General features: G+C 62.3%; 51 protein-coding genes and 5 tRNA genes. 21 read left to right on the top strand and 35 right to left on the bottom strand.

Going from position 1 to position 57671, the window contains the following annotated elements:
• Window positions 1-93: 93 nt before the first annotated feature.
• From ABE493_RS05140 to ABE493_RS05130, 3 genes are all read right to left on the bottom strand, one after another.
• Window positions 94-169: transfer RNA gene (locus tag ABE493_RS05140), tRNA-Ala, on the bottom strand.
• A gap of 199 nt (window positions 170-368) precedes the next feature.
• Window positions 369-1481, bottom strand: a complete 1113-nt coding sequence (locus ABE493_RS05135) for a serine hydrolase domain-containing protein (RefSeq protein ID WP_346497892.1) — start codon at window positions 1479-1481, stop codon at window positions 369-371.
• A 541-nt stretch (window positions 1482-2022) separates the two neighbouring features.
• On the bottom strand, window positions 2023-3837 hold the full coding sequence (locus ABE493_RS05130; RefSeq protein WP_346497891.1) for a glycoside hydrolase family 9 protein: 1815 nt from the start codon (window positions 3835-3837) through the stop codon (window positions 2023-2025).
• Between the two features lie 192 nt (window positions 3838-4029).
• Between ABE493_RS05130 and ABE493_RS05125 the strand changes: the two genes are divergently transcribed.
• The 4 genes from ABE493_RS05125 (at window position 4030) to ABE493_RS05110 (ending at window position 10259) form a co-directional block, all read left to right on the top strand.
• Window positions 4030-5280, top strand: a complete 1251-nt coding sequence (locus ABE493_RS05125) for an ROK family transcriptional regulator (protein WP_346497890.1) — start codon at window positions 4030-4032, stop codon at window positions 5278-5280.
• A gap of 60 nt (window positions 5281-5340) precedes the next feature.
• Window positions 5341-6288 (top strand): carbohydrate kinase family protein, encoded by a 948-nt coding sequence (locus tag ABE493_RS05120; RefSeq protein WP_346497889.1) that lies wholly within the window; start codon window positions 5341-5343, stop codon window positions 6286-6288.
• Between the two features lie 16 nt (window positions 6289-6304).
• Window positions 6305-7522, top strand: a complete 1218-nt coding sequence (locus ABE493_RS05115; protein ID WP_346497888.1) for an MFS transporter — start codon at window positions 6305-6307, stop codon at window positions 7520-7522.
• 67 nt (window positions 7523-7589) lie between these two features.
• Window positions 7590-10259 carry a TonB-dependent receptor gene (locus ABE493_RS05110; protein ID WP_346497887.1) on the top strand — a complete coding sequence of 890 codons (2670 nt, stop codon included), beginning with the start codon at window positions 7590-7592 and terminating at the stop codon, window positions 10257-10259.
• Window positions 10260-10496: 237 nt separating this feature from the next.
• Here the strand turns inward: ABE493_RS05110 and ABE493_RS05105 are convergent, their stop codons facing one another.
• The gene (locus tag ABE493_RS05105) at window positions 10497-11900 is read right to left on the bottom strand and encodes a beta-N-acetylhexosaminidase (RefSeq protein WP_346497886.1); all 1404 of its coding nucleotides are present in this window, start codon (window positions 11898-11900) and stop codon (window positions 10497-10499) included.
• Window positions 11901-12704: 804 nt separating this feature from the next.
• Here ABE493_RS05105 and ABE493_RS05100 point away from each other — a divergent pair.
• The 4 genes from ABE493_RS05100 (at window position 12705) to dxs (ending at window position 18142) form a co-directional block, all read left to right on the top strand.
• The gene (locus ABE493_RS05100; protein WP_346497885.1) at window positions 12705-13181 is read left to right on the top strand and encodes an LEA type 2 family protein; all 477 of its coding nucleotides are present in this window, start codon (window positions 12705-12707) and stop codon (window positions 13179-13181) included.
• A 37-nt stretch (window positions 13182-13218) separates the two neighbouring features.
• A complete protein-coding gene (locus ABE493_RS05095) occupies window positions 13219-15009 on the top strand; it encodes an acyl-CoA dehydrogenase C-terminal domain-containing protein (protein ID WP_346497884.1) in 1791 nt (596 codons plus the stop codon).
• A 390-nt stretch (window positions 15010-15399) separates the two neighbouring features.
• The gene (locus tag ABE493_RS05090; RefSeq protein WP_346497883.1) at window positions 15400-16065 is read left to right on the top strand and encodes an HNH endonuclease; all 666 of its coding nucleotides are present in this window, start codon (window positions 15400-15402) and stop codon (window positions 16063-16065) included.
• A 166-nt stretch (window positions 16066-16231) separates the two neighbouring features.
• The gene (gene dxs / locus ABE493_RS05085) at window positions 16232-18142 is read left to right on the top strand and encodes a 1-deoxy-D-xylulose-5-phosphate synthase (RefSeq protein ID WP_346497882.1); all 1911 of its coding nucleotides are present in this window, start codon (window positions 16232-16234) and stop codon (window positions 18140-18142) included.
• Window positions 18143-18336: 194 nt separating this feature from the next.
• Here dxs and ABE493_RS05080 read toward each other — a convergent pair whose 3' ends face one another.
• Complete coding sequence (locus ABE493_RS05080) at window positions 18337-19359, bottom strand: TraB/GumN family protein (RefSeq protein WP_346497881.1); 1023 nt, start codon at window positions 19357-19359, stop codon at window positions 18337-18339.
• A gap of 242 nt (window positions 19360-19601) precedes the next feature.
• On the bottom strand, window positions 19602-19940 hold the full coding sequence (locus ABE493_RS05075; protein ID WP_346497880.1) for a low molecular weight protein tyrosine phosphatase family protein: 339 nt from the start codon (window positions 19938-19940) through the stop codon (window positions 19602-19604).
• A gap of 192 nt (window positions 19941-20132) precedes the next feature.
• Here ABE493_RS05075 and ABE493_RS05070 point away from each other — a divergent pair, with 192 nt between their 5' ends.
• Together ABE493_RS05070 and ABE493_RS05065 are read left to right on the top strand one after the other, a co-directional pair.
• Entirely contained in the window at window positions 20133-20429 is a 297-nt protein-coding gene (locus tag ABE493_RS05070) for a hypothetical protein (protein ID WP_346497879.1), read from the top strand.
• On the top strand, window positions 20419-20949 hold the full coding sequence (locus tag ABE493_RS05065; RefSeq protein WP_346497878.1) for a lipocalin family protein: 531 nt from the start codon (window positions 20419-20421) through the stop codon (window positions 20947-20949). The genes ABE493_RS05070 and ABE493_RS05065 overlap by 11 nt, the downstream gene beginning before the upstream one ends.
• Before the next feature lie 214 nt (window positions 20950-21163).
• Here ABE493_RS05065 and ABE493_RS05060 read toward each other — a convergent pair whose 3' ends face one another.
• Complete coding sequence (locus ABE493_RS05060; RefSeq protein ID WP_346497877.1) at window positions 21164-21433, bottom strand: putative hemolysin; 270 nt, start codon at window positions 21431-21433, stop codon at window positions 21164-21166.
• A 308-nt stretch (window positions 21434-21741) separates the two neighbouring features.
• Between ABE493_RS05060 and ABE493_RS05055 the strand changes: the two genes are divergently transcribed.
• Window positions 21742-22050 (top strand): hypothetical protein, encoded by a 309-nt coding sequence (locus tag ABE493_RS05055; protein ID WP_346497876.1) that lies wholly within the window; start codon window positions 21742-21744, stop codon window positions 22048-22050.
• A gap of 656 nt (window positions 22051-22706) precedes the next feature.
• Window positions 22707-22928, top strand: a complete 222-nt coding sequence (locus ABE493_RS05050; RefSeq protein ID WP_346497875.1) for a hypothetical protein — start codon at window positions 22707-22709, stop codon at window positions 22926-22928.
• Window positions 22929-23116: 188 nt separating this feature from the next.
• Here ABE493_RS05050 and ABE493_RS05045 read toward each other — a convergent pair.
• The 9 genes from ABE493_RS05045 to thrS all read right to left on the bottom strand — a co-directional run bounded on the left by ABE493_RS05045 (window position 23117) and on the right by thrS (window position 30963).
• A tRNA-Pro gene (locus ABE493_RS05045) sits at window positions 23117-23193 on the bottom strand.
• Window positions 23194-23254: 61 nt separating this feature from the next.
• Window positions 23255-23611 carry a MerR family transcriptional regulator gene (locus ABE493_RS05040; protein WP_057629341.1) on the bottom strand — a complete coding sequence of 119 codons (357 nt, stop codon included), beginning with the start codon at window positions 23609-23611 and terminating at the stop codon, window positions 23255-23257.
• Window positions 23592-23891: an integration host factor subunit alpha gene (locus tag ABE493_RS05035; RefSeq protein WP_054657702.1), complete on the bottom strand. Its 300-nt coding sequence runs from the start codon at window positions 23889-23891 to the stop codon at window positions 23592-23594. The genes ABE493_RS05040 and ABE493_RS05035 overlap by 20 nt, the downstream gene beginning before the upstream one ends.
• Window positions 23892-23912: 21 nt before the next feature.
• On the bottom strand, window positions 23913-26294 hold the full coding sequence (pheT, locus tag ABE493_RS05030) for a phenylalanine--tRNA ligase subunit beta (RefSeq protein ID WP_346497874.1): 2382 nt from the start codon (window positions 26292-26294) through the stop codon (window positions 23913-23915).
• Window positions 26295-26415: 121 nt separating this feature from the next.
• Entirely contained in the window at window positions 26416-27411 is a 996-nt protein-coding gene (gene pheS / locus ABE493_RS05025) for a phenylalanine--tRNA ligase subunit alpha (protein ID WP_346497873.1), read from the bottom strand.
• A gap of 200 nt (window positions 27412-27611) precedes the next feature.
• Window positions 27612-27971: a 50S ribosomal protein L20 gene (gene rplT / locus ABE493_RS05020; RefSeq protein ID WP_054657697.1), complete on the bottom strand. Its 360-nt coding sequence runs from the start codon at window positions 27969-27971 to the stop codon at window positions 27612-27614.
• A 10-nt stretch (window positions 27972-27981) separates the two neighbouring features.
• Complete coding sequence (rpmI, locus tag ABE493_RS05015; RefSeq protein WP_002811096.1) at window positions 27982-28179, bottom strand: 50S ribosomal protein L35; 198 nt, start codon at window positions 28177-28179, stop codon at window positions 27982-27984.
• A 286-nt stretch (window positions 28180-28465) separates the two neighbouring features.
• Window positions 28466-28990 carry a translation initiation factor IF-3 gene (gene infC, locus ABE493_RS05010; protein ID WP_057629344.1) on the bottom strand — a complete coding sequence of 175 codons (525 nt, stop codon included), beginning with the start codon at window positions 28988-28990 and terminating at the stop codon, window positions 28466-28468.
• 68 nt (window positions 28991-29058) lie between these two features.
• Complete coding sequence (gene thrS / locus ABE493_RS05005) at window positions 29059-30963, bottom strand: threonine--tRNA ligase (protein WP_346497872.1); 1905 nt, start codon at window positions 30961-30963, stop codon at window positions 29059-29061.
• A gap of 701 nt (window positions 30964-31664) precedes the next feature.
• On the opposite strand from thrS, the gene ABE493_RS05000 reads away from it, so the two are divergent.
• On the top strand, window positions 31665-32507 hold the full coding sequence (locus ABE493_RS05000; RefSeq protein ID WP_346497871.1) for a hypothetical protein: 843 nt from the start codon (window positions 31665-31667) through the stop codon (window positions 32505-32507).
• Between the two features lie 197 nt (window positions 32508-32704).
• Here ABE493_RS05000 and ABE493_RS04995 read toward each other — a convergent pair.
• The 3 genes from ABE493_RS04995 to uvrB form a co-directional block, all read right to left on the bottom strand.
• A tRNA-Val gene (locus tag ABE493_RS04995) sits at window positions 32705-32779 on the bottom strand.
• 116 nt (window positions 32780-32895) lie between these two features.
• Window positions 32896-32970, bottom strand: a tRNA-Val gene (locus ABE493_RS04990).
• Between the two features lie 96 nt (window positions 32971-33066).
• Entirely contained in the window at window positions 33067-35082 is a 2016-nt protein-coding gene (gene uvrB, locus ABE493_RS04985; protein WP_346497909.1) for an excinuclease ABC subunit UvrB, read from the bottom strand.
• A 118-nt stretch (window positions 35083-35200) separates the two neighbouring features.
• On the opposite strand from uvrB, the gene ABE493_RS04980 reads away from it, so the two are divergent.
• Together ABE493_RS04980 and ABE493_RS04975 are read left to right on the top strand one after the other, a co-directional pair.
• Window positions 35201-35782: a GspH/FimT family pseudopilin gene (locus ABE493_RS04980; protein WP_346497870.1), complete on the top strand. Its 582-nt coding sequence runs from the start codon at window positions 35201-35203 to the stop codon at window positions 35780-35782.
• A 61-nt stretch (window positions 35783-35843) separates the two neighbouring features.
• Window positions 35844-35920 (top strand) — tRNA-Asn (locus tag ABE493_RS04975).
• Between the two features lie 81 nt (window positions 35921-36001).
• Here the strand turns inward: ABE493_RS04975 and ABE493_RS04970 are convergent.
• From ABE493_RS04970 to ABE493_RS04945, 6 genes are read right to left on the bottom strand one after another with little or no spacing between them, the layout of a single operon-like run.
• Window positions 36002-36418, bottom strand: a complete 417-nt coding sequence (locus ABE493_RS04970) for a type IV pilin protein (RefSeq protein WP_346497869.1) — start codon at window positions 36416-36418, stop codon at window positions 36002-36004.
• Between the two features lie 11 nt (window positions 36419-36429).
• Window positions 36430-39822: a pilus assembly protein gene (locus tag ABE493_RS04965; RefSeq protein WP_346497868.1), complete on the bottom strand. Its 3393-nt coding sequence runs from the start codon at window positions 39820-39822 to the stop codon at window positions 36430-36432.
• Between the two features lie 8 nt (window positions 39823-39830).
• Window positions 39831-40364, bottom strand: a complete 534-nt coding sequence (locus tag ABE493_RS04960) for a pilus assembly PilX family protein (RefSeq protein ID WP_346497867.1) — start codon at window positions 40362-40364, stop codon at window positions 39831-39833.
• Complete coding sequence (locus ABE493_RS04955) at window positions 40361-41296, bottom strand: PilW family protein (protein WP_346497865.1); 936 nt, start codon at window positions 41294-41296, stop codon at window positions 40361-40363. Before ABE493_RS04955 ends, ABE493_RS04960 begins: the two co-directional genes overlap by 4 nt.
• A 59-nt stretch (window positions 41297-41355) precedes the next feature.
• A complete protein-coding gene (pilV, locus tag ABE493_RS04950; protein ID WP_346497863.1) occupies window positions 41356-41859 on the bottom strand; it encodes a type IV pilus modification protein PilV in 504 nt (167 codons plus the stop codon).
• A complete protein-coding gene (locus ABE493_RS04945) occupies window positions 41856-42404 on the bottom strand; it encodes a GspH/FimT family pseudopilin (protein WP_346497861.1) in 549 nt (182 codons plus the stop codon). The genes pilV and ABE493_RS04945 overlap by 4 nt, the downstream gene beginning before the upstream one ends.
• Before the next feature lie 72 nt (window positions 42405-42476).
• On the opposite strand from ABE493_RS04945, the gene ABE493_RS04940 reads away from it, so the two are divergent.
• Window positions 42477-43544, top strand: coding sequence for a sensor histidine kinase (locus tag ABE493_RS04940; RefSeq protein ID WP_346497859.1), 1068 nt, complete (start codon window positions 42477-42479; stop codon window positions 43542-43544).
• On the opposite strand, the gene ppnN is transcribed toward ABE493_RS04940, so the two are convergent.
• The 5 genes from ppnN to grxD form a co-directional block, all read right to left on the bottom strand.
• Entirely contained in the window at window positions 43545-44933 is a 1389-nt protein-coding gene (gene ppnN, locus ABE493_RS04935; RefSeq protein WP_346497857.1) for a nucleotide 5'-monophosphate nucleosidase PpnN, read from the bottom strand.
• 112 nt (window positions 44934-45045) lie between these two features.
• On the bottom strand, window positions 45046-48351 hold the full coding sequence (locus ABE493_RS04930; protein ID WP_346497855.1) for a TonB-dependent receptor: 3306 nt from the start codon (window positions 48349-48351) through the stop codon (window positions 45046-45048).
• Between the two features lie 219 nt (window positions 48352-48570).
• On the bottom strand, window positions 48571-49164 hold the full coding sequence (locus ABE493_RS04925) for a YhgN family NAAT transporter (protein WP_346497853.1): 594 nt from the start codon (window positions 49162-49164) through the stop codon (window positions 48571-48573).
• Window positions 49161-49904, bottom strand: coding sequence for an SDR family NAD(P)-dependent oxidoreductase (locus ABE493_RS04920; protein WP_346497851.1), 744 nt, complete (start codon window positions 49902-49904; stop codon window positions 49161-49163). The genes ABE493_RS04925 and ABE493_RS04920 overlap by 4 nt, the downstream gene beginning before the upstream one ends.
• On the bottom strand, window positions 49901-50221 hold the full coding sequence (gene grxD / locus ABE493_RS04915) for a Grx4 family monothiol glutaredoxin (protein ID WP_062166369.1): 321 nt from the start codon (window positions 50219-50221) through the stop codon (window positions 49901-49903). The genes ABE493_RS04920 and grxD overlap by 4 nt, the downstream gene beginning before the upstream one ends.
• Before the next feature lie 117 nt (window positions 50222-50338).
• Between grxD and ABE493_RS04910 the strand changes: the two genes are divergently transcribed.
• Window positions 50339-50917, top strand: a complete 579-nt coding sequence (locus ABE493_RS04910) for a superoxide dismutase (RefSeq protein WP_346497849.1) — start codon at window positions 50339-50341, stop codon at window positions 50915-50917.
• Between the two features lie 183 nt (window positions 50918-51100).
• On the opposite strand, the gene ABE493_RS04905 is transcribed toward ABE493_RS04910, so the two are convergent.
• From ABE493_RS04905 to purE, 3 genes are read right to left on the bottom strand one after another with little or no spacing between them, the layout of a single operon-like run.
• Entirely contained in the window at window positions 51101-51436 is a 336-nt protein-coding gene (locus ABE493_RS04905) for a carboxymuconolactone decarboxylase family protein (RefSeq protein WP_346497847.1), read from the bottom strand.
• A 45-nt stretch (window positions 51437-51481) separates the two neighbouring features.
• On the bottom strand, window positions 51482-52639 hold the full coding sequence (locus tag ABE493_RS04900; RefSeq protein ID WP_346497845.1) for a 5-(carboxyamino)imidazole ribonucleotide synthase: 1158 nt from the start codon (window positions 52637-52639) through the stop codon (window positions 51482-51484).
• Entirely contained in the window at window positions 52636-53139 is a 504-nt protein-coding gene (purE, locus tag ABE493_RS04895; protein ID WP_057629361.1) for a 5-(carboxyamino)imidazole ribonucleotide mutase, read from the bottom strand. Before purE ends, ABE493_RS04900 begins: the two co-directional genes overlap by 4 nt.
• A 59-nt stretch (window positions 53140-53198) precedes the next feature.
• On the opposite strand from purE, the gene ABE493_RS04890 reads away from it, so the two are divergent.
• From ABE493_RS04890 to ABE493_RS04875, 4 genes are all read left to right on the top strand, one after another.
• Entirely contained in the window at window positions 53199-53468 is a 270-nt protein-coding gene (locus ABE493_RS04890; protein ID WP_346497843.1) for a Trm112 family protein, read from the top strand.
• A complete protein-coding gene (nadC, locus tag ABE493_RS04885) occupies window positions 53468-54325 on the top strand; it encodes a carboxylating nicotinate-nucleotide diphosphorylase (protein ID WP_346497841.1) in 858 nt (285 codons plus the stop codon). Before ABE493_RS04890 ends, nadC begins: the two co-directional genes overlap by 1 nt.
• Window positions 54326-54413: 88 nt before the next feature.
• Window positions 54414-55361, top strand: a complete 948-nt coding sequence (locus ABE493_RS04880) for a DUF2272 domain-containing protein (RefSeq protein ID WP_346497908.1) — start codon at window positions 54414-54416, stop codon at window positions 55359-55361.
• Between the two features lie 213 nt (window positions 55362-55574).
• On the top strand, window positions 55575-55925 hold the full coding sequence (locus ABE493_RS04875; RefSeq protein WP_062166374.1) for a DUF3301 domain-containing protein: 351 nt from the start codon (window positions 55575-55577) through the stop codon (window positions 55923-55925).
• 457 nt (window positions 55926-56382) lie between these two features.
• Here ABE493_RS04875 and ABE493_RS04870 read toward each other — a convergent pair whose 3' ends face one another.
• Both ABE493_RS04870 and ABE493_RS04865 read right to left on the bottom strand, forming a co-directional pair.
• A complete protein-coding gene (locus ABE493_RS04870) occupies window positions 56383-56817 on the bottom strand; it encodes a ClpXP protease specificity-enhancing factor (RefSeq protein ID WP_346497839.1) in 435 nt (144 codons plus the stop codon).
• A gap of 81 nt (window positions 56818-56898) precedes the next feature.
• On the bottom strand, window positions 56899-57534 hold the full coding sequence (locus tag ABE493_RS04865; protein ID WP_057629367.1) for a glutathione S-transferase N-terminal domain-containing protein: 636 nt from the start codon (window positions 57532-57534) through the stop codon (window positions 56899-56901).
• Window positions 57535-57671: the final 137 nt, after the last annotated feature.

Raw genomic sequence — 57671 nt, 5'->3', positions numbered from 1 at the left:
GCAACACCTGGCGAAAATTTGATCAAACCACCCGCAACCAGCGCACAAACGCAAAGAGCCGCATCATCCGACGCGGCTCTTTGTTTGAAGACTTGGTGGAGCGGAGGAGGATCGAACTCCCGACCTTCGCATTGCGAACGCGACGCTCTCCCAGCTGAGCTACCGCCCCACGGTGAACCGAGCATAGCGCGACATCAGCACCTTCGCCACTGGATCGCCAGCGCCCTTTCCGGCTGGCTTCCGTTATCCAGCCGAGACGGCGTCGGTCGCGAATTGCCACGCGCCGTCGCACCTTCATCAACAGCACCGCATATGCCACTGGGCTGCGCGCGAGCTACTCGGACCACACGCCCCCAGGTACAAGCGACCTACTTTGCTGGTGTCGCGGCCGCAGCGGCTGGCGCCAACTCCGGGAACACCGCACCCATCGCGCCCATCGTTGCCTTGTCCGCACCCATGTCTTCGGCTGCATTGGCTATAGCGATCAGGCCGTTGCCGGTTTCCGGGAACAAGGCCACCCAGGCAAGCCAATTGCCATCAGAGCCGCCATGGGTCAGCGCCGGCCCTTTACGCCCGGCGATCGATGGCTGCACACCCCAGTCCATCGCCGAGGGACTTCCACTCTGCGGGGTCTGCATCAAGCGATAGGACGCCTCACTCAACAGCTTACCTTTGCCGCGACTGCCCTCCATCTGGTCGATGACGAACTTGGCCATATCCTGCAAGCGCATATGCATGTTGCCGGCCGGCGTATACATGGCCGGCACGCCATCGTCCGACTTACGCGGCGCCGTGGTGACCGGCTTGCCGGCGCGATGTCCTTGCGGCTGACCGGAGGGCGTAGGGCCGAAACCTGCACCGTCCATCCCCAAGGGTTCGAATACCTCGCGCTGCATCAGATTTTCAAACGAGATACCGGTAGCGCGCTCGGCAATAACCGCTGCGATCAGGAAGCCGCTGTTGCTGTAAGCAAACTCAGTGCCCGGAACATTGACTGGCGCTTCCTGCAACGCAGCGCGGATGTAGGCTTCACGCTGTACCGGCAGCGCCCGGGTATCGGTGAAGTACGCATCCAGGGCGGCAACATCAGCCAGGTTCTCCGGCAGCCCAGCGCGATGCGACAACAACTGCACCAAGGTCACGTTGCGATAAGCGGGGTCGATTTTCAACAGGTCAGGAAGCACGCGCGACAGCGGCGCGTTCCAGTCCAGCACGCCCTGCTCCACCAAGCGCGCAATCAGCGCACTGGTCATGGGTTTACCCGTGGAGCCCATCAGCCATACGTCGTCCAACTGCACCGCGACGGCGCCGTCGTTGCGCCGCACACCGCGCGCAGATTGCTGCTTTATCTGGCCGTCACGGATGACCAGCATTGCCATTGCGGGCGTCTGCGTCCCTTCCATCGCCGCAGCGAGGATGGGATCCAACTTACTTTCAGCCAGCGCACTGGCGCTCAGCGGAAGCCCAAGCGCAAACAGCATTGCAAACACGAAGCGCCGCGGATGAGTCGAACGCCGAGGGGAGCCAATCGCGCTGCGTCGCATGAAGGAAGTCATAGCTGATCCTGGACATGAGGAGGTGATCAAAACGAGGTCCTCGTCCAGCCATTCGCAACGCGGAAGATCGCGAGGAAAATGCTTCAGGACAACGGACGCCTCATAGTGAACAGGCCACCATTTCAGCTGACAGTGCCATTCGGCACAGCGCCTCCTGGGGCGACTGGCAACACGCTCCAGATGATGCAATCGCGCTTTTCTGCTCATGACAATTCATCGGTAAACCTGCCTTGCCATTACCGAATCGCAACGCTCGCATACTCAATGACTGCTGACATTGAGATCCGTAGGAGGACAGCCACTGGCGAGCGGCTGCCGCGTCACGCAATCACCCTGCCCAGCCAAAAAAAAGCGACGACCCGATGGAGGAATCGGGCCGCCGCCCTCGCGATCATGCATCAGCTGCACCGTTTCACCTAGCGCGGCAATGCCGTTGAAAGACATCCCCGCACTGACAGCAACACCCTCAACCCTCACTCATCGTCATAGCCGCAAACAACATCCAGGTGGTGTGCGGAATCCACTGCTCTACCCAGCGCCACTGCTCCGAGTCGGGTCCGGGGGCGAAGCTGATGCCAGCGCCAACATCGCTACCGGGCGCGCCGGTGATGCCGTTAGAGATGCCGCCGACGAACATTTCGCCTGCGCTCTCCAGCACGGTCGGCGGGTTCTTCTGGCCAAAACCGTAGAGCATCGAGATGCCGTAGGGGTTGCGTCCCAGCGTCCAGTCGATCTGATCCTGTGCGTAGCCTGCACGCGCCGCTGACAAGCCGTAGCCCGCCTTGCCTTCGGCCGCCAGCTTGCGGCCGCCTATCACCATCGCGGCGCCCAACGATGCCAGGCGGGCGCTCTCGCCCTGCCACCAATAGCCGGTTTCATTGCGGTGCGGTATGAAGAAGCCTTCCAGCACCTCCCCTGCCGCCTTGCCATCCTGGGCCAACTGGAAGCGCTGCCGGGCGTAGCCATATGGATTGGCAACCGAACCGGTGATCGCCAGTTCGTGCGCAAGTGCCGAGCCGATTGCCGCCAGCGCCCGCTCACGTTCCGCAGGCTGCGTCTCGATATCCACATACGCGGACAGGCTGATCACCGGCAGGCCGGCTTCGGCTGCATGGTAGTAGGGGCGGCTGCCACCATCACTGATGAAGCCACCATCGGCCTGCTGGCGCGCCAACAAGCTGGCGGCGCGTTTGCGCGCATCCTGCAGGTAGCGCGAATGGCCCGTGGCATTGTGCAGTTCCACCAGCGCCATCAACGCAGTGTAGTCATCGATGATGTTTTCCTTGCCGTCGGCGCAGTACTGCGGATTGAACTGCTGCAGGTGTGCATAGGCGCGCTCGGCATCTGCCAGGTATTGCGCGGCACTGAACTCCCCCTGCCGTCCGGATGCCTTGACCAGCATCGATGCCCGCGCCAAGGCGGCGATGGCCATGCCACCGCCGGCGCGGAATGCGGAACGATAGAGCGTGGTGTAGGTTCCGGCCGCGCCCTCATAACCGGTGACCATGCGTTCGACACCTGGCGTGCCCCACTGGTCGAACACCGTCGTATAGAAATAGCCGTCCGCATCGAGAATGCGGTGCAGGTAGTCCGCGCCCCAGAACGCCTCGTCCTCCACCTGCTTCTGCAGCCCGTGTGCGGCAAACAGGCCTGCACGCGCATGTGCCCCGTAGGCCAGCACCCACGCCGCCATCGATGCCTGCTGCGGATTGAAGTGATTGGCATAACCCAGATGGGACAGGTATTTGCCCTTGTCGCCACCGGCGTCCTGCCAACCACCCCAGACATCCACCTTGCGCGAGGTCTGGAAGATGCGCAGGTCGCGGTCGGCGGCATCGGTATGGCGGCTGCGCTGGAAGTAGCCAAGCAGCTGTGCGCCTGTCGTGGCGAACACCGCGTTGTCAGCTACCGTCACCGGCGCCGAGCGCACATGCTGCTGCCCCACCTGCACGTCCAGCTGGTACTGGCCGGCCTGCTCGGCATCGCTGAAATCAATGCGGAAGTACTGTTTGCCAGCGCCCCATTCGGAAAAACCCGGCAGCGGCTGCAGATCACCGCTGCGCAGCGGCTGACCATCGCGCAGCAGCGTATAGGTGCCAGCGCTAGCCGCACCCACAGACTCGACGACCGCCAGCTTGGGCCCGCGCCGCTCCAGTGCCACCTGGTTGATCTGCACCAGCAAGGGCTCGGCCGGCAGGCTCACCGATACGGTGGTCTTGGCGGGCTCCTCGGCCGGGGCGGCGGCTGCCACCGGCAGCAAACTGGACAGGGCCAGGGCCATTGCGGCGCAAAGCTGGACGCTGGTCTTGCGGGAATGCGACAAAGGAGGCATCTGCACGGTTCCGGATAGACTAGGAAACGAAACTTAGCCATCCGGTCATTCCGCGTCAATAAATACTTCACGTGGATGTATGAATAATACAGGCACCTGTTCCACCTCCCCTATCCCCACGTTCAATCGGTTTCAATGCCTATGAATATCGGCCGTGGCGCCACCCAGCAGTCCAGCGCCCCCTATAACCGTCGCCTTGTCCTGGATTTCATCCGCCAGCACGGCGCAGCGTCACGCAAGGACATCCAGGAAAAGGTTTCGCTCAGCCCGCAGACGGTGGCCAACATCACCAATGAGCTGGAGTCCATCGGCCTGATCGTCTCGCGCCGGCAGAAGGACCTGAAAACCCGCGGTCAGCCGCCCATTGCCTTCGAGATCAACCCGGACGCCGGTCAATCCATCGGCATCAGCCTTGAGCCTGGCCGCGCCTCCGGCGCACTGGTCAATCTGGTGGGGCAGATCGATGCCCGTTGCGAAGTGCGCCTGCAGGGCTGCGATCGCGCGCAGTTGCTCGCCGGCCTGCTGGAACTGGTCGCCAGCCTGCGCCGCCAGGCCAGCGCCCGGCTGTGGGGCATAGGCGTGGCCCTGCCCGGCCCGCTCGGCGATACCGAGCTGAGCTTTGTCGGCCCCACCGCGCTGGAAGGCTGGAAGGATTTGTCCATCCTCGACCAATTGCAGGAAGCCACCGGCCTGCCGCTGTTCCACAGCGTGGACAGCGTCGCCGGCGCGCTCGGTGAAACCCTGTACGGCGTGGCCCGGCACCTGGACAACTTCTTCTACCTGCACCTGAGCGTGGGCCTGGGCGGCTCGCTGATTGTCGGCCGCAACACCTACCGCGGCGCCGACGGCAACGCCACCGAGATCGGCCATGTGCCGGTCGTTCCCGGTGGCACGCCCTGCTACTGCGGCAACCAGGGCTGCCTGGAACGTTACCTCTCGCTGCACTCGCTGGCCGAGGCGCTGGGCATGGATGACGGGCAGATACGCACATCGGACCTGCTCAGCCGCCTGGACGACCCCAACGACCAAGCACTGCAGCAATGGTGCCTGCAGGCAGCCCAGCGCCTGCGCGATGCCATCTGCATGATCGAGAACCTGCTCGATCCACAGACCATCGTCATTGGTGGCTCGGCCCCGCAAAAGCTGGTGCAGCGCCTGGTCGAACTTGCCCAGCCGCTGCATCGCTCGGTCCGTGGCCGCCCGCAGCCCGAACTGCCGCGCATCATGATCTCGCTGCGCGAGGAGGATTGTTCGCTGCTTGGCGCGGCGGTCCTGCCCATCCATGAACTGCTGTCGCCGCGTCTGGAAGGGGTCCAGCGGGACGATCAGGGCGAGGCCCAGGCCGCCGAGCTGCTCGGCCACCGCGCGGGAGCTGGCGGCCGCCGAATTTAATTAAACTTCCACTGGATATTTTTATTGACAGGCTCAAATTGGGGTGACTATAGTCGCCCCATGAGCAACGATCAGCCCAAGTTCAGCATCATCGGCGACGTCAGCGTGGACTTGGTCCTGGGCACGCTGAGCCGTTGGCCCGAGATCGGTACCGAGCAGCTGCTGCCCCGCAGTGAGCTGCGCGCCGGTGGCTCAGCGGCGAATTCGGCACTGGCCGCCCGCCATCTCGGGCTGAGCCCACGCCTGATTGGTGCAATCGGCGACGACGACCTCGCCCAGTGGCTGCTGCTGCAGCTGGCCGGCATCGATGTCGAACTGCAGAGCTGCGCCAGCGACACCACCATGTCGGTGGGGCTGTTGCACGCCGATGGCGAGCGCACCTTCTTCACCAGTTGCGGGCATCTGCAGCACCTGACCCCGGCCTTTGTTCTTGCACACCTGCCGCAGGCAGCGGCGGGCAGCATCGCCTTGTTCACCGCGCCCTTCCTGCTGCCCAACCTGCGCGCGCAGTTCTGCGAACTGCTGGTCGAGGCGTCGGCCCGTGGCTATCAGGTTGCGCTGGATACCGGCTGGCCGCCCGAGGGCTGGACCCCGCAGGTACTTGAGGAAGTCGAAGGCTGGCTGGCGCATTGCGACCATCTGCTGCTCAACGAACTTGAAACGATGAGCATCGCCGGCCACCAGCAACTGGAGCCGGCAGTGCAACAGGTAGCCCGCCTGCTCAAGCCCGGCGCCCACCTGATCGTCAAGCTGGGCGCTGCCGGCGCACTGGGCCAGGTCAACGGCCATAGCACCCACTACACCGGTGTGGCGGCCGCCGACATCTTCGACACCGTCGGCGCCGGCGACAGCTTCAACACCGGTTACCTGGCGGCATCCTTGAACCACGCCAACCTGCTCGACGCACTGGCTGCGGGTTGCCGCACCGCTGCAGCAATCCTGCCGCGCTTCCCTCGCAAGAGCATCGCGGCGGGCGAGCTCTCCCATTGCCTGCAGTCGTATCCCTGACCCCGGAGCCACGACCATGACGCACCGGCCGTTGATCATCAGCTACATCCTCCTGATCTGGTTCGCCATCTCCTTCATCACCAATCTGATCGGGCCGCTGATGCCGATCGCCATCCAGGATTTCAAGCTGAGCCTGACCATGGCCGGCTTCATGCCGTTCTCGTTCTTTCTCGCCTACGGTTTGATCTCGATACCCGGCGGCATGCTGATCGAGGTCCGCGGCACCCGTTTCACTCTCTTTACCGCCTTCGCATTGAATTTCATCGGTGCCATGGCCATCGCCGTAATGCCCGGCTATGTCTCGGTCGTTGCTGGCCTGTTCGTCATCGGCCTGGGTATGGCACTGCTGCAGGTGGTGATAAATCCGTTGATGCGCACCGCTGCCGGCGAGCAGCATTTCGCGTTCTATTCGGTGATGGCGCAGCTGGTGTTCGGCCTGGCGTCCTTCCTCAGCCCCTTGGGATTCCGGCTGTACATGCAGCGCCCGGACGTGCAGGGGCAGCCGCTGGCCTGGCTGGCCTTCTATTGGTACTTCGCAGCGGCTTTTGTGCTGCTGGCCCTGCTCAACTACAAATTGCCACTGCCCTCCGTGCAACTCAAAGACGATGAGCGCGCAGGCAGCCGCGCGGTATACCGTAGCCTGCTGCGTCGCCGCGATGTGCGCCTGTTCTTCCTGGCCATCGTTGCCTATGTCGGCACCGAGCAATCCATCGCCAATTGGATGTCGCAGTTCCTGCACAGCTACCACGGCCTGTCGGCCACCGAACAAGGCGCCATCGCCGTCAGCCGCTTCTGGGGCCTGATGTCGCTGGGCTGTCTGACCGGGCTGGGGCTGCTGAAACTGCTGGATTCCAAACTGGTATTGGCCATCTTCTCCACGCTGGCCATTGCCTGCCTTGCACTCGCCCTTTTCGGCCCGGCAGCCATCTCTCTGTTGGCCTTTCCTGCTGCGGGCTTTTTCTTGTCGGTGATGTTCTCGGTGATCTTTTCGCTGGGCCTGAACTCGGTCACCCAACACCACGGTGCGTTCTCGGGAATCCTGTGCAGCGGCATCCTCGGTGGCGCCATCGTGCCGTTGTTGATCGGTGTGGTCGGTGACCACCTGGGCCTGCGCGCAGGCATGTCGCTGGTCTTCATCCCCTTGCTCTACATCCTCAGCGTCAGCGCCTGGGCCAGGCCGCTGGTGCGCAACCAGACTGTGTATTCCGGGAAGAACACCCCCGCCTCGCCCTGATCGGGCAACCGCAACAGCCACCGCGCGGGCCTGCCGGCCCAAGTCGCCGCACAACCAGGAGCCAACAATGAGAAAGCATCCCAGCGCTGTTCGACCGACCGGCATCGCCGCCGCGGTGGCAGCGGTATTGATCAGCTGTGCGGCTGCGCCGGCGCTGGCGCAGTCCACCAACACGGACGAAGAGCAGAAGCCCAGCACCGGTAACGCCCAAACCACGCTGGAAACGGTGCGTGTGTCCGCCACCCGGGTTGAATCCGATCTGCTGAAAACGCCGGTCACCGTCACTGCCGTCACCCAGGAAGCACTGACCCGCGAAGGCATCCGCGACGTGCGTGGTCTGTCCGGCAGCATGCCCAACCTGCAGATTGCCAATGGCCCGGACTCCGGCGTGCAGGTCAGCATCCGCGGCATCGGCGCCAACAACTTCACCGAGATCGGCGACCCTGCCGTTGGCCTGCATGTGGCCGGCCTGTACTCGCCGCGACCGCAGGGCGCGCTGGCGCTGATGTTCGACGTGGACCAGGTGGAAGTACTGCGCGGCCCGCAGGGCACCTTGTTCGGGCGCAACTCCACCGGCGGCAGCATCAACATCATTCCGGCCAAGCCGCGCTTCGATTCCACCTTCGGCAGCACCGAGCTTGAGCTCGGCAGCTACAACCTGCGCCAGCTCAATCTGATCCAGAACTTCGCGGTCAGCGAACGCTTCGCACTGCGTGTTGCAGCCACCAAGGTTGAGCGCGATGGCTGGATCGACCAGCAGCAGGATTTCACCGATGTGAACATCCCCGAGCGCGGCTTCATCGCCGACGGCATCCCTGATGTGGACCAGCGCCGCAACCGCAAGGTCTCGCGCAAGGACTACTACTACAACCGCGACGAGTGGGCAGCGCGCATCGCCGCACGCTTCGCCATCACCGACGATGTCGAATGGCTGCTGTCCTATGAGAAGTTCCAGAACTCCGGTGCCGGCCAGGTCGGGATAAAGGACTGCGACCAGGCTGCCGGCACCCGCTTCGCCTGCGAAGGCGGCAAGTGGGACGTGAAGATCAACGTGCCCGGCCGCACCGACATGTCGATCGACACCGTGCGGTCCAACCTCAACTGGTTCCTCAGCGACAGCAACAGCATCGAGTACAGCGTGGCCTTCGCCAACCAGAAACGCTCCCAGATGTCCGACGATGATGGCGGCTATCACGAGATCCCCTCGCAGGTAACCGCCACTCTGCCGGTACCTGCAGAGGGCGACTGGGGCGTCTGGCCGGTGCGTGACAACACCTCGATTACTTTGGACTCGCAATACAAATCATTCGTCCACGAGCTGCAGTTCAAGCATCAGGGCGAGCGCTTGAACCTGGTTTCCGGTTTGTTCTGGATGCGCGAGAAGAACGCGATCAACTACGCGCAGGAAATGCTGGTCAACGCACCCTACGGTTTTCCGATCAGCCAGTTCTATCACCAGCCCGATCGCCAGATAGATGCCAAGGCGATCTTCTCGCAGGCCGATTGGCACTTCGCGCCAACCTGGACGGCCACGCTGGGCGCGCGCTACAGCCGCGACTCCAAGACTGATCGCGGCGGCCAGGTGTATGGCGGTTGGGATGCCACCTCGGCGGCGTATTACAACGACTTGTACAACCCGGGTACGCCGGGCGAGCCTGGCTTCCGCCCGCACAATGGCCGCGACCTGACCGAGCAGATGGGTCCGTTCGGTGGCATTGATGCCTACAAGCTGTGGGGGCCGCCGGCCGAAAACGCCCACTCCGAGTCATGGAGCAAGGTCACCTGGCGCCTGGGCCTGACCAAGGACCTGTCCGAGGACGAAATCCTGTTCACCTCCTTGTCCACCGGCTACAAGGCCGGCGGCTTCGGTGACAAGGACGATATCTGCGGCGGCAAGGACTGCCTCGATGGCCCGGCAGGCCCGCAGTATTCCTTCTTCCCCTACAGGCCGGAAACCATCACCAACCTGGAGATCGGCTACAAGGGGCTGCTGCTGGACAAGCGCCTGAGCCTGGCGGTTACTGCGTTCTACAGTCGCTACAAGGACATGCAGGTCACCGGCGATTTCTATGCGGCCAAGGTGCACGTCAACGAACCATGCCCGGACTGGGACCCGACCTGCGATGTGATCAAGAAGTGGCAGACGGTGAACGTCGGCACGGTGAACATCCCCGGCCTGGAAGTGGAAGTGGACTACCTGCCCACTCCCAACACGCGTATCGGCGGCTTCTTCTCGTACATCAACAGCAAGATCAAGGACTACCCGACCTTCAGCGATGAGTGGAACTGCGGTGTACGCGAAGAATTCGGCGCCGTGCCCTGCCCTGATCCGTATACCGGCCCGGATCCCACCCTGGCCGGCCGCCAGATCTACGACATCACCGGCAACCACCTGCCGATGACGCCGAAGTTCACCGCCGGCGTCAACGTCTCCCACACCTTCAAGTTCGGCAATGGTTACGAGCTGGTGCCGTGGTTGAACGTGAAGTGGCAGGACAAGATGTACTTCACCCTGCGCAACATCGACAACCCGCACATCTCCGATGGCCAGAAGGCCTATGCCACCGTTGATGCCAGCCTGAGCCTGCAGTCACCCTCGTTCTGGCGCGCCGAGCTGTACGTGCTCAACGCCACCGACAAGATGACCAAGAACTGGGCCGACGATGCCGGCGGCTTCATCCGCGCCTACTGGAACGACCCGCGCACCGTAGGCCTGCGCGTGCGTTTCGATTACTAGTGAGAAGGGCTTCAAGCCGACAAGCACCGTAGCCCTCAGCTAAACCTGTAGTGCCGAGCCATGCTCGGCAGGGCCTTACCTGCGCAGCCTCGGCTCAACCTGTAGTGCCGAGCCATGCTCGGCAGGGGCCTCACCTGCGTACCTCTCCCCAACCCCTCTCCCGCGAAGGGAGAGGGGCTTCAAGCCGAGAAGCACCGTAGCCCGGGTAAGCGCTCCTATAGCCACACCTCGCCCGCATTACTCGGGCTTCGCCCATCCCAGATCCGGCTCGGGGTGGTACTGCACGCCCAGCGCATCCAGCTGCGGACGCAAAGCGCCCATGCGTTGTACGAAACCGGCATAGCTGCGCTGCCCCGCCGGGCTCCAGCCAAGCTCCGCTACGGCAGCCAGGCGCGGCCATAGATGCTCATCCGCCGACGCATCGGTGTGCACGAACTCAGTCCAAAGCGCCGCCTCGATACCAACCGCCGTCTTGAATGGCGCCGGGTCGAAGCTGTAAAGACGCTTCAGCGGCACGCCTTCCGCGCGGCACCAATCAGCACCGGGCTGGCCCGCATAATTGCCATGGTCGATATACAGATAGGAGCAAGGCGACAGGATCAGTGGATGACCCTTGGCAACCGCAGCATCGATGGCGTAGCCGTCATTCCACAGCTGCAGTATCGCGCTGGGCTTCATGTCAGCCACGGAGCCTTCTTCCCATACGATGGGAGTACGCCCCATCTCATCCATCATCGCCGCAGTGCGCGCGACAAAATCGGCGTACAGCGGATCCTTGATCTCATCGCCGCCGATGTGGATCTCCTGGGACGGGAAGATCGCCACCACTTCTTCCAACACATTGCGGACGAAGGGATAAACGATCTCGGGCTTCTCCAGGCAGAACACACTGAAGCCAACCTCCACCCCGGAATATGGGGAAAGGTTCTTTACATCCGAGCAGGCCAGTTCGTTGTAGGAGGCCAGCGCCGCCTGCACGTGCCCCGGCATATCGATCTCCGGCACGATGGTGACGCCGCGCGCTTGCGCATAGGCCACCAGATGTTTGAGTTGATCCTGTGTGTAGTAACCGGCACGTCCGCCTTCCACCGCGCTGCGGCCGCCGATTTCCACCAGCTTCGGGTAGCGCTTGATCTCGATGCGCCAGCCTTGGTCGTCGGTCAGATGCAGGTGCAGGCGGTTCAACTTGAACAGCGCCATGCGGTCGATATGTTTTTCCAGATACTCCACCGGCAGAAAGCTGCGCGCCACATCCAGCGAGACGCCGCGCCAGCGGTAGGCGGGCACATCACGGATGGCCAGCTGCGCCAGCCTGTACTCGGCCTGGCTTTGTGTCGGCAGCAGCTGGCGCAGACTCTGCGCGCCATGCAACAACCCTGCATCGGTGCGCGCACTGAGCCGGATGGCATCGTCGATCACCAGCCGATAGCCTTCCTCGCCCAATGCCGGCTCATCAACCAGCTGCAGGTGGATGGTTACCGATGTTCCGCCTGATCCGTTCAGGCCAAGTCTCGCCAGCAGCTCCGTCAGCGCCTGTGTGGCATGGGGCGTGCCAGCCGCTGCTTCCACCTTGATCGAGGAAAAGCGCAATTCACCCGCTGCCGGCTGCATCGACTGTGGAATCGGCACAATCGACGTCAACGGTGATGCGAGCTCGGTGACGGCAGTGCGCTGCGCGCAACCGCTTGCCGCGGCGGCGGCCACAACACAAACGATCAGGGCGAGAAGTTTGAAGGGCAATCTCATGGTGCCGAGGCGTCCGCAAGGAGTACCTCGGCATGATGCCCAGTTGGCGCTGACGACGCCATGGCCCGCGCAGTGCTGCACGGCATGCATCGCAGCAATCGAGCGGTGACCCGATGGAGGGGATCGGGCCGCCGCCCTGGAGCAATGGGCTACCCAGCAACATCGCTCCGCAATCACATTGCCGATACTGCGGTGAAGCCCGCGTCGAACCGAGGTTGCAATCACGCGACAGTGCGTCTCAGTCCTTCGGCTTGCGGCGACAGTGCTGCAACATCGCGTTCCGCTGCGGTAGCTGGCGGCAAGGTCGTCGGCACCCGCCCAACATTGGCCCGGACACTGCGCCGCTGCTCTCCCACCGACGAGCGCGTCGTCAGCAGTGGACCCGCGCGCTTGCCGCGCAGTGCCGCCAGTTCGAAGATTGAACTGCGGCCAGCGCCCGAACCCCGGCGGAACAGCGCCACAACTGCCAGACCGCCGCCATAGCGCCTGCAAGCGGCGGCCGCGTGAATGAACGCATGGATAAATCCAAAAAATGCCGCGAATGACGGCACCCCCTGCCCCTGCCTGAATCGACGGATCTGCGCGCCGGTTCCCCCATCCCATGGCCATGGCCGCCGATCTGGCATACCTGTACCGAGCAAGCTGCCATACGCCGTAGTATTCTCCGTGGATAAGCTCAGGAACCGAGGACCACGCCCCATGCGCTTTCGCCCCCAGTACGCCTTGATGGCGGTGCTAGCCCTTGTACTCACGGCCTGCGGCAATGGCCCGGTCAAGCGCGTTTCCGAACCGGCCGCCAGCATCCAGCAGTTGAGCGTTGGCAATGACGGCAACTGGGAGGTGGAACTGCGGCTGCGCAACTACAGCTCCATGCCGATGCGCTTTGACAGCGTGTCGTTGGCGGTGAAGGTTGGCGACGAAGCCGCTGGCACGCTCAGCGCGAACCCGGCGCTGTCAATTGGCCCGGAGTCGGCCGACGTCATCAAGGTGCGCCTGCAGCCCTCCTCCTCGGCCCGCATCATCGTGGCCGATGCACTGGCCGGCGGCCGCTCGCTGTTCTACGAGCTGGAAGGCAGCGTCAGCGCCACCCCTGAAGAAAAGAAGCAACGCAGTTTCGACATCAAGTCGCGCAACAGCCTCAACCAGGCCCCCGGCCTGCCCGGCGTGCTGCGCTGATCCCCCACCCGTTTCCGCATCGTTCGAGAACCGTCTGATGAGCAACTACAAAGCCCCCGTTACCGATCTCCGCTTCGCCCTGCACGATGTACTCAAGGCCGAGTCCCTGTTTGCAGCCATGGGTTTCGAAGACGCCAGCGCCGATCTCATCGACGCAGTGCTGGAAGAAGCCGGCCGTTTCAGCGGCAGCGTGCTGGCCCCGCTCAACGCGGTGGGCGACCAGACCGGCTGCAAGCTGGACAAGGCCACCAATGAAGTGACCACCGCACCGGGCTTCAAGGAAGCCTATGCGCAGTTCGTGGAAGGCGGCTGGACCGGCCTGACCGCGTCACCGGATTTCGGCGGCCAGGGCATGCCGGAAACCATGGGCATGGCCTTGAGCGAAATGGTGTCCTCGGCCAACCTGGCCTGGAGCCTGTTCCCGATGCTGTCGCACGGCGCGGTTGAAGCGCTCAAGCACTACGGTGAAGACTGGCAGAAGGAAGCCTTCCTCAAGCCGCTGGTTGCCGGCAACTGGACCGGCACCATGTGCCTGACCGAGCCGCATGCCGGCACCGATCTGGGCCTGCTCAAGACCCGCGCCGAGCCCAATGCCGACGGCAGCTATTCGATCACCGGCACCAAGATCTTCATCACCGCCGGCGAGCACGACCTCAGCGACAACATCGTGCATCTGGTACTGGCCAAACTGCCCGACGCACCGGCCGGCCCGAAGGGCATCTCGCTGTTCGTCACCCCCAAGTACAAGGTTGACCGCGACGGCAAGCAGGGCGAACGCAACGAACTGCATTGCGGTGCGCTGGAACACAAGATGGGCATCCACGGTTCGTCCACCTGCGTGATGAACTTCGACGGTGCCCAGGGCTACCTCGTCGGCCAGCCGCACAAGGGCCTGCAGGCGATGTTCGTGATGATGAACTCCGCCCGCCTCGGCGTTGGCGTGCAGGGCTTGGCCCAGTCCGAGCGCGCCTATCAAGGTGCTTTGGCGTATGCCCGCGAGCGCCTGCAGTCGCGCGCGCCCAAGGGCGCCGTGCAGCCAGACAAGCCGGCCGACCCCATCATCGCCCAGCCCGATGTGCGCCGCATGCTGCTCACCACCAAGGCCTTGACCGAAGGTGGCCGCCTGCTCGCCGCGCATGCCTACACCCAGCTGGACGCCGCCAACCGCAGCGCCGATGCACAGGCACGCGCCGACGCCGACACCCTGGTCAGTTTCCTCACCCCGATCGTCAAGGCCTGCCTGACCGAGTGGAGCATTGAAGCCACCTACAACGGCCAGCAGGTATTCGGCGGCCACGGCTACATCGCCGAGCACGGCATGGAGCAGTACGCACGCGACGCGCGCATCACCACGCTGTACGAAGGCACCACCGGCATCCAGGCGCTGGACCTGATCGGCCGCAAGACCGCAGCCTCGCAAGGCGCCGGCTTGAAGCTGTTCCTGGCCGAGATCGAGCAGTTCATCGCCGCCAACGCCAGCAACCCGGCCGTGGCCGAGTTCCTGCCGGCGCTGGGCGGCAAGGCCAAGGAATGGGGCAAGCTGACCATCGACGTGCTACAGCGCGCCGCTGCCAACCCGGAAGAACTGGGCGCAGCCAGCTGGGATTACCTGTTCTACAGCGGCTATGTCGCCGTCGCCTACTGGTGGGCGCGTTCGGTGGTTGCGGCACAGGCATCCAGCCACCCGGAAGCGTTCAAGCAGGCCAAGCTGGAGACCGCGCGTTTCTATTACGCCCGCATCCTGCCGCGCACCCTGAGCCACGCCGCCGGCATCGCCGCCGGTGCCGACTCGCTGATGGCGATGGAGTCGGTCCGCTTCGGCGATTGATCCGGCAGCAAAAGCAGCGCAAAGCTCCCCTCATCCGCCCCTTCGGGCCCCTTCTCCCAAGAAGGGGCTGCAGTCCCGCAAGCGGGAGAAGGGAGCTATCAAACAAGCCTGCAATCTGAAAGCCCTCCTCCCGCAAGCGGGAGAAGGGAGCCATCAAACAAACCTGCAATCTGAAAGCCCCTCTCCCGCATGCGGGAGAGGGGTTGGGGTGAGGGCAGCTTCTGCTTCGCCCCCTCCCTTGCGCCGAAGGCGGAGGGGAGGGTTGGGGAGGGGTAAGCCTCAGGCGACTGAAACACCATCAGCTTCGCGGCTCACGCCGCTCCCACAAAACCACCGGCCTCGCCCGCCTTTACACAAAGTGTCACGCATCGTGTATAAGCTGTTAACCCGATGGAGACAGACACTACACCGCGTAGTCTGATCGATACCGGAGCCGAACTTTCCGCTCCGACAGCCGGGTTTTCGCCGTCACTTCCCCTGCACCGCCTTGGCTCCGTGCGACTGCTGTCGCTGGATGCGCATGGCCGCGTACTGGACTGGATCAACTGGCAGGACGCTGCCTGCCTGTATGCACGCGATGCCGTCGCCTGGACCATGGGCGACCCCTGCCTGCACGTACACGGCGCAATCTCGCGGCTGACCGGCCTGCGCAGCGGCATGGACCTGCACCCGATCATCGCCTCACGCGGCCATGCCCGTTCGCGCGCGATCGATCCCACGCCCAATCTGACCAACACGGCGCTGTTCGCCCGCGACGCGCAGTTGTGCCTGTACTGCGGCCAGCACTTCAGCCGTCCACAGCTGACCCGCGATCATGTCCTGCCGGTCTCCAAGGGCGGCAAGGACACCTGGGAGAACGTGGTCAGCGCCTGCTTCCACTGCAACTCGCGCAAGAGCAACCGCACCCCGCAACAGGCCAACATGCCGTTGCTGGCGGTGCCATACCGGCCCAGCTGGATCGAACACCTGATCCTGTCCAACCGCAACATCCTGGCCGACCAGATGGCTTTCCTGAAGTCGCAGCTGCCGCGCAAAGCCCTGCTGCGTGGGCTTTGAGCCCAGCCCACAACCGCTGCGTATTCACGCGCAAACGCCATCCAGACTGAACAGGGCCTTCAGCTTGGCGCCAAACCACCTCATCCGGCACTCATCGAAGGTGTGCTTTGCTTGCCCCACCCTCTCCGGACGGGGAAAATACCGGTTCGAGTGAAACGCGAAGACCATGATCGACTCTGCCAGCTACCCGCGCCTGTCGCGCATCAAAACCCCCGATGACCTGCGTATGTTCGACGAGAGCGAACTGGGGGCCATCGCCGGCGAGTTGCGCGCCTACCTGATCGAATCGGTGGGCAAGAGCGGCGGTCACTTCGCTGCCGGCCTGGGCGTGATCGAGCTTACGGTCGCGTTGCACTACCTGTATGACACGCCGGTCGATCAGCTGGTGTGGGACGTGGGCCACCAGACCTACCCGCACAAGATCCTCACTGGCCGCCGCGACAGCATCCACACCGTCAAGCAGAAGGACGGCGTGGCGCCGTTCCCGAAGCGCGAGGAAAGCCAGTTCGATACGTTTGGCGTCGGCCACTCCTCGACCTCGATCTCCGCTGCGCTGGGCATGGCCATCGCGCGCCAGAACCAGGGCGATGACCGCAAGGTGATCGCAGTGATCGGCGATGGTGCGATGACCGCAGGCATGGCGTTTGAAGCGCTGGCCCACGCCGGCGGCATGGACGACGAGCCGAACGTGCTGGTCATCCTCAACGACAACAACATGTCCATCTCCGAAGCCGTCGGTGGACTGACCAAGATGCTGGGCCGCGCGACCGCCAGCCGCACCCTCAACGCCCTGCGCGAGAGCGGCAAGAAGATCCTCGGCGACAAGCGCCACAGCCCCCCTGCCCGCTTCGTGAAGCGCTGGGAAGAACAGTGGAAGGGCATGTTCGTGCCGTCCACCGCCTTCGAGCAGATGGGCTTCCATTACACCGGCCCGATCGACGGCCATGATCTGCCGCTGCTGGTTTCCACCCTCAAGCACCTGAAAGATGCCAAGGGCCCGCACCTGCTGCACATCATGACCACCAAGGGCAAAGGCTACGAGCCGGCCGAGGACGACCAGATCGGCTACCACGCCGTCGGCCCGTTCGACCCCAGCAAAGGCTTGCCGGAAAAGGGCGCACCCAAGAAGCCGACCTATACCGACATCTTCGGCGACTGGCTCTGTGATGCCGCCGCAGCCGATCCGCAGCTGCTGGCGATCACCCCCGCCATGCGCGAAGGCTCAGGCCTGGTGCGTTTCAGCAAGGAATACCCGGAGCGTTACTTCGACGTCGCCATCGCCGAACAGCATGCGGTGACGCTGGCTGCCGGTATGGCCACGCAGGGCGCCAAGCCCGTGGTCGCCATCTATTCCACCTTCCTGCAGCGCGCCTACGACCAGCTGGTGCATGACGTTGCCACCCAGGATCTGGACGTGCTGTTTGCCATCGACCGCGCCGGCGTTGTCGGCCCGGACGGCGCCACCCACGCCGGCAACCTCGATCTGAGCTACCTGCGCTGCGTGCCGAACATGGTGGTCATGGCTCCCGGCGATGAAGCCGAGTGCCGGCAGATGCTCAGCACCGGCCTGCAGTACAAGGGCCCGGCCGCAGTGCGCTACCCGCGCGGTACCGGCCCCGGCGCTGCCGTAGGGACCGACCTGTCCACGCTGGAGATCGGCAAGGCGCAGCTGCGCGTACAAGGTAGCCGCATCGCCATCCTCGCCTTCGGCGCGGCCCTGCCGGCAGCCGAACAGGTTGGCCGCGAACTGGGCCTGAGCGTGGTCAACATGCGTTTCATCAAGCCGCTGGACAAGGCGATGCTGCTGGAACTGGCACGCACGCATGACGGCTTCGTCACCGTTGAAGACAACGTGGTCGCGGGCGGCGCCGGTTCGGGCGTCTCCGAACTGCTCAACGCCGAAGCGGTGGTGATGCCGATGCTGCACCTCGGCCTGCCAGACAGCTACCAGCACCATGCCAGCCGCGAAGACCTGCTGGCAGAGGCCGGTATCGATGCAGCCGGCATCCGCGCGGCGATCCTCAAGCGTTGGCCGAAGCTGCAGGACAGCGCAGCGCCATTGAGCGCAGCGAGCTGAGCAGGCGAAAGCTCTTCACTCATCACCTTGAGTCACCCCTGATCCGATGCCACACCTGTGGCATCGGATTTTTCTTTGTGGGAGCGGCGTAAGCCGCGAAGCAAAAACACTATCTGGTAATAGAAAAACCGATTGCTCGAGCTATCTCAGCTTCGCGGCTTACGCCGCTCCCACAGCAGCGCAGGCCCTGCCGCCTACGGCGACTCAACCTCGTAACCACGCGCCTGCAGCTGCGCCAGATAGCCATCGGCTTCCAGCAGTCGATCCACCGGCAGCATCGCAAACGTTTCTTCATTGCGCTGCAACGCGGCTTCCGCAATCGACAGCCAATGCTGCCGCACGCGCGCCCTCAGATCACCGTAGCCACGGTTGCGCACAAAGCCGGATTCGGTCACCGCCTGCATGCAGGCGCTGCCGGCATCTTCATACGGTGAGCGCCGCAATGCCTCGATATCACCCACCGCCCACGCATTTGCCCGCTCCACCAAGGTTGGCAGATCGTACTCGACCAAAGCCACGGTCCGCTCAAGACACGCCGCATCGTCCATGCCGCCTTCACGGAATTCGCGGACGGCCGCCTTGGGATCGTCAATCATTATTTTCAACGTCGTGCGGGTCGGGGTGATACCTGCCGCCTTTGCCGCCGCATCCACCACCGGCCAGACAACCGGCTTCTGGCCCAGTCCTATCGATTTGGTCGCCGCCGACTGCAACTCAACGGCCGCAAACATCGGACGCTTGCGTTCAATGCCACCGTCGCGCGGTAGATAGCGTTGTTTGACAGCAAGCCAGCGCGCATAAACTGCAGGTGCAAGCACATCGCTCAACTCTGCGCCGTCCTCGTTGCGCATGACTTTCCAAACCGATGGCAGCAATGCCACCTTGCCGAAGAACCCAAGGTCCGCATCGAACATCACGCCCGGCGGCAGCAACACCTGGCCCGAGCGCGCGATCACCGAACTGACCTCATCGGCCCGCCATTCGATCTGGTTGGGCAACGGCGACACCGTGCCCAGGATCCACAGCACATGCCCGTCCTTGCTCACCCGCCACAAACCCGGCCCGGGCTGTGCACCGTGGACGACGACGGCCTCAAGATCGCGGATTGGCGCCGCCTCCGCATCGGCACCGGCTTCAACCAAGGCTTGGGCCGGTACCCCTCCAGCAAGCAGACACGCCAGCAGACACCAACCACGCAAGCTGTGCACGACCGACATGATGTCTTCCTTGAGGCGACCTGGCTGGCGACATTAGCCATTTCCCTGCGTCCATGCGTTAGAACATCGTTCTGCCAGAAAAAGTACGCCAGACCATCGCCGGCCCAAACAACAAACCACTGTAGTGCCGAGCCATGCTCGGCAGAAGCATTTCCCAAGCAATTCATGCCGAGCATGGCTCGGTACTACACCGTGCTCGAAGAGCGATGCTTCAAACCTAGGAAAAAGCGTAGCGCGGCCAGCTAGCGCCCGCACTCCGAGGCCAAGCATGCAGTTACGCGCACATCAAGCAGCACCACCAACGCAGATTCCATGAAGCGGTAGTCGTCAGGAATATCCAGGCAGTGAACAGGCTTGTACTCAAGCAGGCGTGCGAACGTCGCCCGCAGGCGGTCACGATGCTTGGCTTCCATTACCAAGACGACATCAGCCCAGCGGATATCCGCCGGGCTGATGGTTCTGCGCGCATGTGGACTGGTGCCTGCGGAGCGGGCTTCAAACCCGGTTCGTTTGCTCCACATCACTTCGGCAGTCGGGCTGCGTAGCTGATTGCGACTGCAAACGAACAACAGGCGTGTCATGGCTCATCCAAAAGCAATTGCCGCACAGTCCGCACCGGATACTCAAAGCCCAACTGTCTGGCCCGCGTACATTTCGCACTACGGGTGTACAACAGCTTCCAGTTTTTTTCGGGTTTGAACTTCAGTGGTTGCGCAATGCGGTCGCCCGCGTGATTACGCGACTGGAAGCGTCTCCAGCCACGGGTTCTATCCATGTCCATGATCATCTCTCGTAAGTACCGGGTTCAGCAGCCGCGGCAGTACGAGTTGCGCGCATGGTACTGCATGATTGCCGCGCTGACAAAACCCGACCTTGTCGATCAAAATCGTCGGCAGCCGCCACTATCCATCTCACTCAAACCTGCCTCCATCGCACGGGCAACTGGCATCGGGCGGCTGTTGCCTCGCATGGGGCTCCCCTCCCCTGACTGCTCATCCGTCACGCGCCGCCAGCAGCAGTTGGCGCATCCTGCCTTGCGACCAATGACATGGACTCGAAATGATCAATAAAACCATCGCCCTTGCGGCACTCCTAATTGCGGCATCATCCGCCCACGGCGCCGAAGTGAAGTCCGTCGACAACATCGACCTGCAACGCTATGCCGGCACCTGGTATGAGCAGGCGAACTTCCCGATGTACTTCCAGCGCAACTGCGCGCGCAATACAACGGCCAACTATCGCCTGCTTCCCGAGGGCAGGATCGAGGTCATCAACCGCTGCGAAAAAACCGACGGCGACACGTTGCAGGCAGAAGGCATCGCCAAGCCTTCAGGCAATGGCCCGGCCGAACTCAAGGTGCGCTTTGCGCCCTCATTCCTGTCGTTCCTGCCTTTCGTATGGGCCGACTACTGGGTCATCGCACTTGATCCAGGCTACCGATGGGCGGTTGTGGGCACGCCCAACAAGGAATATCTGTGGATCTTGAGCCGGGACAAAAAGATTTCCGAGGGTCTGCTTAAAGAACTCAGCAAAAAAGCAGAACTGCAGGGTTTCGATGTGTCGAAACTGCGCGTGACCGAGCAGAGCTAGAGCCCTCCCTGTTTCGATCATCAGGTGCAGCAGCTGACTGACGACGCGTACCCGAAGTTGGTTCTCGACATCAACAGTCGACTGAGTGGGACCGCTGAAGCCGCTTTCTGCAACGCAATGAACCACGCGCCTGGATTGGTCGTGGTCCATCTACACGGAAAACGATAGGCCCAGACGCCAGCTGGTTCATCCAGCCCAGGCGACCCATCGGGTTCTAGTTGGAGCTGGCCGCATTATCACGACGGAACAGTTCCCACTCGTCGATCTGCGTGCCGTCAGCAAGATGGCAGATGCCGTATTCACCGCCCTCGCTGTTCTTTTTGATCTCAAGCTTGCCGCCCTTCTTCACACAGTGCTCGGAGGCGGGATTGGCAATGCCAACGCGTCGTGGGCCGGCCTCGGTCTTCGCGTCATTCTTCGGAGCACAGGCTGCCAGCACAACAACCAAGGGCAGGACCGCAATACAATGAGCAAGGAATTTCATGGGTGGACTCCAGGGCCATGGCCCGTCACTGTTTTCAGGCGCAGACTAGCCAAGGATTGTAGTGCCCTCGCGGCACACGACCAAGGCATCAGATCGAGTGCATTGGAAGCATTGCGGGGAAGTGTTGCACACGCAGGCCCCAATCACCGGGAGGCGGCCATGGGTGTTTCGCTCCCAAATTGCCACTCACCAACAGCCTGCATGCGGCAGCAACACAGCCAGCGGCAGCTCCACCACCACGACATCACTGGATTTTGCGCGCCGATCTGCCAGCCAGCAAGGTTCGCGCTTCGAATCAGGAGAGAGATATGCCACAAGACGAGCTGCTTCACGACATGATGACCACCCTGGATAGGCTCATCGCCGTCTTCGCTTCCGCCACTCCGGATGAGAAAGCCTGGCGAGACGCGATCACCGAGATGCGCGCTATCCGCGCCTCACTGCCTGCATCTGCGGTGTTGGAGAGATTCGTCGGTAAACGCATTAGGCAGTCTCTCGACATTCGCGGCTTGAGCCTCACCAATGGCCCCGCCACACGAGCGCTGCTCGGCCCCAGCATCGCCACCAACCTGACGCTTGCCAGGCAAGTCCTGGAAGGCTACCTGGGCAAGCCCTGAGGATAGGAATGGGCTGTGGCTGTTTTTGCGTCGGTGATGCTGAGAATGCGCCAGCCCAATACCCGTCTGTAGGAGCGGCGTAAGCCGCGAAGCTGGCAGTAATGAAACGTCGGTCATCCCTGCAATCTGGCCGGCTACGTGCCTCGCGGATTACGCCGCTTCCACAAAACCTGATGGACTATCGGGAATGCCTCTGCCGAGCATGGCTCGGCACTACGATTGCTCACGCTCCAAGCGTTGTAGGCGCGGCGTAAGCCGCGAAGCTGGCAGTAATGAAACGTCGGTCATCCCTGCAATCTGGCCGGCTACGAGCTTCGCGGCTCACGCCGCTCCCACAAAACCTGATGGACTGTCGGGAAGGCCTCTGCCGAGCATGGCTCGGCACTACGACTGCTCACGCTCCAAGCGTTGTAGGAGCGGCGTAAGCCGCGAAGCTGGCAGTAATGAAACGTCGGTCATCCCTGCAATCTGACTCACTACGAGCTTCGCGGCTTACGCTGCTCCTACGAGAGCCTTGCTCTTCACCCAACTTGGGGAAGGCCGCTCGGCGGCATGCGTCCAGCGAACACGCGCGCATTCCATGCAAGCCCGGCAAGGGCCAACCTCCTTTGCGGTAGGCTGTTGTTTCCAAACAAACAGCCCGCATGGAGGGCAATATGGACACTCAACTGCTGGAAGACATTCGGGCGTTGCTGATCAGCAAGCGCGCACGGGAAATCCGGATCAATCTGCAGCGCGCCGAATCCGACGCGGATATCGAAGAAATCGACATCGAAGGTGAGCTGGTAAGCGTCCTGACGCTCGAAGCCGCCATGCGCGCCGCAGTGAAGGAGTTCAAGCGCAACAAGCAGCTCATCAACGCCATCCTGGAAGAATGACGGCACTGTCTTGGGCGCCAGTTGCAGGTTCTGGCGCTCATTGGCGGCTGTAATGCAGCGAGGGACCATGAGGCCTTATGCATGCTCTGTTCACCGCCATTGCAACGCCGCGATAGCGCACACGTGCTGACCACAACGAAAAAGGGCCTGCGCAATGAAGCGCAAGCCCTTGTTCGTGTTGCAGTAGTTGGTCGGGACGGCCGGATTTGAACCGACGACCCTCTGCCCCCCAGGCAGATGCGCTACCAGGCTGCGCTACGCCCCGATCGTTACTGCTTTCGCCTTGCGGCGAGCCGGTGATTATACCGGCTTTCACACAAAAAAACTCAGCGTCGGAGCAGTTGCAGTACTTCTTCCAGCTCCATGCGCACCTGCTTGATGATCTGGTTGCTCAGCGCCGACTCTTCGCGGGCGCCCTCGCCTTCCAGTCGCAGGCGGGCGCCACCAATGGTGTAGCCCTGTTCGTACAGCAGGCCGCGGATCTGCCGGACCATCAGCACATCGTGGCGCTGATAGTAGCGGCGGTTGCCACGGCGCTTGGCCGGCTCAAGGCTGGGGAACTCGGTTTCCCAGTAGCGCAGCACGTGCGGCTTTACATCGCACAGCTCGCTGACTTCACCAATGGTGAAGTAGCGCTTGGCCGGAATCGGCGGAAGTTCGCGGTTACTGCCCGGATCCAGCATATGCCTCCACCCGCTCCTTGAGCTTCTGGCCCGGACGGAAGGTGACTACCGTACGGGCGGAAATCGGAATTTCCTCGCCGGTCTTTGGGTTGCGACCCGGGCGCTGGTTCTTGCGCCGCAGATCGAAATTGCCGAAGCCCGACAGCTTCACTTGACGTCCCTGCTCCAATGCATCGCGCAACACATCGAAAAACGCGTCGACAAACTCCTTGGCCTCGCGCTTGTTCAGACCAACTTCGTCGAACAAACGATCTGCCATCTCCGCCTTGGTCAATGCCATGCCTGCTCCCTGTATCCCGCCTCAGCCACGGATCTTTGCGCCGTGCCCGTGATCAATCGCCGCCACCACATCGGTGACTACGGCTTCCACGTCACGGTCCGTCAATGTGCGCGACTTGTCCTGCAAAATCAAGCCCATAGCCAAACTCTTGAAGCCTGGCTCGACACCCTGGCCGATATAACGGTCGAACAGTGCGACTTCGCGCAGCAGCTCGCCAGCTGCACCCCGGATGGTGGCCGACAGTTCGGCCCAGCTGACCGATTCAGCTACCACCACCGCCAGGTCACGGCGTACCACCGGGAAACGCGACAGTTCGCTGGAGCGCGGCAGTGCGCGCGCGGCCAGCGGCGCCAGGTCCAGCTCGAAGCCGTAGACCTCCACGTCCACCTCCATGGCCTTGGCCAGGCGCGGATGCAGCTGGCCGATCCAGCCGATGCACTGGCCGTCGCGCCAGATATCGGCCGAACGTGCCGGGTGCGCATACGGGCGCTGCGAGGCGCGGAATTCCAGCACGGCGCCGGAAGCGGCAGCCAGCGACTCCAGGTCGCCCTTCAGGTCATGGAAATCGACCTTGCGCGCCTTCTCGCCCCACTGCAGGGCGGCGGCATCGCCGCACACAGCCGCAGCGATACGCACGGTTTCCTTGGGCACGGGCTTGCCCTCGCCGGCCTGCGCTTCAAACACGCGACCGATCTCGAACAGGCGCACGCGGCCAGCCTGGCGGGCCACGTTGCGGCCCAATGTGGCGACCAGCCCCGGCAGCAGCAGCGGGCGCATCACCGCCAGCTCGGCCGACAGCGGATTGGCCAGCGCGACCAGGCCTTCATTCTGCTGCCACTGCTTCAGCAGTTCGGCATCGACGAAGGCGAAATTGATGGTTTCCAGCATTTCGCGGGCCACCAGCTGGCGGCGCACGCTGAGGTCATCCAGACGGGTTTCGCTGGGCATGGCGATGCGTGCAGCGCCGCCCGGCAAGGTGGTCGGGATCGACTCGTAGCCGTGGATACGGGCCAGTTCTTCGATCAGGTCTTCTTCGATGGCGATGTCGAAGCGACGGCTCGGGCCGGTCACGTTCCAGCCATCGGCGACAGCCTCGACCTGCATGCCAAGCGCACGCAGGATGCGCTCGACTTCGGCGTCTTCAATCTGGATGCCGAGCACGCGCACGATACGGGCGCGGCGCAGCTGGATCTTCGCGGCGACCGGCAGATCGGCTTCGCGCACGGCTTCGGTAACCGGCGCCGGCGTGCCGCCGGCCAGGTCCAGCACCAACTGGGTGGCGTATTCGATGGCGATACGCGGCAGCTGCGGGTCGACACCGCGCTCGAAGCGGTGGCCGGCGTCGGTGTGCAGGCCGAGCTTGCGGCCACGGCCCATGATCGCGGCCGGGGCGAAGTGCGCCGCCTCCAGGAACACATTGCGGGTGGCATCGGTGACGCGGGTGTCGAACCCACCCATCAGGCCGGCAAGGCCAACCGGACGGTCGGCATCGGTGACCACCAGGAAGCTGTCGTCCAGCGCGGCATCGCGGCCGTCGAGCAGCTTGAGGGTTTCACCGGCGCGCGAGCGGCGCACGGCAATCTGCCCCTTCAGCGCATCCAGGTCGTAGGCGTGCATCGGCTGGCCAAGTTCCAGCATCACGTACTGGGTGATGTCGACCAGTAGCGACACCGGACGCACGCCACTGCGGCGCAGGCGCTCGGCCATCCACAGCGGGGTGCTTGCGGCGGCATTGACACCTTCGATCACGCGGCCCAGGTAACGCGGCGCTTCTGCACCGGCGTCGAGCTGGATGGCGAGCTCGCGCGTCGCCTGCGCCGGCACGGCTTCGGCGGCGAACGGTTTCACTTCGCTGCGGGTGGCGGCTGCCACGTCGAAAGCGATGCCACGCACGCTGAAGCAATCAGCGCGGTTCGGGGTCAGCTTGATCTCGATGCTGGCGTCCGGCAGGCCGAGGTATTCGACCAGCGTGGTACCGACCGGTGCGTTGTCCGGCAGTTCCAGCAGGCCGGAGGCGTCGTTGTCCAGGCCAAGCTCCTTGGCCGAGCACAGCATGCCGTTGGATTCCACGCCGCGCAGCTTGGCCGGCTTGATCTTCAGCTCGCCGATCTGTGCGCCGATCATGGCCAGCGGTGCAACCAGGCCCGGACGCGCGTTCGGCGCGCCGCACACGATCTGCAGCAGCTCAGCCTGACCGGCGTCGACGCTGCAGATCTGCAGACGGTCGGCTTCCGGATGGCGGGTCGCTTCAACGATGCGCGCCACCACCACGTTGTCCAGGCCTGCGCCCAGTGCGGTGACTTCTTCGACTTCCAGGCCGATCGCGGTCAGCACAGCGCTGAGTTCGTCGCGCGATGCGCTGGTCGGTACGTGGCTGCGCAGCCAGCTTTCAGAGAATTTCATGTCTTTACCTTGATGGGAGGCGCGCCTCCCGTTGCGGTTTTTTGTTGATACCCGGCGCTTTGCGCCTGGGGTTGGTCAACGTTTAAAAGCTGCCGAGCATGGCCCGGCACTACAGTTGCGGTTAGGCGAACTGCTTGAGGAAGCGGACGTCGTTTTCGAAGAAGGCACGCAGGTCGTTGACGCCGTAGCGCAGCATCGCGAAACGCTCCACACCCAGGCCGAAGGCGAAGCCGGTGTAGCGCTCCGGGTCGATACCAACCGACTTCAGCACGTTCGGGTGGACCATGCCGCAGCCCAGCACTTCCAGCCAGCGGGTGCTGCCATCGGGCTGCTGCCAGGCGATGTCCACTTCCGCACCCGGCTCCACGAACGGGAAGTAGCTCGGGCGGAAACGCATTTCAAAATCGCGCTCGAAGAAGGCGCGCACGAACTCGGACAAGGTGCCCTTGAGGTCGGCGAAGTTGGAGTGTTCGTCCACCAGCAGGCCTTCAACCTGATGGAACATCGGCGAGTGGGTCTGGTCACTGTCACTGCGGTACACCTTGCCGGCGGCGATCATGCGCAGCGGCGGCTTGTGGTCGCCCATGTAGCGCACCTGCACACCGGAGGTATGCGTGCGCAGCAGGCGGCCGTCGCCGAAGTAGAAGGTGTCGTGCATGGCACGCGCCGGGTGATGCGGCGGGAAATTCAGTGCTTCGAAATTGTGCCAGTCGTCTTCGATTTCCGGGCCTTCGGACAGCTCGTAACCGAGGCGACCGAAGATTTCGGTGATGCGCTCCAGGGTGCGCGTGACCGGATGCAGGCCACCGCGTTCGCCATGGCGGCCCGGCAGGGTGACATCGATGTTTTCAGCAGCCAGACGCGCGTCCAGCGCAGCGTTTTCCAGCAGCGCCTTGCGCTCACCCAGGGCCGAGGACACCGCATCGCGCGCGATATTGATCGCCTCGCCTGCTGCCTTGCGCTCGTCGGCCGGCAAGCCACCGAGCTGCTTGAGCTGGGCGGTGATGCTGCCACTCTTGCCCAACAGGGAAACACGCAGGCTTTCCAGTACGTCAGGGCTCTGCGCCGCGGCCACATCGGCCAGCGCCTGCGCGGTCAAGGATTGGATGTCACTCATGGGATCGACGAAACCTCTGGCCGGCATGCCTACGCGGTATGCGCCGGGCCGACCCCCGTCGCCACCAGTGCCTGATCGCCGCGCAACCATCGGCAGCGGCAACCAACACAAAAAAGAATGGGGAAGGACTTGCGCCCTTCCCCATGCATTGTCTCACCACAGCCGTTGCGCGTGAACGCTACAACCGCTGCAGGAAGAACTTATGCCGCCAGTGCGCCCTTGGCCTTTTCTGCCAGAGCGGCAAAACCGGCTGCGTCGTGCACGGCGATATCAGCCAGAACCTTACGGTCAAGGGTGATACCGGCCTTCAGCAGGCCGTTCATGAAACGGCTGTAGCTCAGGCCGTTGATGCGGGCAGCCGCATTGATGCGGGTGATCCACAGCGAACGGAAATTGCGCTTCTTCTGCTTACGGCCAATGTAGGCGTACTGCTGTGCCTTGATGACTGCCTGCTTGGCAACGCGGAAGACCTTGCGACGGGCGTTGTAATAGCCCTTTGCGAGATCCAATACTTTCTTGTGGCGGCGGCGCGCCTGCACACCACGCTTTACTCGTGCCATGGTTCAGTCCTCAGAGGTAGGGAAGCATACGGTCCAGACGGCCTGCGTCTTCTGCGCGGACGTGATTCGTCTGACGCAGGTTACGCTTCCGCTTGGTCGCTTTCTTCGTGAGGATGTGGCTACGGTTGGCGTGACCGCACTTGTACTTGCCGGAGGCGGTCTTGCGGAAACGCTTGGCCGCCGCCCGGTTGGTCTTGATCTTGGGCATTGCTATGTCCTTGATGGTCTCTTTTCACTGACTGGGCGGTGGTTTTACCCACACTTTCCGTCCCTGCCCTTGTCTGTTTAAAGCCCACACTCCCACTGGAGGCAGGCAGGTCCTGGGTGAAGCAAACAACAAACCCGGCGAACCGGGCCGCCCATTATGCCTTGCGCGTCAGTCGCTTGCAAACAGCAAGTGGGCTGGCGCTCAAATCAGCTGAACAGGCATGCAAACAGGGAGGTAGCCAAGGCCCCTCCCCGCTCAGCAAAGCAGCGGCCCGCAGGCCGGCGGCTTATTTCTTCTTCGGCGCGATCATCATGACCATCTGCCGGCCTTCCAGGCGCGGACGGGACTCGATCACGATGTCCTCACCCAGATCGGCTTCGATCCGGTTGGCCATTTCGCGACCCAGTTCCTGATGGCTCATTTCGCGGCCACGGAAGCGGATGTTGACCTTGATCTTGTCGCCCTCTTCGAGGAAACCGCGCATCTTGCGCAGCTTGATCTGGTAGTCGCCCTCATCCGTAACCGGACGGAACTTCACTTCCTTGATCTCGACCTGCTTGGTCTTCTTCTTGGCCTCGTTGGCCTTCTTCTGCGCTTCGAACTTGAACTTGCCGAAGTCCATGATCTTGCACACCGGCGGATCAGCCTGCGGCTGAATCTCGACCAGGTCCAGACCTTCGTCTTCGGCCATCGACAGCGCCTCGTCGCGCGTGAGCACGCCGATCATTTCACCATCACTACCGATCACGCGCACGCGCGGAACGCGGATTTCCTGGTTACGACGGTTCTGTTTGTTGTCAGGGATACTGATATTGCAATCTCCAAGTGGATTAGTACCGGCCCTGCGGAGTGTCCGCCGGGGCCGGGGCCCTACTTACTTCAGTGTTTCAATTCTGCCTGCAGCCGCTCGACGAAGGCCTGAACCGACATCGAGCCAAGGTCTTCACCGGCTCGCGTGCGTACCGCCACCGCCCCGTTCTCCTTCTCGCGGTCACCCACGACCAGCAGATACGGCACCCGCTGCAGCGTATGCTCGCGAATCTTATAGCCGATCTTTTCGTTGCGCAAATCGGCGTCAACCCGGAAGCCTTGATTTGCAAGGCTTTTGCGAACTTCGTTGACGTAATCGGCCTGGGCGTCAGTGATATTGGCCACCATCACCTGCACCGGCGCCAGCCAGGTCGGGAACGAGCCGGCGTGCTGCTCGATCAAAATGCCCAGAAAACGCTCCATCGAGCCCACGATTGCCCGGTGCAGCATCACCGGATGGCGCTTCTGGCTGTTCTCATCGACGTATTCAGCTCCGAGGCGGCCCGGCATCATGAAGTCGACCTGCATGGTGCCCAGCTGCCAGGTACGGCCGATGGCGTCCTTCAGGTGGTACTCGATCTTCGGGCCATAGAACGCGCCTTCGCCCGGCAGCTCCTGCCACTCGACGCCGCAGCTGGACAATGCGGTGCGCAGTGCGCCTTCAGCCTTGTCCCAGGTTTCGTCGTCGCCCAGACGCGATTCCGGACGCAGCGCGATCTTGATCTGGATCTCTTCGAAGCCGAATGCCTTGTACACCGCCAGCGCCTGCTGGTGGAACGCCGTCACTTCGGCTTCGACTTGGCTTTCGGTGCAGAAGATGTGGCCATCGTCCTGGGTGAAACCGCGCACACGCAGGATGCCGTGCAGCGCACCGGACGGTTCGTTGCGGTGGCAGGCACCGAACTCGCCGTAACGGATCGGCAGGTCGCGGTAGCTGTGCAGGCCCTGGTTGAACAACTGCACGTGACCCGGGCAGTTCATCGGCTTCAGCGCATAGGTGCGCTTCTCCGATTCGGTGAAGAACATGTTGTCCTGGTAGTTATCCCAGTGACCGGACTTCTTCCACAGACTCACGTCCAGGATCTGCGGGCAGCGCACTTCGCCGTAACCACTTTCGCGGTAGACATTGCGCATGTACTGCTCGACAACCTGCCAGATCGACCAGCCCTTCGGATGCCAGAACACCAGGCCCGGCGCTTCTTCCTGCAGGTGGAACAGATCCTGCTGCTTGCCGATGCGGCGGTGGTCGCGCATTTCAGCTTCTTCGATGCGCTTGATATAGGCCTCAAGCTGCTTCTTGTCGGCCCATGCGGTGCCGTAGATGCGCTGCAGCTGCTCGTTCTTGGCATCGCCGCGCCAATACGCACCAGAGATGCGCGTCAGCTTGAAGGACTTCAGAAAGCGCGTGTTCGGCACGTGCGGACCACGGCACATGTCCACGTATTCCTGGTGGTAGTACATACCCATCGCGGTGATGTCGTCGGACATGTCCTCGATCAGGCGCAGCTTGTACTCCTCGCCACGCGCCTTGAAGATTTCAATCACTTCCGCACGCGGCGTGACCTTCTTGACGACGTCATAGTCCTGCGCGATCAGCTCGCCCATGCGCTTCTCGATCGCCGCCAGGTCTTCCGGCGTGAACGGGCGCTCGTTGTAGATGTCGTAGTAGAAACCTTCGGCGATGACCGGGCCGATCACCATCTTGGCCTCCGGGTACAGCTGCTTCACCGCGTGGCCAACCAGGTGGGCGCAGGAGTGGCGGATGATCTCCACACCCTCCTCGTCCTTGGCGGTGATGATGCGCAGCGAAGCGTCGTGGTCGATCACGTCGCTGGCATCGACCTGCACGCCATCAACGGCGCCGGCAATGGTGGCCTTGGCCAGACCCGCACCGATGGACTGGGCAACGTCCATGACGCTGACCGGGTTTTCGAACTGACGGACGCTGCCGTCTGGGAGAGTGATGTTGATCATGGGGTCACCAAAGGTCACGGCCCGCCGGGCGGGCTGGAAACAACGCCAACAGGCGCGGTTTCAAGGGAGTTCATGGGAATCAGGGCAATAAAAAAGCGCCACGACGGCGCCTGGCATCAGGGCGGTGGCGGGGTTCAGCAATGGGCGATGGTAGTGCTCATGTCACACGCTCGGCCGACGCTTTGCGCGGGCCACCTTGGCTGCCGAAGAGGTTACTGGGACGATATTAAACCAATCACGACAAAACTGCCTGAAATCGCCGCAAGCATGCAACCGCGGCCTATCGATAAATGCCAATCACATGACGAACAGCCACAACGCTGATCGCCAAACGACTTCCGACACTTCGCCTCACCTGCCCTTTCAACGAGCAGCCCGTCGTCACGTTATTGTAATTGATACTCATTAGCATCAATAAACCAGGACGACTTATTGCAAGGAACGCCCCGCAATGCGGCCCATCTCCCACAATCCGACCCGAAGCTTACTGGCACTAACCCTCGTCACACTCGGCGCCTTGGGCGCAACCACGACAACGCGCGGCAACCTGGCAATCACCGCAGCTGGCTCAGCAACAATCTGCGCGCTGGCAGCCGTATTTGTTTCCCGGACCTCCAAGCCACGAGCCGTCATCTGGATGACTACCCTGACAAGCCTCTGCCTTGTCCGACTGATATGGATCATCTAACGGGAAAATCGCCATGCATCACAAACTGTTCGCGACAGGGCTCCTCACACTAGGCTTCCTGCAAAGCGCCGATGCCCAAGAATGGCCCGCAGCACAATGTGAAAGCTGCTCCTCTCAACAAATGCAAGCCGCCGCGAGATCCGAAATCGACTTTGGCGCTGTCGCAGTCTTCAGCCTTTCCACCGCCGACCTCAAGACTTACGTAATTACCGGCAACCTCGAACTCCACGAATCAACACCACCAGCAGCCCTGGACGACTACTTCGCCGATCTGATCGCGGTATATCAAGCCAATGGCAACTCATTACGAGTACACGTAGACATAGCCGATCTGGCGATCATCCAGGCCAGCAGTTCCGCGCGCAGCGCTACGCCTGCAGCCCAAGCAGAATTTCCCGAAAGCGCCTGGGAAGCAATCAACAACTCAGCAAAAATGAACAACCTGCTGGACGACATGGACTACCGGTGGCCGGCCCTGATCGCCGGCGGTAACAGCGTGCTGCGGGTACTCAACCCGTACACATGGCTGAAATCAGATGGCGCCCAGGTGACGGTCGAACTGGGCTTCGGCGACGGAAGCTCGATGGAAATCTTCTACAACGTCAAGACCAAACGCTGGGAAGAGGACTCAAACAGCGCCAAGGACGCGCACAACAACTCCATCCCGAGGAGCAACGATGATTTCGCAAAGGGTGGATACCGTGAATACGAGTTCAATGGCCCACCCGCAACCGATCTACAGAACTTCTTGATCGAGGCGCAAAGAAGGGGCATTCCGATCACCGGTCCAATCGGCCCCAGCTTCCGTATTGGCTGCGCTTCCGCCAATGGCATCACTACTTGTCAGGCCCGCTGACTCAACGACCGGCCAGCCAAGCCATGAGGCGCCCCAACCGGAACGCCCTTACCGATGATGCTCCAGCACTTCCCTTCACAACGGGAGTTCACGATGAGCCTCCGCGACAGCAACACATGACAAATCAATGGGCACAAAAAAAGCCGGCACATGTGCCGGCTTTTGTACTTTTCACCTCGATCCGCAGGAAACCGAAGTGGTGGGCGGTACAGGGTTCGAACCTGTGACCCCTACCATGTCAAGGTAGTGCTCTACCGCTGAGCTAACCGCCCGTTTTGAAACTATCCACGCTGCGAGGGCCAAACCCACCCACACCGCAACGCGCAACATCACCTGGAAACACAAAACCCGGCCTGCGCCGGGCTTTGGTGGCCACTTCCCGAGGAAGTGGTGGGCGGTACAGGGTTCGAACCTGTGACCCCTACCATGTCAAGGTAGTGCTCTACCGCTGAGCTAACCGCCCTTCTCAGCAACAAATCTTCGCTGCGAGGGCGCGTATCTTAACCCCGCTCTTCACGAAGAACAACCGTTTTCTGGAAAAACTTCACACCGGCCGACTTCAGCCCAGATTCGCCTCCTTCAGGCGATGGATCTGGTCACGCACGCGCGCGGCGTCCTCGAATTCCAGGTCACGCGCATGCTGGTACATCCGCTGCTCCAGCTCCTTGAGGCGCGCAGCCAGCTTGGCCGGCTCCAGCGGCAGGTAATCGCTCTCGGGCTCAGCCACGCGCCGCCCCTTGCCCTTGGCGCTGGACTTGGGCGAGCTCTCCTCATGCGCACCTTCGAGGATGTCGACGATGGGCCGCACCACTGACTGCGGCACGATGCCGTGCGCCTCGTTGTATTCAACCTGCTTCTGCCGGCGACGGTCGGTTTCGTCGATGGCCGCCTGCATCGAACGGGTCATCTTGTCGGCATACAGGATGGCTTTGCCGCGCACGTTACGAGCAGCGCGGCCGATGGTCTGGATCAGCGAACCGGTGGAGCGCAGGAAGCCCTCCTTGTCCGCATCCAGGATTGCCACCAGCGACACCTCCGGCATATCCAGACCTTCGCGCAGCAGATTGATGCCGACCAGCACATCGAACTTGCCCAGGCGTAGATCGCGGATGATTTCCACGCGCTCCACCGTGTCGATGTCCGAGTGCAGATAGCGCACGCGGATGCCGTGCTCACTAAGGTATTCGGTGAGGTTTTCGGCCATGCGCTTGGTCAGCGTGGTGACCAGCACCCGGTCGCCCATCTTGATGCGCTCATTGGCCTGCGACATCAGGTCATCAACCTGGGTGCCGACCGGGCGGATCTCCACCTGCGGATCGATCAGGCCGGTCGGGCGGACCACCAGCTCGGTGATGTCATTGCCCGACTCGCGCAGTTCATACGGGCCGGGCGTGGCCGACACATAGATGGCACGCGGTGAGCGCGCTTCCCACTCTTCGAAACGCAGCGGGCGGTTATCCAGCGCGGATGGCAGACGGAAGCCGAATTCGACCAGCGTTTCCTTGCGCGAACGGTCACCCTTGTACATGGCGCCGATCTGCGGAATGGTCACGTGCGACTCATCGATGACCAGCAGCGCATCCGGCGGCAGGTAGTCGAACAGAGTCGGCGGCGGCTCGCCCGGCGCCTTGCCAGTGAGATGCCGCGAGTAGTTTTCGATGCCGTTGCAGTAGCCGACCTCGGCCATCATTTCCAGATCGAACTGGGTGCGCTGCGCCAGGCGCTGCGCTTCGACCAGCTTGTTCTGCGCGTACAGCTGCTCCAGCCGCTCCTTCAACTCGGCCTTGATGGTCTCCACCGCCGCCAGCACCCGCTCGCGCGTGGTGGCGTAATGGGTCTTCGGGTAAATGGTGTAGCGCTGCATCTTGCGCAGGCTTTCACCGGTGAGCGGGTCGAACATGCTGAGCTGTTCGATATCGCCATCGAACAACTCGATGCGCAGCGCCTCGCTGTCCAGCTCGGCCGGGAACACATCGATCACCTCGCCGCGCACGCGGAAGGTACCGCGCTGCAACTCGTACTCGTTGCGGGTGTACTGCAGCTGGGTCAGGTGCTTGATCAGGTCACGCTGATCGATGCGCTCGCCCTTGGACAGGATCAGCCGCAGCGACAGATAGTCTTCCGGCGCGCCCAGGCCGTAGATCGCCGACACCGTCGCCACCACGATGGCATCCGGCCGCGACAGCAGGGTCTTGGTCGCCGCCAGCCGCATCTGCTCGATGTGCTCGTTGATCGAACTGTCCTTCTCGATGAAGGTATCCGAGGACGGCACATAAGCTTCGGGCTGGTAGTAATCGTAGTAGCTGACGAAGTACTCCACCGCGTTGTTCGGGAAGAACGCCTTGAACTCGCCGTACAGCTGCGCGGCCAGGGTCTTGTTCGGCGCCATCACCAGCGTCGGCCGCTGCACCTGCTGCACCACATTGGCGATGGTGTAGGTCTTGCCGGAGCCGGTAACGCCCAGCAGGGTCTGCTTGGCGATGCCCGCTTCAAAGTTGGCCACCAGCTTTTCGATGGCAGCCGGCTGGTCGCCGGAGGGCGAATACGGCGATACGAGCTGGAAGCTGTCTGACATATCGATGGCGCCTATACGGACAGCCAAGTATAGCCCCGCCGTCACGGAGCCCTGATCACGCACTAGCCTGACCTCTCAGAGCAGCCCATGCCGAAGGCGAAGCAAGCACTGCCACAGGATGATCATCCTGCGCCATCCGCGCAGCCACAGGCCGAACATGAACCAGCCCAGGACAGCCACCCCTCATGCCATGCGCGGCCTTACGCTGCTGGAAGCCACCATGGTGATGGCAATCGGACTGATTCTTGGCGCCATTGCCCTGCCCTACATGCGAAAACTGAGCGAAAGACAAGGCGCCATCAGCTCCGCGAACCTGTTGATTACCCATATCGCTTTCGCGCGCAACCACGCCGTGACCCAGCGCCGCATTGCCATACTCTGCCCATCCTCGGACGGCAACAGCTGCCGCGCGGACAACAACTGGAGCTTTGGCTGGCTGGTAATGGATTCGGCGCTAAACCCAACAACCACAACCTCAACGCGAATCCTGATGACGGCGCAACTATCTGCCAACACCCGGGTTCACATTTACAGCAACAAAGGCCGGACGCGCTTGCGCTATCTTCCCGATGGCCGCAGCAGCGGCGCGAACACAAGCTTTCGAATCTGCACATCGGGCGTCATGCTGAGCAAAATCGTGGTCAGCAATGGCGGACGCGTCCGTAGCGAAGCCGCTCCAGTGCGTACAAGCTGCCACTGACAGCGCACTCGAACGGAAGGTGTTGCGAACCGCCGCTCATCTACCTATAATGCGCCTCCCCGCCCGAATAGCTCAGCCGGTTAGAGCACTTGACTGTTAATCAGGGGGTCGTTGGTTCGAGTCCAACTTCGGGCGCCAAAAAAAAACCTGCCATCGGCAGGTTTTTTTTTGCATGAAACATAGCGAAGGGGAGCTGCACCGCAACTCCCCTTCGGCCGATCAAAAACACTTGGTCGGCGCACCACTATCCGAGCCAGTAACACTCTTTACGCCCTGCGACGTCACCTTGAGCGTCCCACACTTGACATCCTTGGTCTCCTGCAAGCCTTTCGGAACAGCCTGCAGCGTGTAAGAACGTGCGGCTGGATCGCCGTCAAAACCGATGGTGTAGAAATTATCCAAACCATTACCGCACTGGCTCACTGCCGCCCCCACATAGGTGAGGTTGGTCGTGAAATAGCGCTCGGCCATCTGCGCCGACTCCAGCAAACAGGCCGAAGCTGCCGCACGCCGCGTCTTGACAACGTGGTTTTGGTAGCTCGGGTAAGCGATCGCCGACAGTACAGCGATGATCACCACGACAATCATTATTTCAACCAGCGTGAAGCCACGCTGCCGACACCTCAACTGCTTCATCCCCGCCCCCATCAATTGTTAATGATTTCACGCCAGGACACGCGACCCACATTGCGCGTCTCACGCACATTGACCTTGGCTCGACCGCCACTGGAACCACCCAGCACCGCGATGCCACGCAGCACGTCCGCGAGGGTCGGCATACCGACACCCAGATCAACCGAGCCGATAGGCAGCTTGGTGTCGCCGCTGGTCAGGACTTCATCGGTGTAACTACCATCACCGTTGAGATCGAACAAGGAAGGCCCAGTACTGGTCCCGGTATAGGCATCAAGGGCGTTCAGATAACCCTTACCGTCAGGCTGGCAAGCCTCGGACGTCGGAATGACACTGGAAACGATCAACACGTCCCCAACAACCTGCGAGTCACTGACGACACGCTCGCCAATAGCTTTGGCGCCATCTGCAGTCGGGTTCAACAGATCCACATACCAGCCCTTGGAGCCTGCCGGCAGCGCTGTCTTAGCTTCAAACGAGCGGACCAGGTAGCCACCATACGTTCCATTGGCAACCACACTGCGACCGGTCAAGTTGGCATTCTGCCCACGCCGCGCCTTGGCCGAACCATCGTCAACGAAGCCATACAGCGTCTGCACCGCCTTGTTGCTCATGTCACCCACTGTCATAAGCCGACCCGTACCGAACGTCACCCATGTCTGATAGGTAGTCGGGTGCATTGAAACGCTGAGGCCTGAAGTAATCGGTTGAGCCACACCCGCAGAATCAACCGCTTGAAAAAGCGGAGCCCCGCCGGACACAGCCCAGCTCGATGCAGCCGCCGCCGAGATGTCGAACTTCCAGACATTACCCAGCATGTCGCCGCCATACACGTAGTCGACGGTGCCATTACCATCCGCGTCCCAACCGGTAGGGGCAAATAGACCGTTGGAATTGGCATCAGCATCGACCGCCGAGCCAACCCCGGTGTCGATCTGCTTGATCAGGCTACCCGTTTGCAGGTCATAGATCATCAATACCGCGTGACCATTCGTACTGTTTATGCCATTGGCCACGATGACCGCAGTCGAGCCATCGTTGAGCTTGGCAATAATAGGACGCGACTGTACCAAGCCGATATTTGCATTGCTGGCACTGGTTTCCCACTTATAGCTACGCGCGCTGAATGTTGCCGGATTGGTCACATCCAGTGCAAACAAGCCCTTACCACCCTTCCCCAGCGCGCCAACAAGCACATTCTGATCTGGGGTCTGTGCGCGCGTTGACACCACCATCGGCCCATCAACAAAAAACCGATGCGCGTAGTCCGGACGACTGAGCAACCCAAGGTTTGTCCAATCGATACCACTGGGAATGAACGTAAACAGCTCGGCGCCATCAGCGGCATTGATCGCGTGAAGCATGCCATCGTTTGCACCGACGTAAATCGTATCTGTTTCCTTTACATAGGCCGGAGATGAATTGACGACGTCGCCGAACAGGTGGTTGCGGTTGCGCAGGGTGCCACCCAAGCGCTGCTCCAGATCTCGGGCCCCTGCGATGTAAGCCGCGTTGTTCGCCGCGGTAACCGGATAGTCATTCACTCCGGTACGGGCCAATGCCGCCAACTGAGTGCCGGTTGCACCGGCGGGGAACACCGCGCCCGCACTGCCAGTACTACTGAACACCTTACGATTGGTCGCAGGAACACCTTCAGAGGCGCGCCAGGTGGGGTCCGAGGACACCACCTGTTTGCTCACCCCATACGCCGCAACCTGGCCGGTCCAGACACCCGAGATGTAACTGGCCTGAAACACCTTCGCACCGGTATCCAGCGAGGTAGAGTTCGCACTCACGTTCGAGAACGAGCCAACGCGCTCAGTAATGGCAGCAAGTGCATTGGAAAGGCCGCGCGCAAACGCGTCCGGATCGCCAGCGGAAACAAATTGCCCGCGCCCATTGACCGCCGCATGCAGCAGATCGTCAATGCGATCCCCGTCTTCCTTGTCGGTCGGATCTGGCCAAGCGCTGAAATTCGCAGGAACCTCCGACACACTCTTGTAGCCGGTATTGCCTGCCAAACCAATGGCGATACCGAAGGTGACCATATGCTGCCAAAACCCCGGATCCGACCCATTGGTGGGCACATCATTGGTCAGGTCGGTGCGAAGATCATTCTTCCAGTAGCGCATGGCGACGTCAGCGAGCGTATTGGAAGCGGAGCTGGCATACGGAGCGCCTTTCACATATTTATAGGAACGATCACCGGGTCCAGTGATCTCCTTGCCATCTTCATTGTCCTGCTCGCCAGGCGCACCGCTGACATTGTTCCAATAACCATCGGTTGTCAGAATGGTGAAATTCTGCCGGCATGAATACTGGTCTTTCGCCGCTTCAGGACCATAGGCACCGCCACTGGCATCACTGGAAAAGTACCGACCAGCATTATCAAGCGCGCCATGCAATGGCGTGCCGTCGTAGCCAATAGTGCCGTACAGACGGGCATACCAACGACTGCGATTGTTGTTGTCGCCGGCACTACCTTTGGGATCTGCGAAAATCCCGTTGTTATAGTTGACTGGAATCGGTGCGGTCTGGGTTGGCCAGTTCTTGTCGGTAGAGGAGCCGTTACGGCCCCAAATCGTCCGGTAGCCAACCCGCACATTTTGACCAAGCTTGCTGAACGCAACGCCGGCACCGGCTTTTGCCGCCTTCATGCGAGTGCGATGATAGGAGAACCACGTTGCGTAGTTGACTCGTTCCGCCGCTTCATCGCGGAGCGTCGTAGGGGTCAGATACTCGCAACTACCCCACTCGTTGTTCTTGTTACCACAACCGCGATTGGCCGTGCCAACTACCCGCGTTGCATACTGACTACGCACCACTCGACCATCGGTGTGAATCTGATAACGGTAGTAATTCGCCTGATTGGTCAGATAGCCGGAGTCTGTCTGTGTCTTGTCTTTAGGCACATAAAAGGTCTGGATACCACCGCACACCTTGGTGCCCTTATCCGTTGTACCACTCGTGGAGTCGGTATTCCGGTTGTAACTGCGGCAGCTACTGCTATCAGCAAGATCGATCGTGGCATTACCGACGAGGTTGAAATCCCCGTACACAGCGCCGTATGTGGTACCGCCGGTCATCAACCCGCCATCGGCATTTTGCCAAGCCAGGTAAGTACGGGAGGGATCGTAGTAAAGCGTATTTACGGTGTACGCCTGGCCAGTGACACCCGAAATTGTATTCGCTGGCATTGCATCGAATGCCATCGACCCCGAATCATCGAGAATGAAAAGCACGTTGGGCGCAACCCGCGTTTCGGTGGTCAGCGGGTCATTCGGCAGCTTAATTCCAGCATTCACCGGAAGCGCCAACAATGTCACTGCGAATGCCAGAGCTCCAGGAGCAAGTTTGGACAACCTGTCCGCGCACTGGCTACGCTTGGTTTGAATATGAGTTTTCATGTCAATCCTCAACGAACCAGGAAATTGGACTGGACAATCACCGTGGCCCGCGCATCGTCCGTACTACGCGCGGTGACCCGGAAACTGGGAGCCATACACAGGGCAGGCATTGGCACCTGACGGTCGCAGCCCGGCCAAGTTGGTGCCTCCCCCATGTACTCGACGAAGTACGCCGACGGCGGGGGCGCCGGACTGGCATCCGGAATAGCGGTAGCTTCCACCCAACCAGTGAAGCTGGAATCCGCCCAGCGATCTGCAACGACTGCATCCGGCTTTGCGCAGACGCCAACATTGTTGCAACCCGACGAGGGTGCCGCTGGCGCCCCCGCGGCAATCAGCTCACCCTGACGGAGCGCGGATTCGGCGGCCTGGAATGCAAGGCTGCGCTCATACATATTGGCCGTCATGCGCTCCTCCATCATGGTATTGCGGAGGATCGCCAGACCCAGCAACGTCATGATCAATAGCAGCACCAGCACGATCAGCAAGGAGATGCCCCGCTGCTGCGCCCTCATTGCGTTGTTTCCATTGAAAGCCTTCATGGATTTCGATTCCGGATGCTGACAACCTGGGTCAGGGTACGAGCCAAAGGCACGCCACCCACCCCCGTATTCGGCTCTCCAATGAAGGTCATGGAAACACGCACAGCCTTGAGCTGAGGCCAGCTGCTGCCCACGGCTGCCGCATCGACGTAGGACCCGGCACCATCCAGCAAATAGGTGAAGGTCATGCTGCTGACACCTTCAACCACCTCCTGTGAGACCGGCCCGGCACTGGTCAGACGGGTCTGATACAAGGACGGCCGGCCATTGGGGTTGTTGGCAATGAACCAACGCGTGGCGCTGAGCCGCGCAACCACCGAGCTGGGCTGCGGGTACTTGAACGTCGCCCCGCCTCCACAGTTGAGCGGCATCCCGAGCGCCGCCGTACAGTTACCAGGACTACCCCCCGTGCCGTGACCGATGCTGCTGCCGACAACACTGCTTACCTGGAAAATACTGGCCTGTCTGGGGTTGCACACCAAGGCCAGATCGCCGGCAACAAACCCATGGTTGGCCTTGTTGAGCAACATCGTTGCTGCAGCCGGATCATGACTCTCCAACGTCGAGACATTGCTGTCGGTTGAAATCAGCTCGATGGCGTCGGTGCCGGAGATCCGCTCCGCCGCGCCCGAACCAAATGCCGAATCAGCAAACGCCTCGGTACCACCGTAACCGCGCGCCGCATTGCCCCAGGTATCCAAACGGGTCCACCAACGCGTGCCGGCGCTGTTGACCACGTTCACCAGGGGCACCGAATTGGAGCAAGGATTACCCGCAGCCTCACGCATATCCCGGGCCATCAGCTCGAAAGCCGTACGCACGTTCTCCTGAATCCGCCCCAGGCTATCGGTGGTCCTATAGGTCTGCCGATTGGCCAGAAAAATGCCAATCGCCGCACCAATCACCAATGTGCCCAACAGCAACGCGATCATCAACTCGATCAGACTCAGACCGATAATGCCGCGGCGCGACCCCATACGCCGGCCCCCATTCATAGCCGCACCCTCGTTTCAACCGAATACTCGTCGGAGCCTTGCTGGCTCCCATTGCTGGCGCCGGCACGGCTGTCGTCCCAACGCACGCCCACCACACAGATCCCCGTGCTCGTGGTGCAGCTCACCTGACCGCAGACAGCGGCATCATCGACTGCACTGCCCAATGCTGCACGCAGCGAGGCCAACCAGGATGCGCTGTCTGTTGCGCTCAACGAGCTGCCGGTGGGAGCGCTGCACATCCAGCCCCCCGTGTTATAGCTGCCACCCAGCGCCAATTCGCGGTTGGCTCGCATCGCATCGATGATCGTATAGCTCTGGATCACCGCCTGGCTGCGTTCAACGGAACTCTGGCTGTTGCGCAACGCAGTCGCTTGCATGGCCGCAATACCAAGCATGCCGATACCCATGATCAGCACTGAAATAAGTACTTCCAACAGGCTGACGCCGGCAATTTTCTGGCGACGCAGTGGTTCGCGGCGGCAAGTCCGGAAAGTGTTCATGGGCATGCCCCGCCATTGTTCGCTGACGTAATGGAAGTCCTGGAACCCGACACGACCGCCACGCGGCGCAGGTTCTGTTCTGGACGGGTCACTGGCAGGCAAACCGCCACATTGCCCGCAAACAACAACCCTGCAGCAGTCCGCGCCAAACCATCGGAATTGAACGTGATACGCGGGGTGGCAGAATTGACCACAGCTGGCGGCCGGACCTCCCCGGCCTGCAGCACCGAATCGTCCGAATCCAGCACCACCAGCCATTGCGTCCAGTTACCCGCAGCTGCGCAGGTAAGGCCGTCAAGCGAGCCGCACATGGACACCGGGGCGTTGCGCTTGATCGCTTCGCTGCGCGCCATTTGAATCGCCCCGACCAGCTCATTGGACTGCGTGGTGAGGCGATTGGAGTTGATCAGCCCGTTCATGGCCGGCATGCCGATAGCGATAAGGACCGCCAACACGACCACCGTCACCATCAGTTCGACCAGCGTGAAGCCCCGTTCGGCTCGCCCGGCTGAGCGCAACCCCGCTTTTAGTATTTCGAAACGCATCTACGTCATCCCCCGGCGCAATGGCCATGGTTAAGATAACGGCGTCCAATTGCGAGCGTCACCCCAAACCGGATGAGCGGTATTACCACCACCACGAACGGCCACACTGCCAGCCCCCCCCACCTGCCAGCGGACGCACCAGAGCCGCTTGAAGTGCTCTGGCGGCCGTATACGCTCGTCTGGATCATCATGATCGGCGAAGCGCTGGCCATGGCCATGAGCTTGTCGCCAGGGGTAGACGGCGACCGCCTGATACTGTTCGGGCTCAACTCGCTGGCGATCCAGTGGACCACCCTGCTCTGCCTGGGCCTGCTCTATCTTTTCCGGAAGCCGTTACAGAAACATCGCCCCACCACGATCGCCACAGCCGCTCTTGGCGCGCTACTGCTCAGCACCAGCACCACCTACCTGCTGCTATGGCTGTTGCTGGACGGTGCCGTTCCTGCCCCCGCCGAAGGCTGGCGACAGCTCCTGTTCCACATGGTGGCGCTGAGCCTGATTTTCGGGCTACTCGGGGTAGCTGCCTTCCAGAGCCACTGGCGCAATCGCTTGCTTGCCCTGCAGGCCAAACAGGCGGAGCTGGACGCACTGCGCGCACGGGTCGATCCCCACTTCCTGTTCAACGCACTCAATTCCGCCGTGGCACTGGTTCGCCAGAATCCATCTGCCAGCGAGCGGCTACTGGTCGATCTGGCCGACCTGTTCCGGGCGGCACTGTCGCGAAGCGGCACGGTGCCACTGCCCCAGGAGCTGGAGCTTTCGCACCAGTACCTGGATATAGAGGCAACCCGTTTTGGCGAACGTCTGACCCTGGATTGGCGGGTTCCGGACAGCCTACCCGCCCTGTTGGTCCCCAGCCTGTCGCTGCAGCCGCTGATGGAGAATGCGATCCGCCACGGCATCGAACCCAGCCTCCATGGCGGCACACTGGTCGTCAGCGTGGACGTAGATCCCGACTGGGTGACCATTCAAATCAGCAACCCTTTCCAAGCCGGCACGCGTGAGGCAACTACCGGACACCAACTCGGCTTGAGATCAACCCGGAGCCGCCTGGATGCGCACTTCGGCGGCAAGGCAGTAGTGAGCACCACTACCGCCGCCGACACACACCTGACAACAGTCAAGCTACCCCGACACTGATCAGGCAACCACCTGATAACAAGGATGGTACTCACCGGAGATCTTCATCCGGCGCTGCTCGACGAAGGCGCGCAGCAGTTCATCCAGCGCCTGCATCATCTCGCTGTCGCCATGGATCTTGAACGGGCCGAATTCCTCGATCCGCGCCATGCTCTCTTCCTTGACGTTACCGGCAACGATGCCGGAGAACGCCCGTCGCAGGTCGGCGGCCAGGTCCGGCGCGGGGCGCCCCTTGTGCAGGTCCAGGCCCGCCATCGCCTCATGGGTGGGCACGAAGGGCTGCTGGTAGGCCAGCGGAATGTCCACCTGCCAGTTGTAGAAGAACGAATCGCGGTGGGCCAGGCGGAACTCGCGCACCCGCTTGATGCCCTGTGACATCTTGCGGGCCACGGCAACCGGGTCGCCGACAATGATCTCGTAGCGTTCCGCCGCCTTGTCGCCCAGGGTCAACCGGATGAAGCGGTCGATCTGCTGGAAGTATGGTGCAGCGATAGCCGGGCCGCTGAGGATCAACGGGAACGGCAGGTCCTTGTTCTCCTCGCGCAGCAGGATGCCGAGCAGGTACAGGATCTCCTCGGCGGTGCCAACGCCACCCGGGAACACGATGATGCCGTGGCCAAGACGGACGAAGGCTTCGAGGCGCTTCTCGATGTCCGGCATGATCACCAGGTGGTTGACGATCGGGTTCGGCGACTCTGCGGCAATGATGCCCGGCTCGGTGATGCCGATGTAACGGGTATTGGTCTTGCGCTGCTTGGCGTGGGCAATGGTGGCGCCCTTCATCGGGCCCTTCATCGCGCCCGGGCCGCAGCCGGTGCAGATGTCCAGGCTGCGCAGGCCCAGCTCATAGCCGACCTGCTTGGTGTACAGGTATTCGTCACGCGAGATCGAGTGCCCACCCCAGCAAACCACCAGATTCGGATCGCTGGGCGCAAGAATGCGCGCATTGCGCAGCACGCCGAACACCGCATTGGTGATGCCGTCCGAGGTCTCCAGGTCCGAGGCATATTCCGGCCCCAGCTCGATGGCCATGTAGGCCAGATCGCGCACCACCGAGAACAGCAGCTCGGCGATACCACGGATGATCTCGCCATCAACGAACGCCATCGCCGGCGCATTGCTCAGATCGATGCGGACGCCACGATCCTGCTGGGTCACCTGCACATCGAAATCCGGATACAGGTCGCGCGCAGCGCGCGGGTCATCCGAGGCGCTACCACTGGTCAGCACCGCCAGCGCACAGCGGCGCAGCAGTTCATGCATGCCGCCACCGGAAGCGTCGCGCAACCGCGCCACTTCTGCCCGCGACAACACATCCAGACCACCACGCGGATAAATACGTGCGTCCTGCACCGGCAGCGCCCTCGCTGCCCCTTCATTCTTGGTCATTTCCACAACTGCTCCTTCCTCTTTGGCGATCGACTTTAGCGCTCCCCCCATTAAAAAGAAAACGGCCGGGTTGCCCCGGCCGTTTTCGATTCACATCTGATCAGTCAAACGATCAGAACTTGTAGCGGAAGCCGATCTGCATCGACCAGCGCGATTCCCAATCGGTCAGGTTGACCTTGGTGACCTTGCTTTCGTCGAAGTTGTAGATGTACTTGCCGGTAGCCTGGTCGATACCCGCAAAGGAAGCGGCACCGCGATCGCTGAACGGCGAGGCGTAGCTGACCTGCCCCCAATCCTTATTCAGCAGATTGCCAACGTTCATGATGTCCAACCAGATCTCAGCCTTGTGACCCTTGAAGAAGGTCGGCAGTTCCTGGCTGATACGCACGTCGAAGGTGTTGACCCATGCGTTGCGCTGGCTGTTGCGCGGTGCGGACTGGCCGCCATAACCGGCAAGACCTTCCTGACCATTCAACCAGGCAAAGAACGCTTCTTCCATTGCCGCGCCGCCGGTGAACTTGACGTCACCACGGCCTGCCGGCACGTAGAACAGGTCATTGCTGTAACCGTCGCCGTTGGCATCGTTGAGGAAGCGCCAGCTGTACGGCAGGCCCGAACGGCCTTCATAGAACATCGAGAAGGTCGTGTAGTTGTCACCGAAGAACGCCTTGCGGAACTGCAGGCTGCCGGTGAAGCGGTTCTTGATCTCGTAGTTGGAGGTCGAAGCGACCACGTCGTTCGGGTTGATACCGGCGACGTTGTTCCAGTTGGAGATAGCGCGCGAGGAGGTCAGCGGGCTGACTTCGGTAGCGTCGGTGTAGGTGTAACCCAGCGACCAGCCCCAAACGTCCGTCAGCGGCTTGCTCAGGCTGGCGGTGAACTGGTAGCTGCGGCCCTTGTCGGTGTTCTTCAACAGAATCACACCATCGTTGTGCCAGCCGGTTACGTTTTCGTAGCCCGGGATGGTGTCAGCGATACCGGCGACGCCGGTGTTGCTGCCTGCACGAACAGTGCTGTTGCTGGGCGCATACGGGTTCACCCAATACATGTCACGGCCGTCCTGACCGCGCACAGCATTGACGTTGCCCAGATCCAGGCGCTCGAATGCGATGGCGTCCTTGACCTTGGTGTACAGCAACTCAACCGAGCCGACCACGCCATACCACGGCAGTTCGTGATCGAACGCCAGGTTCGCCTTCCATACCGACGGCTGTGCGATGTCCTTTTCCATGAGGTTGACCATCATGGTGTAGCCCGATGCCGGCGACGGCACGGTCGGGTTGTTCACATCCAGCGAGACCGGCAGGTTGGCCCAGATCGCTTCGCGCTGCGCCTGGGTCAGGTTGGCGGTGATGCGCTGGTTGTAGCCGATCAGACCAAAGCCGCTGTTCTGGTAGGAGTTACCCACCCACACGTTGGCTGCCGCACCCTGGAACAGACCCAGGCCACCACGCAGCTGCGTCGGGCGGTCGTAGTCGAAGGTGTAGTTGAAGCCGAAGCGCGGCTGTACCAGCGCCTTGTCCAGGGTCTGTCGGTTGTCGTAACCGTAGATTTCCTGCACCAGCAGGTTGTGCACCGGCACGTCATCCAGATCCGGAATATCGACGCGCAGGCCGAACATCAGGTTGAGGTTGTAATTGACAGCCCAGGTGTCCTGCACGAACAGGCCGGTATTGCGGTGCTTGTACTGCATCGCCACCGAATCCATGCCCTTGCCCGGCACCGGCGCATTCAGGTCATACACCCAGTAGTGGCCGTTGCGGAAATCATCCAGGTTGGCGAAGCCGTAGGTGCCCCAGATGTTCTGCGCGTACAGGTTGTAGATGTCGTTGGATTCCCAATCGAAACCGAACTTCAGGGTGTGATCACCGAGGTACCAGTTGGCTGCGCCGTAAGCATTGGTGGTCTTGGTGCTGATGTCGTTGCCATGACGGAATTCGTCGGCACCGGCATTGAGGTACGGCGGAGCAACTGCGGAGTTGCCCGGGCCACTACCGATGATGATCTGCGGCAGCTTGGAATAGACGTTGCTCAACGATTCATAGGTACGGCGGCCGACCTTGAACTCGGTGGAGAAGTTCTCGTTCCAGTCACTGAACAGCTGGATGACGTTGGTCTTCACTTCCTTGTTGATGTCGTACCAACGGCTGCTCAGGCCCAGCGCCGGACCGGCGGCGGAAATGCCATGACCACCGTAGGAGGTGGAGCGGCTGCTGCCGACCAGGTTCGGATCAACCTGTTCCAGCTTGGAGAAACGTGCCGAGACGCGGTGGTCGTCGTTGATGTTCCAGTCCAGCTTGACTGCGTACTCTTCCACTTCCTGCTTGGTTTCAGCAGGAGCGTCCAGGGTGCCGATATCGACGCCGTAGACGTCCTTGGCAATCTGCTGGGCCTCAGCAATGAACGCCGGATCGATGTCGACCACGTTGGTGGCGTTGGAACCACGCGGGCCGTAGGACTGGGCTGCGCGGCTACGCTCGTACTTCTCGTAGTTGGCGAAGAAGAACAGCTTGTCCTTGATGATCGGGCCGCCGAAGGTGGCGCCCCAGGTCTTCTCGTCTTCGAAGCCGTTGAACTTGGCATCGGTGACCGGGTGGTCACCCACCATGTCCTTGTCGCGGTAGGTGCCGTAGACCGAACCGTGGAATTCGTTGGTGCCCGACTTGGTTACTGCATCGACCACTGCACCGGTGGCGCCGGTGATGGTGGTGTCATAGTTGGACACGTCGATGTTGATGGCTTCAATGGCATCCATCGAAACCGGCTGACGCATGGTCGGGAAGCCATTGGACTCCAGACCGAAGGTGTCGCTGGTGTTGATGCCGTCGATGCGGATGGCATTGAAACGCGGGTTCTGACCACCGACGGTCAGCTCGCCACGCGACTTGTCGCTCTGACTGATGCGCGGATCAAGACGCACGTAATCCTGGATGTTGCGGTTGATCGACGGCAGCGCTTCAATCTGCTGCTGCGACACCGAGGTACCGGCACCCATCTTGTTCGCACTGAACACGTCCGAACCACCGCCGATAGCCATGACCTGCACGGCTTCCAGGTTGGTGGCTGCAAGGTCGCCGCCCAAGGTGCCATTGACCGTGTTGGTCTGGCTCAGGCTCAGGTACACGCCTTCTTCGGTCTTGGTGCCTTCACCGGACTTGATGATGGTGACGGTGTACGGGCCACCCACGCGCAGACCGCGTGCGTTGTAACGACCCGAAGCATCGGTGGTAGCACGGCTGACCGTGCCCGACTCGACGTGGGTGATGGTGACTTCAGCACCAACAACTGGCTGGCCGCCGTTGTTGGTTACCTGGCCACCGACACCGGCGGAGGTGTTCTGGGCGAAAGCCGGAGCAGCCGCAAGTGCGACGACAAGACCAAGTGCAAGCTTGGACATCTTGATACGCGGGTGATTCATGGGTGGGTAGCCTCGAAACGAGTTGGCGATTGAGAAAAAGCGCGATCCATCAGCCCCGGGGTCAACCGAGCGCCTGATCGTCTTGAATCTTGGGGGTCCCTTCCGAGGCGGTTTCAGCCGCAACGGTTAAGATAAGGTTAACACGGTAATGACTGTTTATGACTGCCATAAGACAGCCATGCTGCACTGCGGCAGGGCCACCCACGGCCAATCAATCACTTACCTGATTGAGGCCAGATACGTCGCCAAACCATCGAGCAGCATCTGCACCGAAATTGCGACCAGCAGCATTCCCATCAGGCGCTCCAGCGCGATCAGCGCGCGGGCCCCGAGCAGCTTGTAAAGCAGGGTTGCCGACATCAGGATTGCCGCCGTCCCGCCCCAGGCCAACAGCAAGGCCAGGCTCCAATCGCCAAGTCGCTCTGGCTCATTGCTGCCCATCAGCATCACCGCCGCCATGCCCGAAGGGCCGGCCACCAACGGTATGGCCATCGGCACGATGAAGGGCTCACCGTCCGGCACCGCGCCCATCAGGCCTTCAGGGCGCGGGAAAATCATGCGGATGCCGATCAGGAACAGCACGATGCCACCGGCGATGGCCACCGACTCCTGCCGCAGGTGCATCAGCTCCAGCGCGTACTTGCCGCCCCATAAGAAAGCCATCAACACCGCCAGCGCGATCAACAGCTCGCGCACCAGCACCACCCGCTGACGCTTGGGCGTCAAGGGCTTGAGCAGACTCAGGAACACCGGGATATTGCCCAGCGGGTCCAGGATCAGAAACAGCAGCAGGGCCGCTGAAAGGATCGTCACCCGCCCAGGTCCCGCACCTTTCCACGCCAGGCCACGCCATCGGCGGCGAGCAGCTGCACGGCTGCGTCGGCGTAATTGGCAGGATCCACCGGCGCCGCATCTTCCTCATGGGTGAAGGCACGCGCCCGCAAGCCGGTCCGCATCGGCCCGGGCTGCAGGCCGCAGACCCGCACCGGGCCATTGCGCAGCTCGTGGTGCAGGCTTTCGATCAGCCCGCGCAACCCGTATTGGGCCACGCCATAACCGCCCCAATAGGCTTGGCCGACCCGTTGGATATCATCCAGTGCAAACACCACCGCAGCGTCATCACGCTGCCGCAGCAGTGGCAAACAGGCCTGGGTCAGCCAGGCGCGGGCGGTCAGATTGACGTGGATGGCGCGGGCAAAGGCTGCCGGGTCACCGGAGGCAAACGGGGTCAAACCAGCGAAATCGGCTGCGCAATGCAGCACGCCGTCCAAGCGCCCCACCTCGGACTCCAGCCGCTCAGCCAGTGCTGCGTAGTCGTCTGGGCTGGCCCCTTCCAGGTCCAGCGGATACAGCAGCGGCTCCGGACCAAGCTGGGCGGCGCTGTCATAGACGCGATTGAGCTTGGCGACCTTGCGCCCCAGCATCACCACGGTAGCCCCGGCCTGCGCGCACGCCCGGGTTGCGGCAGCCCCCAGGCCGCCGGCGGCACCTGCCACCAGAATGACCCGACCGGCAAGATCGGCGCCCTCGCCCACACGAGGCTGGGCACTCACGCTTGCCCGGCCTCGGCAACGATACGTTTGAGCTCGCCGGACTCCAGCAGCTCCAGAAGAATGTCGCAGCCGCCGATCAGCTCGCCATGCATGAAAAACTGCGGAAAAGTGGCCAGATTCGAATAGCGCGGCAGGTTGGCCCGCACCTCAGGGAACTCCAGCAGATTGACGGTGCGCAGATTGATCGCACCAGCGGCCAACAGCGCCTGCACCGCGCGGCTGGAAAAGCCGCACATCGGGTATTGCGGCGTACCTTTCATGAACAAGACGAGGGGGTGTTGCTCCACCTCAGCCTGGATTTGTTCCATCACCGGCATTCGAATTCTCCCTACTGCGAAAGAACGGCCCGTCCTGGTCGGATAGACTTTCCCGTGGTTGACCATTGTAAGCCGAGCCGGCCGACTCCCGGCGCCCTGCCCCGAAAAGAATCTCCAATGCCCGTCCAACTGCCTGACCTACCCTACTCCCGCACCGCCCTCCAGCCGCACATCTCGGCCGAAACGCTGGACCTGCATCACGGCAGGCACCATCGCGGCTACGTGGACACGGTCAATGCGCGCATTGCCGGTACCGAGCTGGATGCGCTGCCGCTGGAGGAAATCGTCCGCAACAGCCAAGGCAGCCTGTTCCAGGCCGCCGCACAGGCCTGGAACCACGACTTTTTCTGGCAATGTCTGCATCCACGCGCCGGCGGCGATCCGCACGGCCTGCTGGCCGAGCGCATCAACGGCCAGTTCGGGGACGTGCAGAAGTTGCGCGAGGAGTTCAACCGCGCCGCGCTGGCGGTGTTCGGTTCGGGCTGGACCTGGCTGGTACAGCACCCGGACGGCAAGCTGGCCATCGTCAGCACGCGCAATGCAAACACCCCACTGACCGGCAGCAGCACCCCCTTGCTGGTCTGCGATGTCTGGGAACACGCCTATTACAGCGACTACCAGAACGAGCGCGCGCACTTTCTGCAGGCCTTCTGGAAGCTGGTGAACTGGGATTTCGTGGCGGCACAGCTGCGCTGAGCACGCTTGCTGCGCCCCCCGGTCTGCGGCGAATGGATGGTGCGCGCCGCAGCCCGCAATTGAACCCTGATCCGCGCACCGGCGGGATCAAAGGACCCGAAGCTTGCTGGCCGCCATGACGGATGTGCGCCAGCATAGGGCTGGCGCATATTCGAACCGACGTGAAGCGAACCCGCGCCGGGCTCAATCGTGCGCAGCCACCGCATCCAGCACACGCGCCGAATACACCATCGCTGCGCCGGCGTTGAGAGCCACCGCGACGCCCAGCGCCTCGGCGATCTCCTCGCGGCTGGCGCCCTGCTTCAATGCCGCGTCGACGTGGGTGGTGATGCAGCCATCGCAGCGCGTGGTCACCGCCACCGCCAGCGCGATCAGCTCGCGGGTCTTTGCGTCCAGATGGTTGGTCTGGGCACCGGCGCCGCTGAGTGTCAGGTAGCCCTTGAGCGTGTCCGGCGACAGTTTGCCGAGCTCGCTGATGCGGCCCTTCAACTCACGACGATAATCATTCCAATCGAGCATGGCAGGTTCTCCAGTGAGGACTGGAGAACCATACGCCGGCAATGCTTAGTTCTGCGTCACGCCGCCGCGCAGCGTGTCCACCACCGGCGCGACCTGTGCCTGCCGCCCCAACGCCTCACCTACGCGCTGCAGTGCCGCCGCCAACGCGAGCGCCGAGTCGTCGCGCAGATTGGCGTGGCCCACCTTGCGGCCTTCGCGCGCCTGCTTGCCGTAGTCGTGCCAATGACCGGCCGATTCGGCCAGCACCGGCTTGCTGTCGGGCATCTGACCCAGCCAGTTGAGCATGCAGGCATGGCCCAGCACGCGGGTATCACCCAAGGGCAGGCCCAGCACCGCACGCAGATGGTTTTCGAACTGCGAGGTTTCCGCACCATCGCTGGTCCAGTGGCCCGAGTTGTGCACGCGTGGCGCCATTTCGTTGGCCAACAGCGCCTCGCCGCGACAGAACAGCTCCAGCGCAAACACGCCAACGTAGTCCAGCCGCTCGGCAACCCGCTGCGCGTATGCAATGGCCGTGGCCTGCTGCTCGGCCGACAGCACGGCCGGTGCCAGGCTGGCGGACAGCACGCCGTCCACATGCCAGTTGGTGGTCAGCGGCCAGGCACGGAATTCACCATCGCGGCCACGAACGGCCACCACGCTGACTTCCCGATCAAACGCCACGAAACCTTCGAGTATCAGCCCGGTCTTCTCGACCTGCGCACCCAGCGCCTGCCATGCCGCGTCGATGTCGGCAGCAGTGCGGATGCGGAACTGGCCCTTGCCGTCGTAGCCCAGCCGCCGCGTCTTGAGGATGCAGGGCATGCCGAACTCGGCCACCTTGGCCGCCAGTTCGTCGTGGCTGCGGATATCGGCAAACGCCGGCAGGTCGATACCCAATTCCTGGAACAGGGTCTTTTCGCTCAAGCGATCCTGCGCCACCGCCAGCGCGGCCGGATTTGGAAACACCGGCTTGCGTTCGGCCAGCCAATGCGCGCTGGCCGCAGGCACGTTCTCGAAATCAAAGGTGACCACGTCGACCTTGGCGGCAAATGCGGCCAAGGCGTCGGTATCGTCGAAACTGCCTACCTGCAGCGGCGCCACCTGACCGGCACAGGCATCGGCGGCAGGATCGAACACCACGAAACGCAGGCCCAGCGGAGCCCCTGCCAGCACCATCATGCGGGCCAGCTGCCCGCCACCGAGAATGCCGACCGTGATCATTGGCGCGGATCGTCCGCAGCCATCACATCTTCGGTCTGGCGGGCGCGGAAGGCCTCCAGCGCGGCGCCGATCTGCGGTTGTTCGGCAGCCAGCATGGCGGCGGCGAACAGCGCCGCATTGGACGCGCCGGCATTGCCGATGGCAAAGGTCGCCACCGGAATCCCGGCCGGCATCTGCACGATCGACAGCAGCGAATCCATGCCATTGAGCGCCTTGGACTGCACCGGCACACCGAGCACCGGCACAGCGGTCTTGGCCGCCAGCATGCCCGGCAGATGCGCCGCGCCACCAGCACCGCCAATGATGGCGCGCAGGCCGCGCGGGCCCGCCTGTTCGGCATAGCTGAACAGCACATCCGGCGTGCGATGCGCCGACACTACCTTCACTTCGTAGGGAACACCCAAAGCATCAAGCTTTTGAGCGGCGTGCTGCATGGTTTCCCAGTCTGAGCGGGAACCCATCACGATGCCGACTAGCGGCGCGGGGTGGTTTGGGGTCATTGGCCGTCACCTGCTGCAAAGACGTATTCTAGCCGTCTTCCCCGCAAGACCACGACCCGATGGATCGCAAACTACTCGACCTGCTTGTCTCCCCCGACACCCGCCAGCCGTTGTTCCTGCTGGAAAGCGCCGGCCTGGAAGCCCTCAACCGCGCCATTGGCGCCGGCACCGTCACCCGCGCCGATGGCAGCACCCAGGCCCAGCCGCTGCGCGAAGCGCTGATCACCGGCGACCGCAAACAGGTATTCCGCGTCGATGACGGCATTCCGGTGCTACTCGCCGATGAAGCCATCGCTACCGCTCAGATCACCGACTTTCCGGCCAAATAATGCTGCCGCACCCGCCCCTGGCCCCGCCGCAGGAACAGATTGACGCCGATGTCGCCCGTGCCTTGGCCGAAGATATCGGCAGCGGCGACGTCACTGCCGCGCTGTTGCCCGATACCGCCGACATCGCCTACCTGCTGTGCAAGCAGGACTCGGTGATCGCTGGCCGCCCCTGGTTTGATGCCACCCACCGTGCGCTCGACCCGCAGGTGCAGATCGCCTGGCGGGTGCTGGAAGGCGATCACGTCAGCGCCGGCACCGTATTGGCGACCCTGCAGGGGCGCAGCCGCAGCCTGGTCAGCGCCGAACGCACCTCGCTCAACTTCCTGCAGACCCTGTCCGGCACCGCCACCACCACCGCGCGCCATGTCGCGGCCGTGGCAGGCACCAAGGCACGCATCCTGGACACCCGCAAAACCCTGCCCGGCCTGCGCCTGGCGCAGAAATACGCGGTGCGCTGCGGCGGCGGCGACAACCACCGTATCGGCCTGTTCGATACGGTGATGCTGAAGGAAAACCACATCCGCGCCGCCGGCTCGTTGACTGCCGCCGTGCACGCCGCACGTGCGCAGCAGCCGAATCTGCCATTGGTGGTCGAGGTGGAGGACCTGCAGCAGCTGCAGGAAGCCCTGGCCGCGGGCTGCGAGCGCATCCTGATCGACGACTTCAGCCCGGCCATGCGCCGCGACGCCGTGCACATCACCGCCGGGCGGATTCCACTGGAGGTCTCCGGCAGCGTCGACCTGACCAGCCTGCGCGCCATTGCCGAAGACGGCGTGGACTGCATTTCCATCGGCGGGCTGACCAAGCACGTGCAGGCCGTCGACCTGTCGCTGAAGCTGGGCCCGCCACCGGGCTGACTCACGGCGCGCATGCAGGCCCGGCTGCGACACTTTCCCAACCTCTTTCGCGGAGCCTGCTGTGGCCTACCGATACCTGCTGTGCGGCATGACCTTGTTGCTCCCCGCCCTGCCTGCGATGGCAGCGGAAGCCTGCGATATCCCACCCAGGTATGGCGTCAGCGAAGTGGCGAAGGCCGTTGTCACGGCCGCATGCGGCGAGCACCGGCTGTGGTATCGCCCCTTCATCGACCGTGATGGCCGCATTGCCAGCCTTGGCGTTACCGAAGCCGAGAACGAGCACCTGGCCGACAACGGCCTGATCGCCTGGCAGCGGGTCGCCGCCTATTGGCGCGAAAGCGCCACGCTGGGCCCGATGGGCGCCATCGCCGGCGCCAGCAGCTGCGCGCAACCGGCCGGCAATCGTTACACCGACAGTGATTGCCGCGCGTTTCTGATCGACAACCCGTGGTCCGCGGCCTTCATCTCCTGGGTAATGACCCGCGCCGCCGTGCCCGGCTTTGCCCGCTCGCCGCGCCATATCGACTACATCCGCGCCGCCTACCAAGGTGGCAGCAATGGCATGCCGTACCGGCTGGCCGACCCGGGCAGCGAAAAACCCGCCCCCGGCGACATGCTGTGCTTCCTGCGCGACCGCAGCAGCACCTTGAACTACAGCGGGCTGATCCAGGCATTGGGCAGCGGCCGTGCCGGCAACTGGAAATCGCATTGCGAAATCGTGGTCAGCGCCAATATGGGCGGTGACCGCACGCTCTATCTGATCGGCGGCAACGTTGCCAATTCGGTGGTGATGCGCAAGCTCATGCTCGACCGCACCGGGCTGATCGAGCTGACCAAGGCCAATGCCGGCTCGGCAAGCGCCTCCCCCATCGAACAGAATTGCTCCCCGGGCCATGAAGAAGAGTGCAACCTCAACCGACAGGACTGGGCCGCACTGCTGAAGCTGACCGCTACCAACCCGGCACCGGCCTTCAACTCGACCGCGCCATTGCCACCGCCTCCGGACGAGCCCATCCCCACGCCGGTCACCCACTGAGCTTGGCTGACGCGAAGGCGTGAATCACGGAGACGGGGGCTGCGCAGGGAAGAGCGGATCGCCTGACCGGCCTTCAACGCGACCGCGCCATTGACGCCGCCTCCGGATGAGCCCATTCCCGCTCCGGTCACCCACTGAGGTTGGCTGACGCGAAGGCGCGAATCACGGAGACGGGGGCTGCGCAGGGGCGAGCGGATCGCCTAAAGTGAGGGCATGCCTACCCTTCTTATCCTGATGATTGTCGGCGCGATTGGTTTCGCGTTCTGGGACCGCTCCCGCGCCGCTGCCGACCGCGCCACCGAACTGGGCCGCAATGCCTGCCGCGCCGCCGATGTGCAATGGCTGGACCAGAGCGTGCACAGCACCGGCCTGCGCCTGTGCCGCCTGCCCAATGGCTGGCTGGGCTTCGAGCGCAGCTTTCGTTTCGACTATTCCTACGACGGCCAGGACCGGCATACCGGGCGCATGGTGCTGCGCGGCCGCGAACTGATCTCGTTCAGCGGCCCCGCCGCCGCCCAGATCGGCCGCCTGCGCAAAAGCACCGAAGAAGCCGAAGACATCTAAGCCCTGTAGTGCCGAGCCATGCTCGGCAGAGGCCTTACCAACACACCCACCGTAGTGCCGAGCCATGCTCGGCAGAAGCCTTACCGGCACACCGGAAGACTGCACGCGTCCTGTAGGAGCGGCGTCAGCCACGAAGCCGATATCCTCAAAACTACCGAATGCATGCAATCTGGCGAGGCACCGGCTTCGCGGCTTACGCCGCTCCTACAAAGCCAACTCTCCGCTCAGCGCGGACCGCTTCGGTAGTGCCGAGCCATGCTCGGCAGAAGCCTTACCAGCAAACCTGAAGACTGCATGCGCCCTGTAGGAGCGGCGTCAGCCGCGAAGCCGACATCCTCGAAACTACCGAATGCATGCAATCTGGCGGGTCACCAGCTTCGCGGCTTACGCCGCTCCCACAAAAGCAATTGGCACAGCCAGCACAAAACAAAACCGCCGCCTTGCGGCGGCGGTGGAATTATTTGACTACCCGCAGGAACGGGCGCTTGGCAGCGGGCTGTGGCCGCTCGGGCGGATCGGTGGGCGGCGTATCGTCGTCATCCGGCGTGGTGTCGGTACCGGCGATATCGTCGGGCAGCGCCATGCCCTGCCCGGTCTCGCGCGCATAAACCGCCAGCACCGCGGAAATCGGTACATATACCGGGAAACTGGTTCCGGAAAAACGCGCAGTGAAACTCACCGCATCATTGTCGATATGCAGGCCAACCACGGCGCGCTCGGCAATATTGAGCACGACGCGATCTTCCTTGACCGCACTGCTCGGCACCTGCACGCCCGGCACGCCGGCATCAACCATCACGTGCGGCGTCATGCCGTTATCGTTTATCCACTCCACCAACGCGCGTAGCAAGTACGGCCGGTGGCTGCTCATCCGGAAAGTTTCTTCAGTCATGCCATAAGTGTACGCGGCATTGAAGCGCGATCGCCGCCCGAAGGCGGCGATCGATAAGTTCAGATACAGCCAGGTATTGGCTCAACCTGGCAGGTCACGCAGCTTCTTTTCCTGATCGGTCAGGCTGCGGATGAAACCCGGGTGGCGGAAAATGCGGTTGCCATAATCCTCGATCGCCTTGCCGTCCTTGGGCAGCGCAACCCCCAATGACTCCAGACGCCAGATGATCGGCGCCATCGCGCAATCAGCCAGGCTCATTTCCGGATTGAGGAAGAATTTCGACGCCTTGAACAGCGGCACGGATTGCGCCACCAGCTCCTTCAAGCGCTTGCGCCCGGCCTCGGACTGGGTCTTGTTGCCCATCTGAATAGCCTGCACCTGCGGCACCCAATCATGCTCGATACGCAGCATCGCCAAGCGCAGCCGCGCCCGTGACAGCGGGTCGACCGGCATCAACGGCGGGTGCGGGTAGCGTTCGTCCAGGTACTCGCTGACCACCGAGGCCGCGTACAGCACCAGTTCGCGCTCAACCAGGGTCGGCACGGAGTGGTACGGGTTCAGGTCGATCAGGTCTTCCGGTGGATTCTGCGCATCGACCGGCACCAGATCGTAAGTCACGCCCTTGGCCGCCAGCACCAACCGCACACGATGGCACAGGGCATCATCGTTGGCAGAGAACAAAGTCAGGGTATTACGCATACGCACACTCGCCGCCATCAAAGGCTCTCCATCGGTCGGATTCCGCCAACCTTAAGGCCCCGCCAGCCCATTGCCGACGGTGACCACGGTTACCCGAGTGTGCCAAGCCCTGGACACAATTGCCAAGGCCCCCCATGCACACCCAAGGCTTACAC

Origin of the sequence: Stenotrophomonas terrae, assembly GCF_039674165.1 — a bacterium.
GTDB classification, from domain to species: Bacteria; Pseudomonadota; Gammaproteobacteria; order Xanthomonadales; family Xanthomonadaceae; genus Stenotrophomonas; species Stenotrophomonas terrae_A.
This window is presented reverse-complemented; position numbering and strand designations above follow the sequence as displayed.

Coding starts and splice junctions, on each gene's coding strand:
- ABE493_RS05135 (WP_346497892.1), bottom strand. CDS start 1,481: ATGCTGTTTGCGCTTGGGCTTCCGCTGAGCGCCAGTGCGCTGGCTGAA.
- ABE493_RS05130 (WP_346497891.1), bottom strand. CDS start 3,837: ATGGCCCTGGCCCTGTCCAGTTTGCTGCCGGTGGCAGCCGCCGCCCCG.
- ABE493_RS05125 (WP_346497890.1), top strand. CDS start 4,030: ATGAATATCGGCCGTGGCGCCACCCAGCAGTCCAGCGCCCCCTATAAC.
- ABE493_RS05120 (WP_346497889.1), top strand. CDS start 5,341: ATGAGCAACGATCAGCCCAAGTTCAGCATCATCGGCGACGTCAGCGTG.
- ABE493_RS05115 (WP_346497888.1), top strand. CDS start 6,305: ATGACGCACCGGCCGTTGATCATCAGCTACATCCTCCTGATCTGGTTC.
- ABE493_RS05110 (WP_346497887.1), top strand. CDS start 7,590: ATGAGAAAGCATCCCAGCGCTGTTCGACCGACCGGCATCGCCGCCGCG.
- ABE493_RS05100 (WP_346497885.1), top strand. CDS start 12,705: ATGCGCTTTCGCCCCCAGTACGCCTTGATGGCGGTGCTAGCCCTTGTA.
- ABE493_RS05095 (WP_346497884.1), top strand. CDS start 13,219: ATGAGCAACTACAAAGCCCCCGTTACCGATCTCCGCTTCGCCCTGCAC.
- ABE493_RS05090 (WP_346497883.1), top strand. CDS start 15,400: ATGGAGACAGACACTACACCGCGTAGTCTGATCGATACCGGAGCCGAA.
- dxs (WP_346497882.1), top strand. CDS start 16,232: ATGATCGACTCTGCCAGCTACCCGCGCCTGTCGCGCATCAAAACCCCC.
- ABE493_RS05080 (WP_346497881.1), bottom strand. CDS start 19,359: ATGTCGGTCGTGCACAGCTTGCGTGGTTGGTGTCTGCTGGCGTGTCTG.
- ABE493_RS05075 (WP_346497880.1), bottom strand. CDS start 19,940: ATGACACGCCTGTTGTTCGTTTGCAGTCGCAATCAGCTACGCAGCCCG.
- ABE493_RS05070 (WP_346497879.1), top strand. CDS start 20,133: ATGTCCATGATCATCTCTCGTAAGTACCGGGTTCAGCAGCCGCGGCAG.
- ABE493_RS05065 (WP_346497878.1), top strand. CDS start 20,419: ATGATCAATAAAACCATCGCCCTTGCGGCACTCCTAATTGCGGCATCA.
- ABE493_RS05060 (WP_346497877.1), bottom strand. CDS start 21,433: ATGAAATTCCTTGCTCATTGTATTGCGGTCCTGCCCTTGGTTGTTGTG.
- ABE493_RS05055 (WP_346497876.1), top strand. CDS start 21,742: ATGCCACAAGACGAGCTGCTTCACGACATGATGACCACCCTGGATAGG.
- ABE493_RS05050 (WP_346497875.1), top strand. CDS start 22,707: ATGGACACTCAACTGCTGGAAGACATTCGGGCGTTGCTGATCAGCAAG.
- ABE493_RS05040 (WP_057629341.1), bottom strand. CDS start 23,611: ATGCTGGATCCGGGCAGTAACCGCGAACTTCCGCCGATTCCGGCCAAG.
- ABE493_RS05035 (WP_054657702.1), bottom strand. CDS start 23,891: ATGGCATTGACCAAGGCGGAGATGGCAGATCGTTTGTTCGACGAAGTT.
- pheT (WP_346497874.1), bottom strand. CDS start 26,294: ATGAAATTCTCTGAAAGCTGGCTGCGCAGCCACGTACCGACCAGCGCA.
- pheS (WP_346497873.1), bottom strand. CDS start 27,411: ATGAGTGACATCCAATCCTTGACCGCGCAGGCGCTGGCCGATGTGGCC.
- rplT (WP_054657697.1), bottom strand. CDS start 27,971: ATGGCACGAGTAAAGCGTGGTGTGCAGGCGCGCCGCCGCCACAAGAAA.
- rpmI (WP_002811096.1), bottom strand. CDS start 28,179: ATGCCCAAGATCAAGACCAACCGGGCGGCGGCCAAGCGTTTCCGCAAG.
- thrS (WP_346497872.1), bottom strand. CDS start 30,963: ATGATCAACATCACTCTCCCAGACGGCAGCGTCCGTCAGTTCGAAAAC.
- ABE493_RS05000 (WP_346497871.1), top strand. CDS start 31,665: ATGCATCACAAACTGTTCGCGACAGGGCTCCTCACACTAGGCTTCCTG.
- uvrB (WP_346497909.1), bottom strand. CDS start 35,082: ATGTCAGACAGCTTCCAGCTCGTATCGCCGTATTCGCCCTCCGGCGAC.
- ABE493_RS04980 (WP_346497870.1), top strand. CDS start 35,201: ATGATCATCCTGCGCCATCCGCGCAGCCACAGGCCGAACATGAACCAG.
- ABE493_RS04970 (WP_346497869.1), bottom strand. CDS start 36,418: ATGAAGCAGTTGAGGTGTCGGCAGCGTGGCTTCACGCTGGTTGAAATA.
- ABE493_RS04965 (WP_346497868.1), bottom strand. CDS start 39,822: ATGAAAACTCATATTCAAACCAAGCGTAGCCAGTGCGCGGACAGGTTG.
- ABE493_RS04960 (WP_346497867.1), bottom strand. CDS start 40,364: ATGAAGGCTTTCAATGGAAACAACGCAATGAGGGCGCAGCAGCGGGGC.
- ABE493_RS04955 (WP_346497865.1), bottom strand. CDS start 41,296: ATGATCGCGTTGCTGTTGGGCACATTGGTGATTGGTGCGGCGATTGGC.
- pilV (WP_346497863.1), bottom strand. CDS start 41,859: ATGAACACTTTCCGGACTTGCCGCCGCGAACCACTGCGTCGCCAGAAA.
- ABE493_RS04945 (WP_346497861.1), bottom strand. CDS start 42,404: ATGCGTTTCGAAATACTAAAAGCGGGGTTGCGCTCAGCCGGGCGAGCC.
- ABE493_RS04940 (WP_346497859.1), top strand. CDS start 42,477: ATGAGCGGTATTACCACCACCACGAACGGCCACACTGCCAGCCCCCCC.
- ppnN (WP_346497857.1), bottom strand. CDS start 44,933: ATGACCAAGAATGAAGGGGCAGCGAGGGCGCTGCCGGTGCAGGACGCA.
- ABE493_RS04930 (WP_346497855.1), bottom strand. CDS start 48,351: ATGAATCACCCGCGTATCAAGATGTCCAAGCTTGCACTTGGTCTTGTC.
- grxD (WP_062166369.1), bottom strand. CDS start 50,221: ATGCCGGTGATGGAACAAATCCAGGCTGAGGTGGAGCAACACCCCCTC.
- ABE493_RS04910 (WP_346497849.1), top strand. CDS start 50,339: ATGCCCGTCCAACTGCCTGACCTACCCTACTCCCGCACCGCCCTCCAG.
- ABE493_RS04905 (WP_346497847.1), bottom strand. CDS start 51,436: ATGCTCGATTGGAATGATTATCGTCGTGAGTTGAAGGGCCGCATCAGC.
- ABE493_RS04900 (WP_346497845.1), bottom strand. CDS start 52,639: ATGATCACGGTCGGCATTCTCGGTGGCGGGCAGCTGGCCCGCATGATG.
- purE (WP_057629361.1), bottom strand. CDS start 53,139: ATGACCCCAAACCACCCCGCGCCGCTAGTCGGCATCGTGATGGGTTCC.
- ABE493_RS04890 (WP_346497843.1), top strand. CDS start 53,199: ATGGATCGCAAACTACTCGACCTGCTTGTCTCCCCCGACACCCGCCAG.
- nadC (WP_346497841.1), top strand. CDS start 53,468: ATGCTGCCGCACCCGCCCCTGGCCCCGCCGCAGGAACAGATTGACGCC.
- ABE493_RS04880 (WP_346497908.1), top strand. CDS start 54,414: ATGACCTTGTTGCTCCCCGCCCTGCCTGCGATGGCAGCGGAAGCCTGC.
- ABE493_RS04875 (WP_062166374.1), top strand. CDS start 55,575: ATGCCTACCCTTCTTATCCTGATGATTGTCGGCGCGATTGGTTTCGCG.
- ABE493_RS04870 (WP_346497839.1), bottom strand. CDS start 56,817: ATGACTGAAGAAACTTTCCGGATGAGCAGCCACCGGCCGTACTTGCTA.
- ABE493_RS04865 (WP_057629367.1), bottom strand. CDS start 57,534: ATGGCGGCGAGTGTGCGTATGCGTAATACCCTGACTTTGTTCTCTGCC.